Raw genomic sequence first — 57,671 nt, 5'->3', positions numbered from 1 at the left:
AAGGAGCTCACCGAGCAGAGCTCCACCGACGGCGAGGTCTACTCCGTCCCGGTGGGCGTGCACCGCTCCAACGTCCTCTGGTTCAACCCGAAGGTCCTGGAGGAGGCCGGCATCGAGAAGCCGCCGGAGACCACCGAGGACTTCATCAAGGCGCTCAAGGCCGTCAAGGACGAGACCGACGCCGCCCCCATCACCCTCGGCGTCCAGTGGACCGCCGACCACCTGCTGGAGAACGTCCTCCTCGCCGAACTGGGCCAGGAGGGCTACCAGGCGCTGTGGCAGGAGGACGCCGACTGGGACTCCCCTGAGGTCACCAAGGCGCTGGAGGACTTCGAGGAGATCAGCGGCTACGCCGAGACCAAGGGCGGCGACTGGCAGGAGGCCGCGCAGGCCGTCGTCGACGGCGACGCCGCCTTCAACGTCATGGGCGACTGGGCCGCCGGGTACTTCGTGAACGACCTGAAGAAGAAGGACGGGGAGGACTTCGGCTACGTCGCCTACCCCGACACCGACGGCACCTACCTGTGGCTCGCCGACACCTTCACCCTGCCCGTCGGGGCGAAGAACTCCGAAGGCACCATGGAGTGGCTGAAGCTGGTCTCCAGCAAGGAGGGCCAGGACCTCTTCAACCCGATCAAGGGCTCCATCCCGGCGCGCACCGACGCCGACCCGGAGAAGTACGACGGCTACCTGAAGTGGGCGCTGGGGGAGTGGTCCGACGCCAAGCTCGCCGGCTCCTACTGGCACGGCGTCTCGGCCACCAACCGCCAGAAGGACTCCATCGACAACGCGGTGGGCAACTTCCTCAGCGACAAGGACCCCGACGCGTTGCAGAAGGGCCTCGTCGAGGCGGCGAAGAACCCGTAGCACGACCCCGACCGCCCCAGTGGGCGGCGTCCCGCACCCGATGAGGGCGGGGGCGCCGCCCGCGTCAGCGTGCGGCGGGATGACGGGCCCGCCCCGGCACGGGGCGGCCCGGCGGCGCCGCACGCGCGGCGCCGCGACCACGCCCACGACACGCGAACGTGCCGCCCGGTACGACGGCAAGGAAGGAACGGCACGGCCATGCGCAAGGCACGCGACTGGCTGCCAGGTCTGCTCTTGGTGCTGCCCTCGATCATTCTGATCGGGATCTTCGTCTACGGCCTGATCGGCTGGAACTTCCAGTTGTCCCTGACCGACAAGCACCTCCCGGGTCCCAAGCCCGGCGAGTTCGTCGGATTGGACAACTACGTCGCCCTGTGGGAGCTGAAACGCTGGACCGACTCGGTGTGGAACCTCGTGGTCTTCACCGTCGTGTTCCTCGGTGGCGCGATGCTCCTCGGCTTCGTCCTGGCGCTGCTGCTCGACAAGCCCATCCGGGGCGAGATGACCTTCCGGACGGTGTACCTGTTCCCCATGGCGGTGTCGTTCATCGCCACGGGGATCGTGTGGCGCTGGCTCATGGCTTCGGACTCCGCGGCGGGCCTCAACGGGCTGTTCGGCGCCGTGGGGCTCGGGGCGCTGGTGGACGGCCAGACGTGGTGGCGCGACCCGGAGACCGGGATGGTCGCCATGGCGCTGCCGGCCATCTGGCAGCTCGCCGGCTACGTGATGGCGCTGTTCCTCGCCGGGTTCCGCGGGGTGTCGGAGGACCTCCGCGAGGCGGGCCGGGTCGACGGCGCCACCGAGTGGCAGGTGTACCGGCACGTCGTGCTGCCCCAGCTCCGCCCGGTCCTGATGGTCGCGATCGTGATCATGGGGCACATGTCGCTGAAGGTCTTCGACCTCATCGTCGCCGTCGCCGGCAACTCCACGGTCGCCGAGGTGCCCGCCGTGTACATGTGGAAGATGGTGTTCGACGTGCGCGACCCGGCGTTCGGCGCGTCCATCGCCAGCCACCTGCTGCTCGCCGTGGCCGTGCTGGTGATCCCCTACCTGGTCTGGAACATGCGCAACGAGAGGGACTCGTCGTGACGGCCGCAACGGAGACCCCGGACACCCCGGTCGAGCGGACCCGGGAGCCGGCACCGCAGCAGAAGCAGCAGTGGAACCGCCCCGCAGTGACCCGCCTGCTCCGCTACGCGGTCATGCTGGCCTTCGCGCTGTTCTTCCTGATCCCGATGTACGTCCTCCTGGTCACCAGCTTCAAGCCGCTGGCGGAGGCCACCTCGGCGCAGGCGTGGAACCTGCCGAACCCCGCCACGTGGACGGTGGACACCTGGTCGAGCGTGTGGGGCCAGCTCGCGCCCTCGCTGTGGAACAGCGTGGTCCTCGCGGTCCCCGCCGTGCTGATCTCGTCGGTCCTCGGCTCGCTCAACGGCTTCGTGATGGCGAAGTGGCGCTTCCCGGGCTCCGACGTGGTGTTCACCCTGTTCCTGTTCGGGATGTTCATCCCGTACCAGGCGGTGATGATCCCGCTGCGCCAGATGATGACCGACGCCGGCCTCATGGCCGACGGCGGCAGCCTGTTCCCGCTGATCCTCGCGCACGCCGTGTTCGGCATCCCCATCTGCACGCTGATCTTCCGCAACTACTACGCCGGCATCCCGACGACCCTCATCGAGGCGGCGCGGGTCGACGGCGCGGGCCTGATCCGCACCTACGCCTCAGTCATGCTGCCGAACTCCGCCCCGGCGTTCGCGGTCACGATCATCTGGCAGTTCACCTCCGTGTGGAACGACTTCCTCTTCGCGGTGTTCCTCACCAACACGGAGAACGCGCCGGTCACGGTCGCGCTGAACAACGTGGCCGGGTCGATGGTCGCGCCCTACAACGAGCAGATGGCCGCGGCGCTGCTGGCGTCCCTGCCGACACTGCTCGTCTACATCTTCCTCGGCCGGTTCTTCATGAGAGGGCTGATGGCGGGTGCGTTGAAGGGTTGAGCGGGCCGGTCGGGGGTCGAAGGGGGGCGTCCCCCTGGGTGGTGCTGATGAGAGGGCTGATGGCGGGTGCGTTGAAGGGTTGAGCGGGCCGGTCGGGGGTCGAAGGGGGGCGTCCCCCTGGGTGGTGCTGATGAGAGGGCTGATGGCGGGTGCGTTGAAGGGTTGAGCGGGCCGGTCGGGGGTCGAAGGGGGTAGGGCCCCGGCGTCCCCACGGGTGTGCGGCGGGGGGTGGACCAGTGGTCCACCCCCCGCCGCTGCTTTCGCCATGTGGGCCTTAGGCCGGTCGGGGCGCGGACCTGGACAATTGCGGGATCCGCAGTACCGGGACACGCGGAGGGGCCGCCGCTCGGCCGCGCCGCGGGTCCGAAGCACAAGGAGCACCATGCCCCGCAGCACCGCGCGTCCCGACGGCGCCCGCAGATTCCGCCTCCTCGGTGCGCCGTTCGACGGCGCGTCGACCCTCGGCTGGCCGGGCAGCCGGTACGCACCGGAGCGGATCCGCTCCGCGATGGGCTGGATCCTTCAGCGCCGCGAGGACGAGCGGATCTACAGCGTCGACCTCGGCACGACCCTGCCCTACCCCGAGGACCTGCTGGTCGACGGCGGCGACCTGGCGACCGTCGCCCACGACCTCGACGCCACGATCGATGCGGTGAGCGCGGGGGTCCGCGAGACGCTGGACTCCGGTCGGACGCCCGTCGTGCTCGGCGGCGACGACTCCCTGCTGTACCCGGTGGCGCGCGGCCTGTCCGAGCACGCCGAGGACGTCGGCGGCACGGTCGCCGTCATCCACTGCGATGCCCACCTGGACCTGATGGACCGCAACGTGCAGCAGGGCACGCACAGCCAGTCCTCGGGGATGCGCAGGGCCGCCGAACTCGCCAACGTGTCCACAGCCGCGTCGGTGCAGGTCGGGCCGCGGCACTTCAACTTCCCGTCGTCGCTGCGCTTCCGCGAGGAGGCGGGCCTCCGCTGCGTGCCCGCGGCAGAGGTGCACCGCCGCGGCGTCGACGCGGTGTGCGACGACGTGCTCGACCACGTCGGCGGTGCCGACCGGGTCCTGCTCGCGTTCGACATCGACTGCATCGACCCGGCGCACGCCCCCGGCGCAGGCGCGCTGGAACCGGGCGGGTTCACGTCCCACCAGGCGCTGGAACTCGTCCGGCGGCTCGCCCCGCGGGTCGACGCCATGGTGCTGACCGAGGTCAACCCCATGACGGACCGCAACGACCAGACGGCGATCCTCGGCGCCTACCTCGTGTCCACCGTCGTCGTGCACGCCAACGCCGCCGCAGCGGGCGAAGGGCACTGACATGGACGCGGTGGTCATCGTCGCCTACTTCGCCGTCATGCTCGCGCTGGGCTATGTCGGCATGCGCCGCAGCAGGACCTCGGAGGACTTCACGGTCGCCGGGCGGCGCCTCGGCCCGTTCATGTACACCTCGGCGATGAGCACCGTCGTCCTCGGCGGCGCGTCGACGGTGGGCGGGGTCAGCCTCGGCTACCAGTACGGGGTGTCGGGCATGGCCCTGGTCCTCATGCTGGCGCTCGGCATCACGGCGATCGGCGTGGTGTTCGGCCGGAAGCTGTTCCGCAGCGGCGTCTACACCGTGCCCGAGGCGCTCAACCGCCGGTTCGGGGCGCGGTCGCGGGTGATCAGTTCGGCGATCGTGGTGTTCTACACGCTGATGGTCGGCGTCAGCCAGATCATCGCCATCGGCACCGTGCTGAAGGTCGCGTTCGGCGTGCCCGCCGGCCCCGCCGCGGTGATCGGCTGGGCGGTGATCATGGTGTACAGCGTGGCCGGCGGCATGTGGTCCATCACGTTGACCGACATCATCCAGTTCCTGATCAAGACGGTCGGCATCTTCCTCGTCATGCTGCCCTTCGCGATCCAGGCCGCCGGCGGGTTCGCGGGCATGCGCGCGGAACTCCCCGCCGGGTACTTCTCGCCGACGGGGATCGGCTGGAGTACGATCCTCGCCTACTTCCTGCTGTTCTTCTTCGGCTTCATGATCGATCAGGGCAACTGGCAGCGGCTCTTCACGGCCCGCTCCGAGGCGGTCGCCCGATGGGGCGCCGTGGCGTCGGGCGCCTACTGCGCCCTGTACGGCCTCGCCGGGGCGCTCATCGGCGCGGCGGGCCGCGTCCTGCTCCCGGGCCTCGACAACCCCGACGACGCCTACGCGCAGGTCGCCGCGCTGGTGCTGCCCGTGGGCGTGTTCGGGCTGATCGTCTCCGCCGCGCTGGCCGCGTCGATGTCCACGGCGAGCGGGCTGCTGATCGGGTCCTCGACCGTGCTCACCAACGATGTGCTCCGCCCGCGGTACGGGCCGCGCGCGGCGTCGGTGCGCGCCAACCGCGCCGCGCTGTTCGGGATCGGCCTGGTGGCGCTGGTGGTGTCACTGCTGATGGACAGTGTGGTCGGCGCGGTGACGGTCGCCGCCGACCTGCTGGCGGCGGCCCTGTTCGTCCCGGTGGTGGGCGCGCTGTTCTGGCGCCGGTCGACGGCTGCGGGCGCGCTGGCGTCCATCGTGGCGGGCAGCGTCGTGTGCGTGGTGTTCATGGCGGTCTCGGGGCTCTACGCCAACGAGCCGGTCGGCTACGGGATGCTCGCGAGCCTGGTCGCCTTCGTCGCCGTGAGCCTGGCCGGGCGCCCGGCGCCGGAGGCCGCCGTCCCGTTCGAGGAGCTGCCCGACCGCAGCGGTCAGTCCGGCGCGCCCCGGGCGAGCGCCAGCGCCTGAAACGCCAAACCCAGCTCCAGCCGGACATAGGAGGAGTCGAGGTCGCGGCCGAGGACGCTCCCGGCCAGGTCGAGCCGGGAGCGGAGCGTGTGCCGGTGCACGCCGAGCTCTGCCGCGGCGGCGGCGAGAGACCCATTGTGGTCGAGGAAGACCCGCACGCTCTCGGCGAGCGGCAGGCCGCGCTCGTCGCCCGCGCGGCGCAGCGGGTCGACCAGGCGCCGGATCAGGGTTTCGGGGACCTCGGCGCGCGACGACGCGAGCAGCAGGTCCAGTGCGCCCAGGTCGCCGATCGCGGTGACGGCGCGGCCCTCCTTGCTGCCGGCGGCGAGGGCCTGGCGGGCCTGCCGCAGGCCGTCGGCGAGCGCGCCGGGACCCACGGGGCCGCTCACCCCGATCCCGGCCGGGCGGGGGCCGCCGTCGCGCTCCGCGGCCGCCCGCACGGGATCGATGACCGTCCCGGGGGCGGAGCACACCAGGACCGCCTCGCCGCGCTCCGTGGCGCAGGCGAGCGCCGGCAGGTCGCGGTCGGCGAGGAGCGCCTGCAACCATTCGGGCGGCTCGCCGAGCAGGGGCTCGGCGCCGCCGACCACGGCGACCACCAGGGTGTGGGGGTCGAGCCCCCAGGAGGCCGCCAGCCGGGCGGTCGACTTCGGGTCGGCGCCGTCGCGGAGGGCGTCGCGCACGGCGTCCATATCGGCGCGCCTCGCGCGCGCCCGCGCGGCCCACTGCACCTCCGACTCGTAGGTGACCAGCGACGCCGCAGCGGCGATGACGCTGTACTCGGGGCCGGTGTAGGGCCGCTCGCGCCAGGCGATCAGGGTGCCGCGCGCCGCGGCCGCGCCGAGTCCGTAGGCGATGAGGTGCCCCTCGGCGTCCGATGTCGACGCGGTGCGCCCGGGAGCGGGCTCGGGGAGCTCGGCGAGGCAGCGCTCCGCCGCCGCTGCCGCGCCGGTCGGGGTGGCAGCGGTGATCCGCCCCGCCCGGTCGGCGACGGCGGCCCACCCGCCGAGCGAGCGCGCCAGTACCAGGGTGCTGCCGAGCGCGGCCCCGTGCTCCAGTACCGAGGCGGTGAGCCGCTGGTGCGTGGTCAGCGCCTGGTGCAGGGCCGCGCGCTCCTCCTCGGCGATCCGGTCGGCCGCCGCGCGGGCGATGGCGACGAACGGTGTGGCGAAGGGGACCACCAGGATGGGCAGGCCGGTCTCCTCGCCCGCGGCCAGCACCTCCTCGGGCACCGCCGCGTACACGACGTCGACGGCGACCCCCAGGCCGGCGGCGCCGGTCGCGGCGAGGCTGCGGACCGTGCCGGCCATCACCCCGGGCGAGCCGTGGCCCAGCCCGGTGGCGATGACGAGGGACCCCGGGTCGAGCCACGGGGTGGGGTCGGGGACCTCGCTGGCGTGCACCCAGTTCACGGCGCGGTCGATGCCCGCCGCACCCGCTGCCAGTGAGAGGCCCAGCTCCCCGTGGGTGAGCAGCCCTCGAATGGTCAGCGGCATGCCGGTCCCTCCCGCGATTGCGCCCCGGTGCGGCGCGACCCGCTCTGTGCGGCGGCCGGCGCGGCGCCGTTCTCCCGTGCGGCGGGACCGGTGCACGCGTCGGCGCCCGGCGCGGCGCCGGATCGTCCCGCCCTGCCGCGGAGCCGGTGCGCGCCGCGGCCCCGGCGCGCCCGACATTCTAGTCCGCCCTGGTCGGAGCGTGCCGCGGTGCCCGGGGGGAGTGCCCCCGATGCCCGGTGCCCGCCATCGGGGGCACCGCGTGCGGGCCGACCGCACCACGGCGGTGCCGCCCCGGCGGCCCGCGCGAGCGCCCACCGGGCACCGGAACGCGCCCGCGGCCCCGCCCGGCGGGTCAGCCGGCGACCGGCGGGAGGTCCAGCGGGCCGGGGTCGGCGCCGAGGCGCTCGCAGGTGCGCGCGGCGGCGAGCTGGGCGTGCCCGACGCACGCCAGCAGCTCCGGCTCGGACAGGGAGCGCAGCCGGTCCCGCTGTGCGGCGCCGAGGGCGTCGACCTGGCCGAGCGCGTCCAGCAGCCCGGCGGCGAGCGCGTCGCCCGCGCCCACCGTGTCCACCACGTCGACCTTCGGCGGCGCGCAGCGCAGCGACACCGGGGCGGGGCCGCCCCGCAGGACCAGCGTGTCGTCGCCGCCCTGGGTGACCAGGACCAGTGCGGGCCCCAGGCGGGTCCACCGCTCCGCTGCCGCGCCGACCTCCTCGTCGGGGTAGAGGAACCGCAGGTCGGCGTCGCTCGCCTTGACGATGTCCGCCATCGCCACCTGGCGCTCGATCCGAATCCGCTCCTCCTCGGGCGTCCCCGCCAGCGCCGGGCGCACGTTCGGGTCGTAGCTGACGGTGGCCTGGCCCCGCTGGCGGCCGATCCACTCCTCGAGGACGGCCGCGCCCGGCGCCATGGCCAGCGCCAGAGAGCCCACGTGCAGCGCGGTGACATCGGATTCGAGGGGGTCGGGCAGTTCCTCGGGCCGCCACTGCCAGTCGGCGGTGTCCCGGACGTAGAAGTCGTACTCGGCGCTGCCGGTGCCGTCGACGTTGGCGATGGCGAGCGTGGTCGCCTGGGTCGCGGCGACCAGGTCGCGGGTGCCGACCCCCCGCGACGCGACGTAGGCGCGCAGGGTGCGGCCGAACTTGTCGTCGCCGATCCGCGCGGCGAGCGTCACGGGGACGCCGAGCCGGGCGAGGGTGACCGCGGCATTGGCCGGCGCGCCGCCCGGCGTCGAGCGGTAGGTCCCGCTTCCGCCGCTGATGAGGTCGATCAGCGTCTCGCCGACAACGGTGATCATGAGGCCGTTCCTATCCGGGGGTGGGGGGTGGCGTCTCGCCCGAGCCGCGGGCGATGAGCCTGGTGGGCAGTTCGATGCTGCGCGCGGGGGAGTCGTCCCCCGCGAGCCGCCTGAACAGGGCATGGGCGGCCGCCCGCCCCATCCCGACGGGGTCCTGGGCGACGACGGTGACCGGGGGCGTCATCAGGTCGGCGAGCTCGAAGTCGTCGAAGCCGACGATGGCGGGGCGCACCGCGGCCTGCGCCAGCGCGCGCAGCACCGCCACGGTGGTGCGGTTGTTCCCGGTGACCAGGGCGGTCGGCGGCCGGTCCAGCCGCTCGAAGGCGCGCAGCGCCGCCCGCACCGCCTCGGGCAGCGGCGTTTCCATGGCGATCAGCGCCTCGTCGGCGGGGATCCCCGCCGCGGCGAGCGCGTCGCGGTAGCCCTCGCGGCGCAGGGCCGCCGTGAAGATGCCGGGGGCGTCGGCGAGGAAGGCGATGCGGCGGTGGCCGTGCGCGATCAGGTGCGCCGTCGCCGCGCGCGCCCCGCCGCGGTTGTCGGTCAGGACGGTGTCGGCCCGCACGCCCACCGGGGGGCGGTCGACGAACACCGCCGCCATGCCGGCGGCGAGCTCGGGCGCCAGGTAGTGGTGGTCGGCGCCCGGCGCCGGGACGATGACCAGCCCTTGGACGCGGCGGGCGCACAGGGCGAGGCCGAGGTCGCGCTCTGCCGCGGGGTCCTCGTCGGAGGTGCCGGTGAGGGCGAGCATGCCGTTGGCCTGCGCGACGTCCTGGACGGCGCCGACCAGGTGCGCGTAGAACGGGTCGGTGGAGTCCTCCAGGATGAGGCCGATGGAGGCGACCTGGCCGTTGCGGAGTTCGCGGGCGGCGTCGTCGCGCCGGTAGCCGAGCCGTGAGATCACGTCGCGCACCCGCGCGATGGTCGCCTCGGAGACGCCGGGTTCGCCGTTGACGACGCGCGAGACCGTCTTCAGGCCCACGGCGGCCTCGCGGGCGACGTCCTTCATGGTCGGCCGCGCGACATCGCGGGTCTGCCTCGGTGCGGCGTCCACCCCGCGCCCTCCGTCCCTGCCGCCGGCCCGCCGTCTGCGTGCAGAGGGCGGCACGGGACGCGTTCGCCCCACAACGGGAGTATGACGGGAGGCGAGGACGATTGACAACGTTGTCAGTGCCCTGGTGTGCGGCAGGTGTGCGGCAGCGGTGCCCGGCGCCGACCGGGCGGCGGCACCGGCGGCACCGAAAACGGCGCCCGCCCCCCGTGACGGGGAACGGGCGCCGCTGGGCGGAACGGGTCAGGAGGCGCCCACGTGGTCGACGGCGAGCTTGCCGATCTCGGGGACCAGCTCCTCGACGTCGGAGTACTTCAGCGGCGCCGGAGGGTTCTCCTCCAGGACGTTGCCGCTCATGGTGTACCGGATGTTGATGTTGATGTTGTCCTGGCGGACGAGCAGCTCGGCGACCGACTGGGTGCTGACGCCCTTCTGCTCGGAGAACACCAGCGTCGCCTCGTTGCCGAGGTCGACCTCCTCCTCGTTGAGGATCTTGATCTTGGTGTAGGAGTTGTCGGTGTCGGTGGCCGACTCGACGGCGTCCTTGTAGTCGGTCTTCGCGCCCTCGATGGAGTCGGACCCGGCGTAGGGGGTCTGGTACTCCACGGACAGGGTGCCGTAGCTGCGGTCCTCACCGCTGAGCGACCAGTTGCACGAGGACCGGCTGTCGCTGAGGTTCTTGCTGCCGGCGTCGGAGGAGCCGTACTCGCTGGCCTGGGTCTCGGTCAGCACCTTGCAGGCGTCCTCGGGGAGCGCGTAGGGCGCCTCGCCCTTGGGTGCCCCTTCGCCGCCCTCGGGCTGCTCGGCGCTGGGGTCGGCCTGCGGAGCGGTCTCCTCGGGGGAGGTGGGGGTAGTGGGGGTGCCGCCGCCGGTGCGGAGCAGCATCACCACGACGGCGACCACCAGCACGAGGATGACGGCGCCGCCGCCGATGACGATCCACAGCCCGGCGCTGCTCTTCTTCGGCGGCGGGTACCCGGGGGTGCCGCCGGGGTAGGGCGGCTGCCCACCTCCGCCACCACCCTGGAACATCTGCTGGTCGTGGGGCTGCTGGAAGCCGGGGCCCGGCTGGGGGCCGGCGCCGTAGGGACCCTGCGGCCCGAACCCGGGCTGGCCGCCGCTCGCGGGGTTGTAGCCGCCGGGGTACTGCGCAGCGGCGTTGGGGTCGCCGTATCCCCCGTAAGGCGGCTGACCTCCGGAGTTGTTGCCCTCGCCACCCGGGTACTGGGGTGGCTGTGTGTAGGGTCCGTTGTCGCTCATGGCTCCCCTCGCGCCTGCTGCGTTAATGACCTGCTGCGTTAATGATGTGTCCTGGGACGTTCGCCGACGCGCTCATGGTTCCATCGCAAGATCACGGTCGGGTGCCCGGCGTACGGTCGGGTGTTGGTGACGCGCGGGCCAGTGGGAAGGATATGGGTCGGCGTTGGGGGCCGCCGAGGGCACGGCACACGCGAGGGCGTCGCAGCACCGGCGCGGTCGCCTTCCCTGCGACCGGCTCCGAGTCGGGATCGGGGTGAGGGAGGAGGCGTGCTCTCCTCATCCCGCCGATTCAGGTGCCGCCTGGAAGCCTAGCCGCTGAGAGGGGCGCCGGGGAGGGGCGGCCCGCACGGCGACCGGAACCGGCCGCCTTCGGCGGGCGCACCGCGGCCCGCCGTCACCGGGCTCAACGGCGCGCGGCAGGGGTGCCGCGGCCGCCCGGACCGCCGTGCGGGCCGGTGGATCGTTGCCCGATCGAAACCCGGCGATGGCCACGGCGGAGGCGGGCGGGGCGTCCTACGGGTGCCGAGGACGAATCCGGACGTATCAGCCGTCCGCCCGTCCGCCTCGACAGGGAGGGCCGAGCCGATGCCGCCGAACACCGCCGACACCAGCGGGCGCAGGACACCCCCCAGGCACGGCTTCGTCGCCTGGTTCGTCTTCTTCCTCGCCATCGCGGCGGTCCTCGCCCTCACGGGCGGCTGCATGGCGCTGATCTACGCCCCGGTCTTCACGGGCTGACCGTCCCCTGGCGGTGGTGCCGCGTGCGCGGGCGGCGCGCCGGTCGCGGCACCGGCCGCAGTGGCGTTCGGCGGGCCGTTCGGACCAGTGGTCGGCGGGCCGGCCGCACCACCTGATCGGAGCGCCGGCCGGAACGGGGATAGGAGCAGCGGTCGGAACAGCGGTCAGAACATCGAGATGTGCACGTGGTCGAAGTGGTTCTCGGTGATGCTGCCGCGGTCCGACATGTCGCGCCAGCCGCCGCCGCGGCGGACGTCCCAGATCTGCTGCCGGTAGATGATGTACATGATCCCGAGCCGGTCGGCGTTCTTCTTGCCCCAGTCGGCGATCTCCTGGCCGTGGTCGATCTGCTCCTGCGACGGCATCTGGCCGTTGTTGTCGACCATGAAGTCGCAGGCCCGCCCCTTGGGGTGCTCGCCGACGACGAATCCGCCGTCGGGCCGGTAGCAGCCGACCCCGCCGTGCTTCTTGTTCTCGCCGAACTTCTCGCTGATGACCTCTTTCATCTGGCGGGTGCGCGGCGTGAGGTTGTCGGGCGGGCCCATCTCCTGCGCGGGGTGGTCGGCGATCATCTTCTGGACCTTGGCGCGGCGGTCGTCGAGCTTCTTCAGGTCCTTCTCCGCGATGTCGACCTTCCCCTGCGCGTTGTCGCGCGCCTTTTTGTCGCGGGAGATCGCCTGCTGGAGCCCTTCGATGCGGTCTTCGTTGTTCTCGGAGAGGTGGTGGACGAGCAGTGACCGGTCGATGAGGTCCTGCGGCTCGTCCTCGACGAACAGGGTCAGCGCCGGTTCGAGGCCGCCGCCGGTGTACTGCGACACCGCGAGGCGGCGGACGTGCTCGCGCGCGTCGTCGACCTCCTTCTGGGTCTTCTTGGCGCGCTCGTCGGCCTTCTTGGCGTCCTCCAGGACGCCCTCCATGTCGCGCAGTTCACCGTTGTACTCGTCGCTGAGTTCGTCGGCCTTGCCGAGGAGCGAGTCGAGGTTCTCTGCGGCGGCGGGGACGGCGGTGAGGGTGGAGCAGGCCGCCACGGCGACCGCGACGGCCGCGCAGCGGACGGCGCCGCGGCGCAGCCTGCGGCCCGCGGGCAGGGCCCGCTCCGACAGGCCGTCCCATACCCGGGGGCGGGGGTCGGGCGCCCAGAAGTCCGCGAAGTCATCGGCGCCGGCGGTGCGCTCCCGCTGGTCGAACTGCACTCGTTTGCTCCTCTGCGCAGGGGTGGGGCGCGCGGGATCGGCGGGGTACCGCGCGGCCGGACCGCCTGCTCCGTTAGGCGGCAGTCCCAGGGGGTCGTCGGCGGCACCCTCGCGGCTGCCGGAGCGGGCCGGTGTCGAGGGCCAGCGTCGAGGGGCGGCGTCGCGGGGACGCGGACCCGCTGGGCCGGAACAGAGTCTAGGCGGTTCGGGGGAGCACCCTGGGTGCGGGCCGGAGCGGGGTGCGGGCCGGCGGCGCCGCGCGGCCGCCGGAACAGGGCAGGGATCCGACCCTCGTTTCCTACTGTTATAGTATGAATTGTGGCTGGGATTACCCGCTCCGCCCGAAATTCCCTGAACGCGCGGCGGGTTGTGCCAGGCGTGCGGCGCGCCCGCATGCGGGCGCGTCCTCCGCTGCCGCAGCGGCCCCTCGTAGGCTCCTGACCGGGAGTGTTCACCGGTCGGGCCGACCGCGGGGCGGTCCGGCCGGGGCCCGCGGCCCGAGCCAACCCACTACTCCGAAGGAACCGGGGAAACACGTGATAGACGCCGTCGGCCTGCGCAAGGTCTACCGGTTGAAGGACCGCGAGGTCGTCGCGATGGACGGGGTCGACCTGACGGTCAGCCCCGGTGAGGTCTTCGGCGTGGTCGGCCAGAGCGGGGCGGGCAAGAGCACCCTGCTCCGTTGCGTGAACCTGCTCGAACGGCCCACCGACGGGGTCGTCCGGGTCGCGGGCGAGGAGCTGACCGCGCTCAGCGGCGCGCGGCTGCGCGCCGCCCGCCGCTCCATCGGCATGGTGCACCAGCACTTCGCGCTGCTCTCCTCGCGCACGGTCGCGTCGAACGTGGCCTTCCCGCTGGAGGTCGCCGGGGTCGGCCGCGCCGAGCGCGGCCGCCGCGTCGGCGAACTCCTGGAGCTGGTCGGCCTTTCGGACAAGGCGAAGGCGCACCCGGCGCAGCTTTCGGGCGGCCAGAAGCAGCGGGTCGGGATCGCCCGCGCACTGGCGTCGCGGCCCAAGGTGCTGCTCAGCGACGAGGCCACATCGGCGCTCGACCCCGAGACCACGGCGTCCATCCTGGAACTGCTGCGCGACCTGAACCGCGAACTCGGCCTCACGGTCCTGCTGATCACCCACGAGATGGATGTGATCAAGCGCATCTGCGACTCCGCGGCGATCATGGAGCGCGGGGTGTTCCGCGAGTCCGGCCGCGTCCTCGACCTGCTGGGCACGCCGGGCTCGCTGCTGGCGCGCTCGCTGTTCCCGCTGCCGGCCACCGACGTCCCCGACGCCGTGGCGATCACCTACACCCGGTCCTACGACGAGCCGCTGATGTCGGAGCTGACGCGCAGGTTCGACGTCGACGTCAACGTGCTCGGCGGCGCGGTCGAGACGGTTTCGGGCAGCTCGGTGGGGCGGCTCAACGTCCAGGTCCGGGGCGCGAACCGCGAGGCGGCCCTCGGCTACCTGGCCGAGAGCGGACTGCTGGTCGAGGCCGCGCGATGACATTCTTCGACGAACTCGCCGAACGCCTGCCCGAGATGGGCCCCGTGCTGCTGCTGGGCACGCTCGACACCGTCTACATGGTGCTGTGGGCGACCCTGTTCACCATCGTGTTCGGGCTGCCGCTGGGCGTGCTGCTGGTGACCACCGACCGCGGCGGCCTCACGCCGGCCCCCGCCGTCCGCGCCGTGCTGGGCGCCGTCGTCAACGTCGGGCGGTCACTGCCGTTCATCGTGCTGATGGTCGCGGTCCTCTCGCTGACCCGGCTGCTCACCGGCACCACGTTGGGGCCCACGGCGGCGATCGTCCCGCTCAGCATCGGCGCGGTCCCGTTCTTCGCGCGCCTGGTGGAGACCTCGCTGCGCGAGGTCGACCGCGGCGTCATCGAGGCGGCGCACGCCATCGGCGCGCCCAAGGCCACCATCGTCGGCAAGGTGCTGCTGCCCGAGGCATTGCCGGGGCTCATCGCCGGGCTGGTCATGACGGTCGTCGCGCTGATCTCCTACTCCGCGATGGCGGGGGCGATCGGTGCGGGCGGGCTCGGCGACATCGCCATCCGCGAGGGCTACCAGCGCTTCAACGACTACTACCTGTGGGCCACGGTCATCTGCCTGGTGGTCGTGGTGCAGCTCGTGCAGAGCCTGGGCGACCTGCTCGTCCGGCGGTTCTCGCACCGATGACCGGACACCCCGCGCCGCGGCCGGGACGCGGCGCAGGAGAGGCCGCAGCAGAGGCAGCAGGAGGGGCCGCACGCGAAGGCGGATCACGAGAAGGCGGACAGGGAAGACGGCGGCGCGGTCCCGCGGTGCGGGCGGCGGCGTGCACGACACGTGAATAAGAGACGACTAAGAGGTGGGGCACGTGCGCAGGATCTGGGCGGTTGTGACGACGACGGTGCTGACGGCGTCGCTGGCGGCGTGCGCGTCGCCGAGCGAGATGGCGTCCGGCGGCGATGACGACGGCACGCCGACGCTCAAGGTAGGGGTCAACCCGGTGCCGCACGGCGACATCCTCGCGTTCGTGCGCGACGAGCTCGCCGCGGACGCCGGGCTGAAGATCGACATCGTGGAGATCCCCGACTACAACACCCCCAACACCCAGTTGGTGGAGGGGGAGCTGGACGCCAACTACTTCCAGCACCGGGAGTTCTTGAAGGAGTGGCAGGACGCCAACCCCGACAACGAGCTGAGCTACGTCACCGACGTGCACATCGAGCGCCTCGGGCTGTACTCGAAGAAGCACGACAAGGTCGGCGACCTGGGCGAGGGCGCCGAGATCGCCGTGCCGAACGACCCGGCCAACCTGAACCGCGCCCTGCGCACCCTGGAGAAGGAGGGGCTGGTCGAGATCGACCCCGATGCGGGGGAGAACGCCAGCGAGAAGAGCATCACCGAGAACCCGAAGGACCTGAAGATCACCCCGCTGGAGGCGCCGCAGATCCCGCGCTCGATCGATGACGTCGACGCCGCCGTGGTGAACGGCAACTTCGCCATCGAGGCCGACCTCTCCGAGAACAGCGAGGTGCTCGCGTGGGAGCCGCAGGGCGGCGACTACGCGGAGAAGTACGCGAACGGGCTGGTGGTGCCCGCGGACCAGGCCGACGGCAAGCAGGTGCGCACGCTGGTCGAGCTGCTGCACAAGCCGGAGGTCGCCGAGTACATCGACAAGACCTGGAAGGGCGTCGTGCTGCCGGTGGACGCCGAGGGCGCCATCGAGGAGTAGGCGGGCGGCGGCAGGGGAGCGGACCGCGGCGCGCGCGGCCGTCCCGGCCCGGTGGGCGGGGGCGGTCCGCGGTGCGGGCGCGCCCATTGACGGGGCCGCAACAGGCCGGAATTATAAACATTCCGGCCTGTTTTTCTGTGTGACCGTGCGGTTACGGGTCGTATAACACGATAACGGTTGGGACTCGCCGCCCGGTCTCCGATTGACGCACATCACATTGTCGGGGTTGGCTGCTTGGGAGCGCTCCCAAATCGGGGGATGACAGTGGGGCGCGGTCTATCCGTTCCGCACTGTGAGAGGGGTTGCCAGGAATGGCTACCAGACGACGCGTTGGATACCGGATCGCCGCCATTGCCAGCGGAGGCGTCCTGCTGGCATCGACAGCCTGCGGCGGCGGAGGCGGTGGGGATGCCGACGGCAAGGTCACGCTGACCATCGAGACGTTCGGCACCTTCGGCTACGAAGAGCTGTTCAAGCAGTACGAGGAGGACAACCCGAACGTCACGATCAAGGAGCGCAACGTCGTCCAGCTCGACGACTACGCCCCCAAGCTCCAGCAGAACATCGCCGCGGGCAGCGGCACCGGCGACGTGGTCGCCATCGAAGAGGGCCTGATGGTCTCCTTCGTCGCACAGCCCGACAAGTTCGTCGACCTGAACGAGTACGGCGGCGCGAAGCTGGAGGACAACTTCCTCGACTGGAAGTGGGAGCAGGGCCACTCCAAGGACGGCAAGCTCATCGGCCTCGGCACCGACATCGGCGGCATGGCCATCTGCTACCGCACCGACCGGTTCGAGGAGGCCGGCCTGCCCACCGACCGCGAGAAGGTCGGCGAGCTCTGGCCCACCTGGGAGGACTTCCAAAAGACCGGGGAGGAGTTCAAGAAGGAGGCGAAGGACGACACCGCCTGGGTCGACAGCATCACCCAGATCACCGGCGCCCGGAACATGCAGAACGCCGAGTACACCTACTTCGACAAGAGCGACAAGCTCGCCATCGAGAGCAACCCGGTCATCAAGGAGTCCTTCGACTACTCGGCGGGCCTCGCGAAGGACGACCTCTCCGCCGGGCTGGAGCCCTACACCGAGGACTGGAACGCCGGCATCAAGGAGGGCGCATGGGCGACCATGATCTGCCCCGCCTGGCAGCTCGGCCACATCGAGGACACCGGCGGCCCCGACGGCAAGGGCAAGTGGGACGTCGCCGCGGTCCCCGGCGGCGGCGGCAACTGGGGCGGCTCCTTCCTGGGCGTGCCCGCGGCGAGTGAGCACCCCGAGGAGGCCGCGGAACTCGCCAAGTTCCTGAGCAGCCCCGACGGCCAGATCGGCGCGTGGGAGAAGCGCAACAACCTGCCGTCCTCCCCGCAGGCGCTGGAGAGCAAAGAGGTCCAGGAGTACAAGCGCCCGTACTTCAACGACGCGCCCACCGGCGAGATCTTCGGCAAGAACGCCGCCGGTCTGAAGCCCGTCTACCTCGGCACCAAGAACCAGCCGGTCGCCCAAGCGGTCACCGACGCCATGCTCAGCGTCGACTCCGGCAACGCGACGCCCGGCGAGGCATGGAAGAAGGCCGTCAGCGACGCCGAGCGCGCGGCCAGGTAGCAGGAGGCGCGCCGGGCCGCCGCCGCGCGGCGGCGGCCCGGCGCCGCGGACCCCACACCCCGTGCAGACCCCTGCCACCTAGGAGAACGGCGTGAAAGTCCTCAGAAGAGGCGACCAGGGAGACCCGGCTCCGGCGGAACCCGATCCGCGGCCGGCCGGGCCCCCGCCCGCCACCCCGGCCGACCGGCGCAGGCACCGCCGGTCCCGCGCCGACATCCGCTACTCGCCCTACGCCTTCGTCGCCCCGTTCTTCGTCCTGTTCGGGGTGTTCGGGCTGTTCCCGATGGTGTACACCGCCTACATCTCGATGCACGACTGGGAGCTCATCGGCGGCAACCTCGGCTACGTCGGGTTCGCGAACTACGCGTTCCTGTTCACCGACCCGAAGTTCTACAACGCCCTGCTCAACACGGTCGGCATCTTCATGCTGGCGGTCGTGCCGCAGCTCGTCCTCGCGCTCGCCGTCGCGGACTTCCTGAACCGCAGGATGCGCTTCGGCGGCCTGTTCCGCGTACTGGTCATCCTGCCCTACGTCACCTCGGTGGCGGCGATCGCGATCGTGTTCGGCCAGCTCTTCGGCAGCGAGTACGGGCTGATCAACTACGTGCTCTCCTGGGGCGGCCTCGACCCCGTCGGCTGGCGGGAGGGCCGCCTCACCTCCTGGGCCGCGATCTCGGTGATGATCGACTGGCGCTGGGTCGGCTACAACGCGCTCATCTACCTCGCCGCCATGCAGGCCGTCCCCAAGGACATGTACGAGGCCGCCGCGATCGACGGCGCGTCGCGGCTCCGCCAGTTCTGGCAGATCACCATCCCGCTGCTGCGCCCCACGGTCATCTTCACCGTGATCATGTCGACCATCGGGCAGATGCAGCTCTTCACCGAGCCGGTGCTCTTCGGCGGCAACTACCAGGGCGGGTCGCAGGGCCAGTACCAGACGATCGCGATGCTGATGTTCGACGAGGGGTTCCGCTACGGCGACTACGGCTACGGCGCGGCCGTCGCGTGGGTGCTGTTCGTCATCATCGTGCTCTTCTCGCTTCTCAACATCCTCATCACCAGCCGCATCAAGAGCGCGTAGCAAAGGAGCCCAGACGATGGTCACGGCAATCGGCGCGGGCCCCGAGGTCCCCGCCGCGCCCCCGAGGGGGCCGCGCAACGGCAGCAGGGTGCGCCGCGCGGCCGGCCTGCGCGACGCCTCACCGCTCACCTACGGGGCGCTGATCGTCGCGGGTGTGCTGTCGGTCTTCCCGCTGTACTGGATGTTCATCGTCGCCACCCGCGGCAATGAGGTGGTCGCCATGCGGCCGCCGCCGGTGCTGCCCGGCAGCGGGTTCGGCGAGAACACCGCGCGGCTGTTCGACAACCAGGCGGCGAACTTCACGACCGGCCTGATAAATTCCGCGATCGCGTCGACGATCGTCGCGTTCTCCGTGGTGTTCTTCTGCTCCCTCGCGGGATTCGCGCTGGCGAAGCTGCCGTTCCGCGGCCGCAACGCCATCACAATCGGCGTCATCGGCACGATGATGGTGCCGGTGCAGATGGGCGTCATCCCGCTGCTGATCATGATGGAGTCGTTCGGCTGGCGCGGAGACATCAAGGCCGTCATCGTCCCGTTCCTGGTCAGCGGGTTCGGCGTGTTCATGATGCGCCAGTACGCCCAGTCGGCGGTGCCCACCGAGCTGATCGAGGCCGCCCGGGTCGACGGCTGCTCCACCTTCCGGATCTACCTGAGCGTCGTCCTGCCCGCGCTGCGCCCGGCCATGGTCGTGCTCGGCCTGCTCACCTTCATGACCATGTGGAACGAGTTCATCTGGCCGCTGGCGGTGCTGAACCCCGACAACCCCACCGTCCAGTTCTCCATCAACCAGCTGAACCAGGCGTACTCGCGCGACTACGCGCTCATGTTCACCGGGGCCACCTTCTCCACCCTGCCCCTGCTCATCGTGTTCGTGTTCTTCGGCCGCCGGCTCATCGGCGGCATCATGGAAGGTGCGGTCAAAGCGTGACTACCCTGCACACACCGGAATCCCACCAGGTCCACCGGCCCGAGGTGCGCTTCCCCGCCGGATTCGTCTGGGGCTCGGCCACCGCCGCGTTCCAGGTCGAGGGCGCCACCACCGCCGACGGCCGCGGGACGAGCATCTGGGACACCTTCGCCGCGCGGCCCGGCCGGATCGTCGGCGGCGACACCGGTGAACCCGCGACCGACCACTACCGGCGCTACCCCGAGGACATCGCCCTCATGCGGGAACTGGGGCTGGGCTCCTACCGGTTCTCCATCGCCTGGCCGCGGGTGCTGCCCGCGGGGAAGGGGGCGGTGAACCGGGCCGGGCTCGACTTCTACGACCGGCTGATCGACGGCCTGCTCGCCGCGGGGATCGAGCCGTGGCCCACCCTCTACCACTGGGACCTGCCGCAGACCCTGGAGGACGCAGGGGGCTGGACCCGGCGCGACACCGCCCAGCGGTTCGCCGAGTACGCCGCCGTCGTGCAGGGCGCGTTCGGGGACCGGGTGACGCACTGGACCACGCTGAACGAGCCGTGGTGCTCCGCCTACCTGGGCTACGTCGCGGGCGAGCACGCGCCGGGGCGCACCGACGTGGCCGACGGGCTCGCGGCAGCCCACCACCTGCTGCTCGGCCACGGCCTCGCCGCGCAGGCGATCCGGGCCGGTGCGGCGGGCGGCAGGGAGCAGCGGGTCGGCCTGGTGCACAACCAGGGCGTCGTGCGGCCCTACCGGGACACCGTCGCCGACCACGCCGCCGCGCGCACGGCCGACGGCGTCCGCAACCGCCTCTACACCGACCCCGTCCTGCACGGCCGCTACCCGGAGGACGTCCGCGAGCGCTTCTCCGGCGACTCCGACTTCGCGTTCCTGCACCCCGGCGACCTGGCGGTCATCGCGGCGCCACTGGACCACCTGGGCCTGAACTTCTACGGGCCGCAGTGGGTGGCGGGCGCGGCCGGCGGCGTCGAGGGCATCGACCCGTCCCTTGTGGGCGGGACCCCGGCGGAGTGGGCCGCCGACGGCGGGGTGGTGCCGGTGCGCCGCGGGCTCGCCAGGACCGCGATGGGCTGGGAGATCGACGCGAGCGGTCTGTACGAGGCCCTGGTCCGGTTGGCGACCGAGTCGCCGGGGACCGACCTGTACGTGACGGAGAACGGCGCGGCGTTCGACGACGAGGTGGCGCCCGACGGCGGGGTGCACGACACCGAGCGGACCGCCTACCTCGACGCCCACCTGCGAGCCGCCCACGCCGCGATCGCGTCGGGGGTGCCGCTGAAGGGCTATTTCGCCTGGTCGCTGATGGACAACTTCGAGTGGGCCTTCGGCTACTCGAAGCGGTTCGGGATCGTGCACGTGGACTACGACACCCAGTGCCGCACGGTGAAGGACAGCGGGCACTGGTTCGCCGGAGTGGCACGGACGGGGGTGCTGCCCGGCTGAGTGCTGGGGACCGCCGCCGGCGGCATCGGCGGCGGTCCCCGGACGAAAGGGGGGCGCGGTGGCACCGCCCCGCCGCGCTCGGCGACCCCACTGTTTGGGAGCGCTCCCAAGAGATCGCCCGCGCCGCCGCGGCGCCGGCGCCTCACTCCCGGCCCAGGTGGCGCGGTGGAAATCGGTATGCGGTCGTCCGCCAAGGTGTACTTCAATAGGGGGCGAGCGCCCGTTCCCGACCAGGGCGGCGCATCGGTGCGCGATGGTGCGCCGGGGGCGGTGGCGGCCGACGGGCCGGCACTGGAGCACGGAGGGAACACGCCATGAACGATCGGCGGCGTCCGACACTGGAGATGGTCGCGCGGCGCGCCGGGGTGGGCCGGGGCACCGTCTCCCGGGTGATCAACGGGTCGGACCAGGTCAGCGAGGCGACCCGGGTCAGCGTCATGGACGCCGTCACGGCGCTGGGCTACGTGCCCAACCGGGCCGCCCGGTCGCTGGTCACCCAGCGGACCGACACCGTGGCCCTGGTCGTCTCCGAACCCGAGGACCGGCTGTTCGCCCAGCCGTTCTTCGCCGAGATCGTGCGCGGCGCGACCGCGGAGCTCTCCGACCGGGGGCTCCAGCTCATGCTGACCTCCGCCGGGTCGGAGTCCGAGCACGAGCGCCTCGGCGACTACCTCAGCGGGCGCCACGTCGACGGGGTCCTCGCGGTGTCGCTGCACCGCGACAGCGTCCTGCCGGACACCCTGGCGGCGTCGGGCGTGCCCTGCGTGATCGGCGGCCGGCCGCTCGGCATGCGGCACACCCCGCTGCACCTCGTCGACATCGACAACGTGGGGGGCGCCCACACGGCCACCCGGCACCTGATCGACACGGGGCGCACCCGCGTCGCCAGCCTCACCGGCCCGCAGGACATGGTCGCGGGGGTCGACCGGCTGCGCGGCTACCGCAAGGCGCTGGCGGAGAGCGGCCGCGACGACGAGCTGATCGCGGCGGGCGACTTCGGCTACGACAGCGGGGTGGCGGCGATGCGCGCGCTGATCGAGGCCGATCCGCACCTCGACGGCGTGTTCGTCGCCTCCGACCTGATGGCGCTCGCCGCTCTGCGCACGCTCCGCTCACTGGGGCGGCGGGTGCCCGACGACGTCGCCGTCGTCGGCTACGACGACGTGCCGTTCTCGGAGCACGCCGAGCCGCCTCTCACGACGATCCACCAGCCGGCCGAGCGCATGGGCCGGGAGATGGCACGGGTCCTCATCGACCGGGTGCTGAGCGGCGGCACGGGCGCCACCGAGGTGGTACTCGCCACCCACCTGGTCATCAGGGAGTCCGCCTGAAGCACCAGGATTTGGTGGGGGTGCTCGTGCGCCCGGGTGGAGACGGAGGCCGCCGTCGCGGGCCCCGCTGCGCGATACTCCGCGAAGCGCGCGCAGTAGGGGCGTGCGAAGCATCCAGCGGACAGAGGGTGGGTTGCCGTCGCGAGTGCGAAGCATCCGGCGGCACGAAGCACGACGGCCCGCTTCGATCGCCAGTCCCCGGGCACAGACCCGCCGCCCGCGGTGGACCAGGTCTTGCGGGGAAACTCCGGCGTGGTGTTTCGCGCCGCCGGGTGCTTCGCATCCGCGACGGTAGCCGACCCCCTCCACCCAGGACACCAGGGGCGTGCCGCCCACCCTCTACACCCCAGGACGGGGCCGTGGGAACACCCGAGCGCCCGGCAATTCAACGGCACTGGGCTCAGGGGCCCCGGAACCAGGGCGACCAGGGATCACACTCTGGACGTGCGGTGACGCGCTGTGCGAGGCTGAGCACGCCCGATGATGCCCAGGGAGGGGCGGGCCGATGCCGCGCAATTCGGAGCCGCCGCCGTGCGGGCGGTGCCGGGGCACCGGGAGGATCACCTACCAGCGGCCACGGCGTACCGCCGACGGGACGGTCGTCTTCGTCGACAGCGTGGAGGATTGCGACACCTGCGGGGGGACCGGCGTATGCAGATGAGGCCCACACGGGAGAACTGCTTCCTGGCGACCTGCCAATGGTGCGGCCGCGACGACCTGCCCTGCCGGTTCTGCGCCGGTTCGGGCTGGTGGCGGCCCGAACGCCCGCACCGCGACAGTGTCGGCGCCATCGACTGGGTCCGGGTCGAGGAACCGTGCCGCATGTGCGCGGCCACCGGCAAGGAGCACAACCCGCTGGCCGCACCGGCCGTAAGCGGCCACTGAGACCGGGGTCGGCCCCGGTCCGGCGCTCCCGCCGCCCGGCGGGTTCGCCGCACCGGCCCGCCGACGCCTTCGGGGCTTGTATCTTTCCATGCCTGGAAATGTTGTGAATCCGGGGCCGCGCAGAGGGGCGGAGGCCACGGTCGGGAGGGGAATACACATGCGTTGGGTCACCTATCTCTCGCCGAGCGGGGGCTCCGAACGCCCGGGGGTCATCGACGACGGCTGCGTGTTCGGGTATCCGGGCGACGAAACGGTGCCGCATCTGCTGGCGGCGAGTGTCGACGCACTCGCCGGCGCCTATCAGCGCGCCCTCAGCAACCCGGTCGAGATCATCGTCGAGTTCGAGACCCGGCTGGTCGCGCCGCTCCATCCGGCGCAGGCCGTGCGCGTCGACCTCGGCGGGCGGGTGCTGACCATCGATCCGGCGCAGATCCTCGGCACCGACGACGGCGTGGCAGCCCCGAACGGCGGCGGCACCCTGACCGCCGCCATCGGCGTGGCAGCGGTGTTCGGCGCCACCCAGCACGTCGGCTACACCCCGGCCTGCCTGTGGTCCGACAGCGCGGGGGCGCCCACCGGGCTCACGCTGGGGCCGGCGATAGTCACCCACGACGAGTTCGACGGCACCCCGCTCTCGGTCACCGCCAGCGTCGACGGCGAGGTCATCGCCGGGGTGCGGCTCGACGGCAAGCTCGGCTGGACCGACGCTCTGCGCACCGGTGCGGGCCCCGATTCGCCCGCCGAGGTCGTCGCCGCCATGCCCGAGAGCACGCGGGCCCTGGAACCGGGCGAGGAACTCCTGATCGAAGGCGGCGTCCTCGGCGAGTTCGAGGTCCGGGTCGGCTCCGGGAGCTGAAGTCCGGGAGCCGAAGTCCGGGAACTGAGGTCCCGGAGCCGTAGCCCGGGGCCGAGGCACAGGGCCGGTCGCACTGACGGTGCGCGGCGGCGCCCGGCCGGCGTCATCCGTTGTACTCCCAGTGCCACGGCTCGAACCCGCCGCGCGCCCACTGCGGGTTGTCCCAGCCGTGCTCCGGCGCGTTGGCGAGCATCCAGCGGTGCTCGGCGGTGTCCTCGCCGTCGACCCCGCCGCACAGGTCCACGGCGATCCCCAGGCCGTGCGTGCTGGTCCCCGGCCGGGCCGCCATCCCCTGCTCCTTCTCCCGGAACAACTGGACCTGCTCGTCGATCGGGCGGTAGGAGTCAGTGACGCACATCGGCCGGCCGAACCGCCCGCGGTAGGCGGCGTCCAGGTCGGCGAACGCCGCGGCGGCGTCGGCCCGCAGGAACTGGCCGGGCTGCGGCAGCGCGCACAGCTCCGACTCCGGCACGCGGCCGTTGCCGAACCCCGAGGCCGCCTCCGCTCCCGCGGCGCAGTCTCCGCCTCCGCCGCCGCCTCCGCCGCCGCTCGGCGCCGCCGCTGCCGGCGAGCCGTACGCGCGTTCGATCCGCGTCTGCTCGGCGAGGATGCTCCGCATCGACTTCTCCTGCTTGCGCACCGCGTCGAGCGCGTCCTCCTTGGCGCGTGCCGCCGAGCGCGCCGTCTTGCGCTGGGTGGTGTAGGCCGCGTCGGCGCGCTTGCGCCCGCTCTCGGCGGCGGAGTCGGCCGCCTCGGCGGTCTTCAGCGCCGAGTCGCGGTGCCCGGCGAGGAGCGATATGTAGCCGCTGCGGGCCATGGTCTCGTTCAGGCCGTCCTTGTGCGCCCACGTGGTGATGCCCTCGGCGCCGGAGCCCTTGTAGGCGTTCACCGCGTGCCTGGCGGCCGTACGGCGCGCCTTCTTGCGGCGCTCGGCGGCGCGGTCGGCCTTCTCCGCGGACTCCCGGTAGTCGGTGCGCGCCGCGGCCAGCTTCGTCCTCTGGTCGCGGTAGGCGAGGGCCGCCCGGTCCGATGCGGCGTGCAGGCCGCGGAGCTCCTTCTGGACCTCGGCGACCCGGGCCCGCACGGTGCCGGGGTCGCCGGTGTCCCCGGTGTCGGTGTGCGCGGCCGCGCCTGGCTGGGCGAGGAGCGCCAGCGCGAGAGCGGCGGCGGCGCACCGGGCCGCCGGGCGCGCGCCGGGACGCCGCCCGGCCGGTCTCCGGCGCTGCTGCGGCACGGACTGCGGCACCCTTTGCTGCACGGACGACCCCCCGATACGACCGGCGCTGACAGGGATCACGGTGCCACGCGACCTGGGGTGTTCACAGTCTGCACGCGGTGTGTTCAAAAAGTTATGGAATACGATCACAGGGCGCCCGCGGCGGTGCTATCTGGGCGGGGACCGTAAATGGCGCCCGTAGTGCCCGTATTCGTCCCGGACTCGTCGGCGCAGGTCCGCGCGGGGTGCGGCAGAATGCGGTATCCGAGGCGTCTAAGTCGATTGGTACGCTATCGACCTCAGGTGCACCATTTCGGTTTAATGGTGCGCGACGCCTCTCCCTCCTCATGAGGCGGGTCCTGACCCAGCGCCGATTTCTCCGTCGCGACAGGCCATCGGTCAACGGACCGGACGGACGGTCACCGTCTCCTAACCGATGCCGTGCGGCCACGGGTGTGGTGCGCACGCGGCAGGCGGGCCCGTGATCATGAGGAAACTGTCCCTATGCCTGAGGCGGCGACACGAAAGGTTGCGAGGGTCCGTGCCGACACGAGCGACGAACAGCACAGCCGCCAACGCGGACGACGAGATCGACGCGGAGCGCGGCGACCCCGGCGGCCCCGCCGAGCCGCGCCGTACCCGGTGGTGGTCTCCGCGGGCCTGGCGGGTGCGCCCCCGGCTCGTCGCGCTCGTCGTGATCCCGACCGCCGTCGCGGTCCTGCTCGGCGGCCTGCGCATCGCCGAGAGTGTTTCCAACACCTTCACCCACGAGCGAATCGAGAGCATGGCGGTACTCGGTGAGTCCGTTGTGGAACTCGGCAACGCGCTCGGGAAGGAGCGGCTGCTCACCGCCGCCTACATCGCCGGGTCGCCCGACCCGGCGAACCGCTCCGACACCCGCCTGAAGGAGCTGGAGGACCAGCGCGACGTCGTCGACCGCGCCGCGAACGAGGTCCGCAACGGGCGCGCCGAACTCGGCGACCCCGGCAGCGACCTGATCGCCGGCCGGCTCCAGTCGATGATGAGCAGCCTCGAAGAGCTCAAGACCATCCGCGGCGAGGTCACCGACACCCGCATCACCCTGTTGCCGACCGTCACCAAGTACCGGCAGATCATCACCCCCCTCGGCGCCTTCAACGAGACCATCGCGGAGAACTCCGAGGACACCCCCCTGCGCGAGAGCGTCCGGGCCATGACCGCCCTCGGCAACGCCAGGGAGCAGCTCTCCTTCGAGTCGGCGCTGATGCTCAACTCGCTGATGCAGAAGCGCATGTCGGGCGGTGTGCAGGCCGCCGTCGAGCAGAGCCGCGCGCGCTACGAGAACGAGATCCAGAACTTCATGGCCAGCGCCTCCGCCTCCCAGCGCGAGACGTTCGACACCACCTACACCGGCCTCGAAGTCAGCCAGATGAGCACCATCCGGCTGCGCGTGAAGATGCGCATCGGCGACGGCGAGGCGATCTCGGGCACCACCTCCGACGTCAACCCCCGCACCTACCTCGACGTGTCCAACACCTCGCTGGAGCGGTTCCAGAAGGTCGAGGAGAACACCGCCGGCTCGGTCCGCGAGCAGGCCGCCGAGCTGCGCGACAACGCGCGCAACGCGGCCCTCCTCGACGCCCTGCTGGTCCTCGCGGTGCTGCTCGCCGTCTTCTTCGCCACCAGCATGGTGATCCGCTCGCTGCTGCGCCCCCTGCGCACGCTGCGCGAGGGCGCCATCCGCATCGCCGAGACCGACCTGCCCGACGCGATCACCCGGATGCAGGAGACCAGCGCCAAACCCGACGACATCGTCGTCACCCCGGTCAAGGTCACCACCAAGGACGAGATCGCCGAGGTCGCGCGCTCCTTCGACGAGGTCCACCGGGTGGCGCTCATGCTGGCGTCCGACGAAGCCGCGCTGCGCAGCAACGTCAACGCGATGTTCGTCAACCTGTCCCGCCGCAGCCAGACCCTGGTGGAACGGCAGCTCCGCCTCATCGACGGCCTGGAGCAGAGCGAGCAGGACGGCGACCGCCTCTCCGACCTGTTCCAGCTCGACCACCTCGCCACCCGCATGCGCCGCAACAACGAGAACCTGCTGGTCCTCTCGGGGCAGGACAACACCCGCAAGTGGGCGCAGCCCGTCCCGCTGGTCGACGTCCTGCGCGGCGCGATCTCCGAGGTCGAGCAGTACGAGCGGGTGAACGTCCGGGCGCCCTCGCACATCTCCGTGCTGGGCCGCCCGGTGAACGACGTCATCCACCTCGTCGCCGAGCTGGTCGAGAACGCCACGACCTTCTCCTCGCACGACACCCAGGTGTCGGTCACCGCGCGCCAGGTCGACCACGGCGCCGTGCAGGTCGAGGTCACCGACAGCGGCATCGGCATGCCGCCCGACGAGCTCGCGCTCATCAACCAGCGGCTCGCCGAGCCGCCGGTCATCGACCTTGCGGTGTCGCGCCGCATGGGCCTGTTCGTGGTCAGCCGCCTCGCCGCCCGGCACGGCATCCGGGTCCGCATCAGCGAGGCCCACAACGGCGGCATCACCGCGTTCGCGCTGTTCCCCGCCGACCTGCTGATCAGCGCGGGCGACGCACCGCCCGCGCTGGGCGCGGCGCCCCCCGGCGTCCCCGACACCTACGCCGAGGCCACCGCCGCGTTCGCGGCGTCCCCCGCGCCGGCCGACCCCGCCGAGGAGTGGCGGCCGCAGGCCGAACCCGAGCGGTCCGTGTGGCAGAGCCCGCCGCCCGAGGCGCCGTCGTCCCTGCCCAAGCGCGCGCCGGGGCACCACGGCAGCCAGCCGCAGAGCGCGGCGGAGCCCGAGGAGTACCCGCCCAGCGGGCAGGACCTCTGGTCGACCGACGCCGGGTGGAACCGCCCGGCCCTCGACACCCCGGCCGAACCGCCCCAGGAGCGGCCCGTGCGGCGCGAGCCTCAGAGCGACGCCTTCCGGCCGCCGCTCGACCGGCCGTCCGTCCAGCCGCCCCCCGCACGGCAGGAGCGGCAGGAGCGACCTGCACCGCAGGAATGGCAGGAGCCGCGCCGCGCCGCGCCCGAGCCCCCCGCGCGCGAGGAGCGCCCGGCCCAGACCGCCGGGCACGAATCGGCCGGGTGGTCGAGCGGGTGGCAGTCGCCGCCGCGCGAGGAGGTCACCGCGGCGCCGCCGGAGCGCCCCGAGGCGCCCGCCAACCGCCACGAGCGCCGGTACCCGCCGGAGCCGGAGGCGCGCGACGGCTACGGGTCGACCGCCTACCTGTCGAAGCGCTACGGCGCCTCCGCGGGCGCGGGCCAGAACACCGTGGTGCCGCCCTCGCCGGAGAGCCACAGCGATTCGCTGCCGATCTTCGACTCCATCGAGTCGAACTGGTTCCGGCGGCGGTCCGGGCGCCCGGCCGTGTCGGCACCGCCGCCGCCGAGCCGCGACGACGCCGGTGACGAGACCGGGCCCATCCCCGTTGTCTCCGGCGGGTCCGACGCCTCCGGCGCAGGCCGCGGCGGCGAGAGCGCGGGCGAACGCCGTCCGGGCGCCGCACCGGCCGCGCCGCAGCGCCGCGACGACGACTGGCGCTCCGACGCCGACCGCGGTTGGAAGGCCGCACGCACGGCGGCCGACCCCATCGCGGGCGGTCTCACCACCTCGGGGTTGCCAAAACGGGTCCCTAAGGCAAACCTTGTTCCCGGTACTGCTCCGCAACCGGAGAACTTCAAACAGATCACGTCACGATCCGCCGACACCGTTCGCAACCGGTTCACCGGATTCCAGAAGGGGATCCGGCAGGGGCGCACGGAACTCGGCGATTCGACACCCGAGGAGAGTTGAGCGATGCCCCGCCGAACGACGGGTCGGTGCCCTTGCCCGAGGCGCCGGGAACGGGCCGGACGCGCGTGTTCCGGGGGTCCCCATGACCCGGGTGCGCCCCATGAAATAGCATCATTCGCACTTCGTGGACAATCGCGCACAAGCCGCGTGATATCCGAAGTTCCGGCAGTGGTTGCAGTACGCGCAGTTCCCCTGAAAAAGTCGCTATCGAAGAACACCGATGGCCGGATCGCCCGTATTCTGGACGGCCGACGCCGGCATCAGGATCTACAGGAGAGCAGATGAATCAACCGGTGAATGAACTCAACTGGCTGATCACTGACTTCGCCAACCGCGTGCCCGACGTCGCACACGCGATCGTGGTGTCCTCGGACGGCCTGCCGCTCGCCGCCTCGGCGGGGTTCCCCGGCGACCGCGCCGACCAGCTCGCCGCGATCGCCTCCGGGCTCTCCAGCCTCACCCAGGGCGCCGCCCGGGTGTTCGAGGGGGGAGCGGTGGCGCAGACCGTAGTGGAGATGGAGCGCGGTCTGCTCCTCATCATGGCGATCAGCGACGGCTCGTGCATGGCGGTCCTCGCGGCCGCAGAATGCGACCTCGGGCTCGTGGCCTACGAGATGACCCTGCTCGTCGAGCGGGCGGGCCGGGCGCTTACCCCGACGGCACGCACCTCCGGAATCTACTGACCCACCGACAGGAGGACGTGGTGGCATCTCACGGTAGAGATACCGGGAGCCCCTCGTGGTTCGGAAACAGACCTCCCGGCGCGGCACACCCGCCCGAGGAGGCCGGAGGCGGGGAGACCCCCCGCCAGGTTCCGCAGCCCCCGGGCCAGCAACCACACGACCAACAGCAATGGGCTGCGCAAGGAGCGTCCCATGCTTCGCCGGTTCGTCCCTACGCGGTGACCCGCGGCCGCACCAAACCGCGGTCGCAGTTGCCGATGGAGGCGTTGATCACGACGACGGCCACGGCCCGCAACGAGTTCGGGATGCTCACCCCGGAATGCCAGGCGATCACCGACCTGTGCCGGGAACTGCGCTCGGTCGCGGAGATCTCCGCACTCCTGCGCATCCCGCTCGGCGTGGCGCGGGTCCTCGTTGCGGACATGTCGGAACAGGGGCTGGTCCAGATCCGCTCTTCGCTCAACGCCGACAGCCGGCCCAACGCCAACCTGCTTGAAAGGGTGCTCAGTGGACTTCGCAAGCTCTAGCGTGGCCGACGACGGCGGCGCTTCGGCGAGCGCGATGACGTCGGTCAAGATCGTCGTCGCCGGAGGGTTCGGCGTCGGCAAGACGACCTTCGTGGGCTCCGTCTCCGAGATCGTGCCGTTGACCACCGAGGCGGTCATGACGAGCGCCAGCGTGGGCGTCGACGACCTCGCCAAGACACCGGACAAGCAGACCACCACGGTGGCCATGGACTTCGGCCGCGTGTCGCTCGACTCCGACCTGATCCTGTACCTGTTCGGGACCCCGGGCCAGCACCGCTTCTGGTTCATGTGGGACGACCTGGTCAAGGGCGCCATCGGAGCGGTGGTCCTGGTCGACACCCGCCGGCTCGCCGACTGCTTCCCCGCGATCGACTACTTCGAAGAGGCACGCCTGCCCTTCATCGTGGCGATCAACGGATTCGACGGCTACTACCCGCACGCCGCCGACGAAGTCCGCGACGCGCTGACCCTCAGCCCCACCATCCCGATCGTGCAACTCGACGCCCGCGACCGGGGGTCCACCAAGGACACCCTGATCACCCTCGTCGAACACGCCATCACGGTCGGCGACAAGGCCCAGCCCACATCCACCGGCGGGAACAGCTCCTGGCGGTGACCACCGCGGCGCCATCGGGGCGCCACGGCGGTGTGCCATGGCGGCACCACCACCCTGAGCCACCGTCCTGTGCCACCATGCTGAGAGGAGCCGGCTCGTCCGGACGGGCGCTTCGTCGGCGCGCCCGGACGACCCCACCCGCGCCCCGGCGCGGCCTCTGAAAGGCAATCCCTGTGGACATCCCGGTCGAACTCGCCATCGGCGGCATCATCGCCGTCGGCGTCGTGTTCTTCGCGCTCCACTGGGCGCGGGGGCGGCGGCGGAGCAACGCGGTGGTCGCATGGGCGAAGGAGAACGGCTGGACCTACCGGGAGAACGACCGCGCCCTCGTCGCCGGGTTCCGCGGCGCGCCCTTCGACGGCGGCGTCACCCACGCGGCGCGCCACGCGGTCTCCGGCACGTACCGCGGCCGCACGGTCGCGGTGTTCAAGTACGACTACACGGTGCCCGGTGAAGGCGCGTCCAAGCAGACGTCGACCCCCTACGAGATCGTCGCCGTGCGCCTGCCCGGCCCGACCCCGGGGCTCCAGGTCGCCCCGGAGCACGTCGGCCACAAGCTGCTGAACTTCGTCGGCGCCCAAGACCTCCAGACCGGCGACGCGGAGTTCGACGCGGCCTTCCACATCACCACCGACGACGAGGCGTTCGCGCTGGAGGCGCTCGGCCCCGCCCTGCGGCGGCTGCACCTCGACGGCCCGCGCACCCTGCCGTTCCGGCTGACCGGCGGGCACATCCTGACCTGGGAGCAGCGCAAGGGGGCCGTCGACGTCCCCACCGGCCTGGCGATGGCCGACCACCTCATCGACCTCGCCGAGCAGATGCCGGGCCACCTCTTCGGCCCGGCAACGGAGCGCTCGGCCGACTGAGGCCATAGAACGGGATCCGCGGGGCTGAGGTCCCGCTGAGGTGCCACACGGGAATTCTCAGGGTGCGGGCCCCGCACCGGAATCCGCGGGGCGCACGCGGCGTTGCAGAGTGGTATGGACCACAAGGACGACGGGCTGCGCGCCCTCATCACCGAAGCCCGCCACGGCGTCGTCGCCACACTCAAGCGCGATGGCCGCCCGCAGCTGTCGACCGTCGGCTTCACCGCGGAGAAGGCCGCTGAGAAGGACGCCGGGCTGCTGCGCTTCACGACGACCGCAGACCGCGCCAAGGTCCACAACCTGCGCCGCGACCCCCGGGTCAGCGTGCACGTGACCGGACCGCACCCGTGGGCGTACGCGGTGGCCGAGGGCGCGGCCGAACTGTCGGACGTCGCCACCGCGCCCGGCGACCCCGTCCTCGCCGAACTGGTGGAGGTCTACCGCGCCATCGGCGGCGAGCACCCCGACTGGGACGACTACCGCCGCGCGATGGTCGCCGACCGCCGCCTCGTCGTCCGCATCCGGGTCGACCGCGTGTACGGGATCCCGGCGACCTGAACGGTCCGCACGGGTCGACCACAAGAGTCGACATATCCGGACGTTTCGCCGTTGAGCTGCGAATTGTCGTACGTGCGCCCTAATTTCATCGCCATGCCGTCACTCGACCACGAGTTTCCCCTCGACCTCATCCGCCATGTGCCCGACTTGGCGGTCTACCTGCTCGACAAGGTCGCCGACACAGAGCGGCCGAAGTACTCCAGGGCGCGGTGCGACAGCGGCGACGCCACCACCACGGCGCCGCCGGAGCTGCGCGCCGACTCGGTCGTGGTCTGCGAGAGCACGCCCGCCGAGGGCGGAGACCCCGTGCCGGTGTTCGCGATCATCGTCGAATGCCAGACCAAGCCCGACAAGAACAAGCGCTTCAGCTGGCCCGCCTACACGGCGAACCTGCGGGCGCGGCTGCGCTGCCCCGTGATCCTCCTGGTGCTGACCCCGTCGGCCGGAGTCGCCCGGTGGTGCTCGGAGACGATCGACCTTGGCGGCGGGCGCCACATGCTCCGCCCGTTGGCACTGCCGCTGACGGCCCTCGAACCTGTGACGGACCAGGAGGTCGCAAAGGACAATCCGCAGATGACGATCCTCGCCGCAATGGTGCACCGGATCGAGGACCCCGCGGAGTTGGACGCGTTGGGCGCCGCGTTCGCCAGCCTCGACGAGAACAAGACCAGTTTGTATTCTGACTACGTGCTCGCCGCGCTGTCCGCCGTGAGCAGGAAATACCTGGAGGACACTGTGGACGCTGGCATCTTCGAGCCCAAGACCGAGTTCGTGGGCCGCATCTACCGCGAGGGCAAGGCCGAGGGCAAGGCCGAGGGAGAGGCGAGCGGCGAGGCCAAGAGTGTGCTCAGGGTCTTGGATACCCGGGGGATCGCGGTGTCCGACGAGGTCCGCGAGCGGGTCACATCCTGCACCGACCTCGACCAGTTGGCCACCTGGGTTACTCGGGCCGTGACTGTCTCCCGCGCCGAGGAGCTCTTCGACTGATCCGCACGAGGACCGACAGCGGGCACCCGGCAGTCCGGGTGCCCGCGATGCTTGTGGGCCCGGGTGGAGGAGGAGGTTGCCGTCGCGATTGCGGAGCATCCGGCGGCGCAAAGCACCACGGCCCGCTTCGATCGCCAGGCCCCGGGCACAGACCCGCCGTCTGCGGGGATGCACGACTGGCGGGAAAACTCCAGCGTGGTGTTTCGCACCGCCGGGTGCTTCGCAGCCGCGACGGCAACCCACCCCCTTCTCCCCAGGGCACCAGGGACGCACCGCGCAGCCCCTTCGCCTCAGGTGGTCAGGGACGCACCGCATACCCCCCGCACCCGTTGACTCAATGGCATTGCGCGGGCCCCTCCTACGCGGGCAGGCCCAGTTGGCGGGCGATCAGCATGCGCTGCACCTCGCTGGTGCCCTCGCCGACCTCCAGGATCTTGGCGTCGCGGTAGAACCGGCCCACCGGGAACTCGTTCATGAAGCCGTACCCGCCGAACACCTGGGTGGCGTCGCGGGCGTTGTCCATGGCGGCGTTGGAGGCGACCAGCTTGGCGATGGCGGCCTCCTTCTTGAACGGTTCACCGGCCAGCATGCGGGCCGCGGCGTCGTAGTAGGCGAGGCGGGCGGTGTGCGCGCGGACCTCCATGTCGGCGATCTTGAACTGGATGGCCTGGTTGGCGCCGATGGGGCGACCGAACGCCTCGCGTTCCGCCGCGTAGCGCAGGCTCTCGTCCACGCACCCCTGGGCGAGGCCGACCGACAGGGCGGCGATCGCGATGCGGCCCTCGTCCAGTGTCCGCAGGAACTGGGCGTAGCCGCGGCCCCGCTCGCCCACCAGGTTCGACTCGGGGACGCGACAGCCGTCGAAGACCAGTTCGTTGGTGTCGGAGGCGTTCCAGCCGACTTTGGAGTACTTCTGCCCGAGGGTGAAACCGGGCGTGCCCGAGGGCACCAGGATCGCGGAGATCTCCGGGCGGCCGTCGGGTGCGCGGCCGGTGACCGCTGTGACCGTGACGAGCGCGGTGATGTCGGTGCCGGAGTTGGTGATGAAGGACTTGGTGCCGTTCAGCACCCATTCGCCGCCTACGACCTCGGCCGTGGTGCGGGTGCCCCCGGCGTCGGAGCCGGCGCCCGGCTCGGTCAGCCCGAACGCGCCCAGCGCCGTCCCGGAGCAGAGCCGGGGCAGCCAGGTGGCCTTCTGCTCCGCGCTGCCGAACCGGTAGATCGGCATCGCACCGAGCGACACCCCCGCCTCCAGGGTGATGGCGACGGAGGAGTCGACCCGCGCGAGTTCCTCCAACGCCAGGCAGAGTGCGAAGTAGTCGCCGCCCATGCCGCCGAACTCCTCGGGGAACGGCAGCCCGAACAGCCCCATGGCGCCCATCTTGGCGACGATGTCGTAGGGGAACGCGCCGCGCTCGTAGAAGTCGCCGATGACGGGGGCGACCTCGGTGCGGGCGAAGTCCTCGACGGTGCGGCGCAGCTCTTCGTGTTCAGCGGACAGCCGGTACGACATGGGTCCTGCTCCTCTACGGGGTGGCGGCCGCGGCCGGGGCGGCGGGGTCGGGCGGGGTCGGGGTGATGACGGCGAGAACCATGTCCATGGCGACGGCCTGGCCGGTGCGCACCTCCAGGGCGGTGAGCACGCCGCTGACCGGCGCGGTGATCGCGTGCTCCATCTTCATCGCCTCGACCACCAGCACCGGTTCGCCTGCGGCGACCTCCCGGCCCGGTTCCGCGGCGATCGACAGCACCGTGCCCGGCATGGGGCTGCGCAGGGTGCCGTCGCCGTGCGCGGCGGCCGCCCGGATGGGGGCGAGCACGGCCTCCTCGATCAGGCGCCACGCGGCGCCCTCGTGTCCCAGCCACAGGGCGGGGCCGTCGGCGGCGCGTGCGTAGCGCACGGTGCGGTCGGCGAGGCGCACGACGAGGGCGCTGCCGCCGCCGTCCCGGTAGGCGCGGGCTGCGGCGGGGGCGCCACCGCCGACGCGGACCTCGTAGTGGGCGGGGTGCCCGGGGCGGGGCGCGCCCGCGGCGGGCTCGGCCGGGGTGTCGGCGCCGCGCCGCACCTCGACCCGTTCCGGTTCGCCGCCGGGCGCGCGCAGCCGCCACGGCGTCCAGGCGCGGTCGCCGACGCGCCAGCCGTCGGGGACGTCGAAGCGGTCGGCGCGCGGGTCGACCGCTTCGAGTGCCAGTTGGTGGTCGATCGCCGCCGCCGCGTACACCTCGGGCGGTACCGCGGTGCGGGGGGCCAGGCCGGGGCGCAGGCGTTCGGTGAGGTCGGTGGAGAGGCGGCCGGCGCGGACGTCGGGGGTGCGCAGCAGCGCGCGCAGGAACGCGACGTTGGTGCCGCAGCCGAGCAGGGTGTAGCCGGCCAGGGCGGCGTCCATGCGGTCCAGCGCCGCGGCGCGGTCGGGCGCCCAGGTGATGACCTTGGCGAGCATCGGGTCGTAGGCGGAGGTGATCCGCATGCCTTCGGCGAGGCCGGAGTCGACCCGCACGGCCTCGCCGGGGCCGCCGGGGGGCTCGGTGAGCCGCAGGACGGGGCCGCCGGTGGGAAGGAAGTCGCGGGCGGGGTCCTCGGCGTAGACCCGGGCCTCCACGGAGTGGCCGCTGTGCCCGAGGTCGTCCTGGGCGAACGGCAGCGCCTCGCCCATGGCGACGCGGAGTTGCCACTCGACCAGGTCGATGCCGCGCCGCCCGTTGACGGTGGCGACCTCCTCGGTGACGGGGTGCTCGACCTGGAGGCGGGTGTTCATCTCCAGGAAGGCGTATTCGAGGCCGGGGGCGGCCGTCCACAGGGCGGGTGATGCGGGTGGCGCCGGGGTGCCGGGATCGGTTTGGATTGAAGTAGGGGGTCCCCCCGCGGGGCTGCTTTCGTCGTGCGCCGCTGTTCGGGCGGGGTCCGGTGTCACAGCGGGGCCCTGTGCGAGAGCGGGGCCCTGCGCGAGAGCGGAGTCCTGTGCCGGAGCGGGGCCCTGTGTCACAGCGGGGTCTTGGACGATGAACTCCACGGTCCCCGCGCCCACGTAGCCGCACGCCGTTGCCGCCGCAACGGCGGCGGCGCCCATGGCGGCGCGCTGGGCGGGGGTGAGCAGTGGCGACGGCGCCTCTTCGACGATCTTCTGGTGGCGCCGCTGGAGGCTGCATTCGCGTTCGCCCAGGTGGACCACGTTGCCGTGGGTGTCGGCGAGCACCTGGACCTCGATGTGGCGCGGCCGCTGGACGTACCGTTCGACCAGCAGTGTGGCGTCGCCGAACGCCGCCTCCGCTTCGCGGCGCGCGGCCGCGGCCTGGGCGGCGAGGTCGGCGGGCGCCGACACCACGCGCATGCCCTTGCCGCCGCCGCCGGCCGAAGGCTTGAGCAGCAGTGGGTAGCCCGCCTCGGCGGCGGCGCGGGCGAGGTCGGCGTCGCTCATGGGTTCGCCGGGGTCCTCGGCGAAGCCGGGCAGCAGGGGGACACCGGCCGCGGCGACCTGCTGCTTTGCGCGGATCTTGTCGCCCATGGCGTCGATCGCGTCGGGCGGCGGGCCGATGAACACGAGGCCCGCTGCGGCGCAGGCCCGCGCGAAGTCGGCGTTCTCGGACAGGAACCCGTACCCCGGATGGATCATGGTGGCGCCCGCGGTGCGTGCCGCCTCGATGAGGGCCGGCCCGTTGAGGTAGCCCCCGGCGGGGCCGGGGCCGGTCACCCGCACGGCGGTGTCGGCGAGGTGCACGAAGGGGTCGTCCGCGGTGTCGTCGTTGTAGACGGCGACGGATCGCAGCCCGAGGCGGCGCAGGGTCCGCAGTACCCGCACGGCGATCTCGCCGCGGTTGGCGACCAGGACCGCGGGGCGCGCGGCGGGGACCGGCGCCGGAGCGGCAGTGTCCACCGTGTCCGTCGCGTGCACCGCGTCCGCCGTGTCCGCTGCCGGGGGGACCGCGCCGTTCGTCGTCGCGCTCGTCATGGCTGGTGCCACCTCACATTCGGAAGACGCCGTAGCCCACCGGCCCCAGCGGGGTGTGCCGGGCGGCGGCGAGCCCGAGTCCGAGGACGGTGCGGGTGTCGGCGGGGTCGATCACACCGTCGTCCCAGAGACGGGCGGTGGAGTAGTAGGGGCTGCCCTGCTCCTCGTACCGGCTGCGGATTGGCGCCTTGAACTCCTCCTCCGCGTCGGCGGGCCAGTCCTCGCCGCGGCCGGCCGCCTGGTTGCGGCGGACGGTGGCGAGGACGGAGGCGGCCTGCTCGCCGCCCATGACGGAGATGCGGGCGTTGGGCCACATCCACAGGAAGCGGGGGGAGTACGCCCGCCCGCACATGCTGTAGTTGCCCGCGCCGAACGAGCCGCCGATGACGACGGTGAACTTCGGGACGCGGGCGCACGCCACGGCGGTGACCATCTTCGCGCCGTGCTTGGCGATGCCGCCGGCCTCGTAGTCGCGGCCGACCATGAAGCCGGAGATGTTCTGGAGGAACACGAGCGGGATGGAGCGGCGGTCGCACAGCTCGATGAAGTGGGCGCCCTTCATGGCCGACTCGGCGAACAGGATGCCGTTGTTGGCGACGATGCCGACGGGGTGGCCGTGGATGTGCGCGAATCCGGTGACCAAGGTCGTGCCGTACTCGGCCTTGAACTCGCCGAACTCGCTGGCGTCGACGATGCGGCCGATGACCTCGCGGACGTCGTAGGGGGTGCGGGTGTCGGTGGGCACGGCGCCGGGCAGTTCGGCGGGGTCGAGTGCCGGCGGCCGGGACGGCAGCCGCTCCCATGCGGGGGCGTGCCGCGGCCCGAGGGTGCCGACGATGCGGCGGACGATGGCCAGCGCGTGCGCGTCGTCCTCGGCGAGGTGGTCGGTGACCCCGGAGACGCGGGAGTGCAGGTTGCCGCCGCCGAGTTCCTCGGCGGTGACGACCTCGCCGGTCGCGGCCTGCACGAGCGGGGGCCCGCCGAGGAAGATGGTGCCCTGGTCGCGGACGATGACCGCTTCATCGCTCATGGCGGGGACGTAGGCGCCGCCCGCCGTGCACGAGCCGAGGACGGCGGCGATCTGCGCGATGCCGAGGCGCGACATGGTGGCCTGGTTGTAGAAGATCCGGCCGAAGTGCTCGCGGTCGGGGAACACGTCGTCCTGCATGGGCAGGAACGCCCCGCCGGAGTCGGCGAGGTAGACGCAGGGGAGGTGGTTGTGGAGTGCGACCTCCTGGGCCCGCAGGTGCTTCTTCACGGTCATCGGGTAGTAGCTGCCGCCCTTGACGGTGGCGTCGTTGGCGACCACCACGACCTCGCGGCCGCCGACCCGGCCCACGCCCGTGATGATCCCGGCTGCGGGGGCGTCGTGCCCGTCGGCGCCGTAGAGTCCGTGCGCGGCGAGCGGGGAGAGTTCGAGGAATGGGGAGCCGGGGTCGAGGAGGGCGTTCACCCGGTCGCGGGGGAGGAGCTTGCCGCGTTCGACGTGCCGGGCGCGGGTCTGCTCCGGCCCGCCGAGTGCCGCCGCGGCGATCCGCTCGCGCAGTTCGGCGGCGAGCGCGCGGTTGCCCGCGGCGTTGGCCGCGAAGGCGGCGCCGCCGGGGTCGATCGCCGTTGTGAGCGCGGGGCCCCTGGTCATGGAATCCCATCCGGATGTTAATGGTCGCTAACGTCGCCGATGTTAGCGACCATTAACATCGGTGTCCATGGTGTCCGAACCGGAAGTCAACGCGGTGCGCGCCGCACCGAACCGCCGGGCGCAGATCCTGCGTGCCGCGGCGGAGCTGTTCGCCGAACGGGGCTTCCACGGGGTCACCATCGAGGAGCTGGGCCGGGCGGTGGGCACCAGCGGCCCGGCCCTGTACCGGCACTTCCCCGGCAAGGACGCCCTGCTCGCCGCGATGCTGCTGGAGGTCAGCGAGCGGTTGGAGGCCGACGGGCGGGCGCGGGTGCACGCCGCCGCCGGGCCCGCCGCCGCCCTCGACGCGCTGCTGCGCGGGCACGTCGCGTTCGCGCTGGGCGAGCCGGCGCTGATCACCGTGCACGACAGGGAGCTCGGCAACGTGCGCGAGCCCGACCGCCGCGAAGTCCGCCGCTTGCAGCGGGCCTACGCGGAGCAGTGGGTGGGCGTGCTCGCCCGGCTGCGCCCCGGTCTGCCGCCCGACGTCGTCCGCGCCGCGGTGCATTCCGCGTTCGGCCTGCTCAACTCCACCCCGCACAGCGCGGGCTCGCTCCCGGCGGCGGACATGGGGGCGCTGCTGTTCCGCATGGGCCGCGCGGCCCTGCTCGCCCCGTTCCCCGGGGAGTAACTCCCCGGGGGAGGGTCACCGGAGGGCGGTTCCCCGGGGAGCGATGACGCGGCGCGCTCCCGACCGCGCTCCCGCCCGTGCGGGCGACTGCGCGGGCGATGGCACCGCCGCGGGCGACGTGCGCCGCCCACGCCGCGCCGCTGCGCCCGCGCCGGGCTGCGGCAGGGGACGGCCAGGGACGGCGGCAGCACGCCGGCGGTTGCGCGCTGGTGGCTAGAGCCGGCGGCTGCGCTCCGGCGGCCGCGGGTCGGCGCGCCGCGCGCCCTCGTGGGCGGCGACGCCTTACGTTTGGCCGCGGGACGCCGGGGCAGTGAGTGCCGGTGCGTGGCGGCGGGCCGGTCGCACGGGCCGCCGCGTTGCCCGGCCACCGGACGCCGGACGCCGCGCCCCCGCCGTGCGACCGGAACTCGACGCGTAAGGGAGGACATGCGATGGCACGGCCCCGCATCGTTGTGGTCGGAGCCGGATTCGCCGGCCTGGGAGCGCTGCGCAGGCTGGAGCGGCGCATCCCCAAGGGCGCGGCCGAGATCGTCCTGGTGGCGCCCAACGACTACATGCTCTACAACCCGCTGCTGCCGCAGGTCTCGTCCGGACTCCTCACGCCGCAGTCGATCGCCGTATCGCTGCACCGCCTGCTGCGCCGCACCCGGATGGTGCCGGGCTCGGCGATCGGGGTCGACCCGCACCGCCGCGTGGTGCTGGTCAGGAAGATCTCCGGCGAACTCGTCCACGAGCGCTACGACCGCCTCATCCTGGCCCCCGGCAGCCTGACCCGCGTCTTCGACATCCCCGGCCTGAGCGAGTTCGGGTACGGCAACAAGAACCTCGCCGAGGCCGTCGTGCTGCGCGACAACGTCCTCGCCCAGCTCGAACTCGCCAACGCCAGCGACGACCCGGTCGAACGGCGGCAGCGCACCCGGTTCATCGTCGTGGGCGGCGGCTACACGGGCGTCGAGACGGCGGCGTCGCTGCACCGCCTCACCGACGAAGCGGCCCGCCTCTACCCCGACCTGGCGCAGCTCATCTCGTGGCACCTCGTCGACATCGCCCCCCGGCTGCTCCCGGAGCTCGGCGAGAGCCTCGGCGAGAAGGCGCTGGACCTGCTGCGCGACCTCGGGGTCGAGGTCACGCTGGAGGTCACGGTGCGCGAGGTCACCGAGACGGCGGTGACGCTGACCGACGGCCGCGTGCTCGACTGCCGCACGCTCATCTGGACGGCGGGCACCAGCCCGAGCCCGCTGATCGGCACGCTCGACGCGCCGACGGAGAAGGGGCGGCTGGTGGTGGGCGCCGATCTCGCGGTGCCCGACCACCCGGAGGTGTTCGCCATCGGCGACTCCGCCGCGGTCCCCGACCTGAGCAGGGACGACGAGGGCGCGCGCTGCCCGCCCACCGCGCAGTACGCGAGCAAGCAGGCCGTGACCGCCGCGGACAACGTGGTGGCCTCGCTGCTGGGGCGGCCGCTGACCGCGTTCAAGCACCGCGACCGGGGCCTGGTGGTGGACCTCAGCGGAAAGGACGCCGTCGCCCGCCCGTTCGGGGTGGACCTGGCGGGGTTCCCCGCGCTCGCCGTCACCCGCGGCTACCACATCCTGACGCTGCCCTCAGGGCCGTCGCGGGCCCGCGTCATCGCGAACTGGCTCATCCGGGCCGTCCTCGGCGGCGAGGTGGCGCGCCTGGGGTTCATGCACGGCAAGCCCAGCACGTTCGTCGACATCGAGGCGCAGCACTACCTGACCCCCGAGGACGCGCGCTCCGAGAGCGCGCGCCTGACGGCGGCCGCCGGGCAGGGCTGAACCGGCCCGGGCGGCCGCCGCATCGAGGATCAGGAGCGGACGAGGCGGGCGATGGCGTCGGACGCCTCGCGGACCTTCTCGTCGGCTTCGTCGCCCCCGTTCGCGACCGCGTCGGCGACGCAGTGCTTGAGGTGCTCGTCGAGCATCGACAGGGCGAAGGAGCGCAGCGCCTTGTTCACGGCGGCGGTCTGGGTGAGGATGTCGATGCAGTACGAGTCGTCCTCGACCATCCGCTGGAGTCCGCGGACCTGGCCCTCGATGCGGCGGAGCCGGTTGATGTGCTTCTGCTTCTCGTCGTGGTAGCCGTGTGTGGCCATTGCGGCGCTCCCCTGTTCTGCCGTGCCCTCGATGCTCAAATGATACCCCCATAGGGTATGAATCGCGAATATCCGCTGACCAGGGTCCGACGTATCGGGACGGACTCCCCGTTCCGCATCGAGTATCGGTGTCCGCGCGCACCTCCCGGACCATGCCGCGCCCGTGGCGCGCCGGGGGAGAGGGGGCCGGTGGGGTGCGACCGGTCGCGGCCTGCGGGGCCCGGGGACGTCGGTCCGGCGGTCCGTCGTCCCCGGCGCATGGCCCCTGTGTCCCGCCCGTCAGAGGCTGCTGGGGTGTCGGTCTGGCTGATCCCGGTCAGGATCCGGACCGGCACCCCAGCAGTCACTCAAGCGCGCAGGCCCATCCGGTGCAGTTCGAGTGCTGCGAAGCGGTCGATGGACTTGGCGTCGCCCGTGCGCCACGCGCCGACCGGGTCGGAGTGGATGGCGGTCAGCTTGCCGAGCCGGGCCGAGGACAGCGCGCGCAGCGCCAGGAGTTCGGACGCCGCCTCCGGCGCCATGGCGCGGAGCCGCCGCGCCCCCGAGGCCCGCGCGATCCACCGCGCGCGGGCGGGCAGCCAGGTCAGCAGCACCAGCGCGATCGGGATAACCGCCGTCACCAGCGCCAGCCAGAACGCCATGTCGCCGACGGACTCCTGGAAGCCGACCCCCGCCGAGGACAGGCTCTCGCCCGCGTTGCCCGCGCTGTTGAACGGTTTGGCGAGCTGGTCGCCCGCCAGCGGGACCTCGCGGACGTTCTTCGCCGCCGTGTCCATGTTCGAGCTGAGCCCGCCGCCCGCCTTCTCCAGCAGTTCCCCCGGTGTCGCGAACGCGAGCACGGCGGCGTGCAGGCCCATGGCGGCCCACACCCACCACGCCATCCACGCGAGCGCGAACACGTCCGCGAGGACCTGGACGAGGAAGCGGGCGGGGCGGTCGGCGTAGATATTCATCGGACGCTCCAGGGGGAGGGCTGCGAGGGCCAAGACATTCCCCCGGTTTCCCCCTGCTAACCCGATTGTCCCCATTGCGGCGCCGTGCCCTGGTCCGTGCCGCGCGGCCGCTCAGGTCGGCGGGATTTTGCCGGAATATGGGCGGTTCCGGCCTGCGCGCCGGGCGGACCCCGATGCGCCGCGTCCGTAGGTTCTCGGTGATACGCACTGGATCCGGATGACACGCACCGGATCCACGGGTCTGGCGAGGTGGGCATGGGCACGGAGCGGGAATCGGGCGCCGCCGTCGCGGCACGGGGCGGTCGGCGCCGGAAGGCCCTTCCTGTGGCAGGGGCCGCCGCGCTCATCATCGCGGCGCTCATCGCGGTGTCGCAGGCCACCGGTGCCGCTGCGCCGCCCGACCCCTACGCCGAGAGCACCTGGGCCGCGCTGGAGCTGCCCGCCGACGTGTACGGCCCGAACGCCGTGTCCGGACGCTACGGCCACATCCAGGCGGACGCCGACACCGGCGGGTACCTCGACGCCGACTTCACCGCCGACCCCGACGGCATCGCGCCGTACCTGCCGGCCGCCCTCCGGCAGGCGCAGATCAGCATCCACACCGGGAGCGGGGAGTCCGCCACCGCCCGCGCCACCCTGACCAACCTCACCTTCCGCGTGCCCGCACCCGCCAAGGGCGGTGCGGCCGAGGTCATCACGCAGGGCGGCACCCCGGCGGGCGGCCTGTACCGCGTGATGGACGTCGCGAACGTGCAGAACTACGTACAGTGCAACCCCCCGGCAGCGCCCATCGTGCAGGCCAACACCAACGCCGACGCCATCACCGTCTTCGGCAATCCGGTGGCCGTCGACGGGACGACCGCCTTCGAGGTCCCCGGGAACTACAGCGGCGACACCGACACGGTCCGGGTGACCGTGAACGCGCGCTACATCCGCGAGGTCGCCGGGCAGCAGGCGCGGATCCGCATCGTCCTCGACGTGTCGGCCGAGGCGCTGCGCGCCGACGGGAGCGTCGCCGACCAGGCGCAGCTGTACGCGCTGACGCTCGGCGACGTCTACGTGGACTGTGACGGGACGCCGCCGGTGGACCCCACCCCCACCCCGGACCCGGATCCCGACCCGGACCCGGATCCCAGTCCGAGCACAAGCCCCAGCCCGTCCGCGAGCCCGAGTGCCAGTCCGACCCCGCGGCCGCGCCCGAGTCCGAGCTTCAGCCCGCGCCCGCGCCCGTCCCCGTCCCCGAGCCCGAGTGCCAGTCCCAGCCCCAGTGTCAGTCCGAGTCCGAGCCCGTCCGGGTCCGCGTCTCCGAGCCCGACCGAGTCTCCGTCTCCGTCCACGGGGCCCGAGCCGGACGGGTCGGGCCCCGTGGACGGAGACGGAGACTCCGGCGGCCTGCTGCCGGTCACCGGGATGGACCTGGCGGCGCTTCTCGGCATGGCGGTCGTGGTGCTCGGCGGCGGGGCGGCGCTCGTCGTGCTGGCCCGGCGGGGAAACGGGTGACCTGCGCGGACGGGACCGCGGGTGCTTGCCAAGGCGTCCCGCGCCGACGACCATGGACACCATGGCCGACACGAACAGCCAAGAGAGCAGCATCCTGCGGCAGATCAGCGCCCTCGTCACCGAGGAGCGCGACCTCCGGGAGCGCAGCGAGCACCGGCTGACACCCGAGGAGCGCAAGCGCATCCGCGCCCTGGACGTCGAACTCGACCAGTGCTGGGACCTGCTGCGCCAGCGCCGCGCGCGCGACGAGTTCGACCAGGACCCCGGCACCGCCGCGGTGCGACCGGCGTCGGAGGTCGAGGGGTACCGCCAGTAGCAGCGCCCTGAAGGCCGCGCACACGGGGCTTCCCTGACCCGGTGGGCGCCGGTAATGTCTCTTCCCGAATTGCGCCCCGACGCCCCCGACCTCCCGGGCCGGCAGGGGCCGATCGGGAAGAGAGCGCATGCTGGAACTGCTGACCGGTGCGGGACTGGCCTCGGCCGCAGGGCTCAACGCCTACGTGCCACTGCTGCTCGTCGGGCTGGTCGCGCGGTTCACCGGCCTGCTCGACCTCTCACCGGCCTGGCAGTGGCTGGAGCACCCGGTGTTCCTGGTGGTCCTCGCGGTGCTGCTGGTCGTGGAGATGGGCGCCGACAAGGTCCCCGGGCTCGACAGCGCCAACGACATCGTGCAGACCCTCATCCGCCCCACGTCGGGCGGCATCACCTTCGGTGCGGGTGCGAGTTCGCTCGCACCGGACGAGGTGGCCTCGCTCGCCGACGGCTCCGGCTCGTGGGCGCCGGTCTTCGCGGGGGTGTGCATCGCGCTGCTGCTGCACATCGCCAAGGCGCTCGCCCGGCCGGTGCTGAACGCACTCACCTTCGGGACGGGCGCCCCGGTCGTCAGCACCCTGGAGGACATCAGCAGCACGGTGGTCGCCGTCCTCGCGATCGTCGTGCCGATCCTCATCATCGTGGTCGTCCCGCTCATCGTGGTGCTGCTCGTCTGGGCGATCCGGCGGCGCCGCAGGCGCAAGGCCGCCAAGGCGGCGGGGGCGGCGGGGGCGGCGCGACCCGGCGGCGGCGCGTCGGCATAGAGTGCGGGACGTGGCAGATCTTCCTCGCACCGCTCCGACCGGAATCACGCACATCGTCTGGGACTGGAACGGCACCCTCCTCGACGACAACCACGCCAACCTCGCCGCCGTCAACCGGGTCTGCGCGCGGTTCGGCCGCGAGCCGATCGCGCTGGACGACTGGCGGGCCATGTTCCGGCGCCCGCTCACTGCGTGCTACGAGGAGCTGCTAGGCCGGCCGTTCGCCGATGGCGAGTGGGCGCGGGTGAACGAGGACTACGACCGGGCGTACCGCGAGCTCCTCCCGTCGTGCGGGCTCGCGGAGGGGGCGCTCGACGTCCTCGGCGCGTGGCGCGACCGCGGCGGCTCCCAGTCGCTGCTGTCGATGGCCGGGCACGAGTTCCTGGTCCCGCTGATCGACGAGCGGGGCCTCACCCCGCACTTCACCCGGGTCGACGGGCGCCGCTACGACACCGACACCGACTCCAAGGCCGACCACCTGGTCGACCACCTCAGCGCCCAGGGCATCGACCCCGCCACGACCGTGCTCATCGGCGACATCGACGACGACGCCCGCGCCGCCGAGGCGGCCGGCGCGCACGCGGTCCTGGTCGCCACCGGGCTGATGGGCCGCGAGCGGCTCACCGCCACGGGGCACCCCGTCGCCGACTCCGCCGCCGAGGCCGTGGCGCTGCTGCGCGCCTGAGCCCGGCCCTCCGCACAGCGGCGCGGGGCGGCACCCCACCTGGGGTGCCGCCCCGCGCGGCGTACGAGGGGTGTGCTGGTCAGCCGAGCGCGACCTTGCGGGCGGCCTCGAAGCGCTCCTGGACGTCGGCCCAGTTGACGACGTTCCAGAACGCCTTGACGTAGTCGGCCTTCACGTTCTTGTACTGGAGGTAGAAGGCGTGCTCCCACATGTCGAGCAGCAGCAGCGGGTAGGAGCCCGCCGCGAGGTTGCCCTGGTGGTCGTAGAGCTGCTCGATGATGAGCCGCTGGCCGAGGATGTCCCAGGCGAGGATCGACCACCCGGAGCCCTGGATGCCGGTCGCGACCGCGCTGAAGTGAGCGCGGAACGCGTCGAAGGAGCCGAACGCGTCGTCGATCGCCGCGCCGAGCTCGCCTTCGGGCTTGTCGCCGCCGTCGGGCGACAGGTTCGGCCAGAACACCGAGTGGTTGACGTGCCCGGCCAGGTTGAAGGCCAGGTTCTTCTGGAAGAGGTTCACCGAGCCGAGCTCGTTCTTGTCGCGAGCCTCGGCCAGCTTGTCCAGCGCGTCGTTGGCACCCTTGACGTAGGTCGCGTGGTGCTTGTCGTGGTGCAGCTCCATGATCTGGCCGGAGATCCACGGTTCGAGCGCGGCGTAGTCGTAGGGCAGCTCGGGAAGAGAATAGGGCGCGGACATTACGCACCTTTCCTATGACTCGGTTCTGCGGTGGATTATGCGATGTGATCGCTGCGAATGAAGCTATCAGCACGGCTGCTGGACGGCCGGTGTCGCCTTGCCGACAGCGGCTTCCAGGAATAACGCGGCCGCCCGGCGCGTTGGCGGCGCCGGCGGACGCCTGAGGCCCCCGCCGGTCGACGCGCCGTCCCAGTCGTCTACCGCGTTCGGTGCCGCCGAAACGCGCCCGGGCCGGCCGGACCCGCCGCGGCGGTCACGGGACCAGCAGCACCAGGGCGTCGGCGACGAGGGCGGGGCGCTCGCCGCCGTCGATCTCCACGGTGTGCCGCATCGTGAACAGCAGCCCCTTGGGGGTCTCCTTCGCCGCGACCAGTTCGACGCCGTCGCGCACGCGCGCCCCTTCCCGCACCGGTTGCAGGAAGCGGACCTTGTCGAGGCCGTAGTTGATGCCCATGGCGGGCGGGGTCTCCAGCGTGTACACCTCGGCCCCGAACAGCGGGAGCATCGACAGCGACAGGAAGCCGTGCGCGATCGTCCCCCCGAACGGCCCCTGCGCCGCGCGCTCGGCGTCGACGTGGATCCACTGGTGGTCGCCTGTCGCGGCGGCGAACCGGTCGATCCGGTCCTGGGTCACGGAGTGCCACGCGCTGTGGCCGAGATGCTCCCCCGCCGCCGCTGCCAGAGCGGTGGCGTCGCTGAACGTGCGCATGCGCGGGCTCCCTTCGCGAAGGACTTCCGGGGGACCGACTCTAGCGACCGGCGGCCCGGCACAGGGCGGCGCGGGCCGTCCTCCGCGCGGGGACGGGGCGTGGCCCGCGGCAGCGGCGCGGCGGTGCGCCCCGCGCGGGTCGGAGCGGGCAGGTCACAGTGGGCAGGTCACAGTGGGCGGGTCATAGCGGGCACGTCACAGCGTGCGGCGTCCGCCGTCGGTGATGCTCTCGGCCTCGACGGCGAGGGAGCGGACGGTGTCCTCGGCGACCGTGTGGCCGATGCCGGACCGGGTCAGCGGCACCGGGGCGACCCCCTCGTGGGTGCGCACCGGCGGGTCGGTGAGGGCGCGGGCGAAGCGGCCGCCGGCGCCCGGCACGTCGCTGGGCAGGGTGACACCGGGCAGGGAGGCGAGGGCCACCATCGCGGCCCTGCCGATGTCGGAGGCGCCTTGCGGGTCGCACCACACCTGCCAGCCGGCGTCGACGGCGCGGTCGTGGGCGCGGCGCGCGTTGGTGAGCCCGCCCAGCGGGGCGATCCGCAGGTTGAGGGCGTCGGCGGCCTCCATGCGGACGGCGGTGTCGAGGGCGTCGAGGGTGTCGGCCGCCAGCGCGAGCGGGGTGCGCAGGTCGCGGCGGAGCCGGGCGTGCGCGGCGAGGTCGGCGGCGGGGAACGGCTGCTCGATGGCGAGCAGGCCGTAGCCGTCGAGGGCGCGCAGCACGTCGAGGTGGGCGGGGTCGTCCTCGCTGTAGCGGCCGCAGCCGTCGACCTGGAGGACGAGGTAGGGGAAGCTCTCCTGCACGGCGCGCACCGCTTCGAGGTCCCAGCCCGGTTCGATGCCGAGCCGGATACGCCGGAATCCGCTGCCGACCTGCCGGTTCACCTCCTGGACGAGGGTCTGCAAGGACGGCTGGCGGCCCAGGGTGACCCCGGTGGCGATGGCGGTGCGGGTGCCGCCGAGCGCGTGCGACAGGGGGCTTTCGCGCCACCGGCTCCACAGGTCCCAGCAGGCGGTGTCGAGCCCGGAGCGGACCTCGGGCATGGCGGTGGCGCCGTCCCAGGCGAGCGCGGCGTCGGTGGGGCGCTGCCAGGGGTGGCCCAGCAGGGCGGGGCCGTACTCCTTGACCAGGGCCCGCCACATCGACTCGTCGGCCGCCGGGATCTCACCCCAGCCGAAGCGGCCGTCGCCGTCGGCGACGCGCACCAGGATGTGCTCGGCGCTGCGGGGGCGGGTACCGGTGGACCGGCCGCGCTGCTTCGGGTGCACGAGCGGCAGCCGCACCAGTGCCGCGTCGATGGTCGCGACCCTGCGCAGCGTTGCGGGCTCGGTGCGTGACACGCGGTTCCGCCTTCCGGGTGGTCGATCGGTGTGCGACTCGTGACGTCCACCTCCGACGGTAGCCGCTCGCCGCCCGCACCGTCTGCGTCCGGGGCGGTGACAAAAAACCGCGGGGTGTGCGGGGTCCCGCCGGCCGGCGGGACCCCGCACACCCGGGCGTTCTAGTCGAGGACCTCGGCGACGGGGCGGGACTTCAGGCCGTGCGCCTGCGCAACGGCCTCGTTGGTGAGCTCGCCGCCCGCCGCGTTCAACCCCAGCGCCAGCGCGGGGTCGTCGGCGAGCGCGCCCCGCCAGCCCTTGTCGGCGAGCGCGAGCGCGTAGCGCAGCGTGTCCTTCGCGAGGGCGTTGGTCGAGGTGTTGGGCACGGCCCCGGGCATGTTCGCGACGCAGTAGAACACGGTGTCGTGGACGGTGAACGTGGGGTCGGCGTGCGTGGTGGGCCGGGAGTCCTCGAAGCAGCCGCCCTGGTCGATGGCGATGTCGACGAGGACGGCCCCCGGCCGCATGCGCGCCACCAGGTCGTTGGACACCAGCTTGGGCGCCTTCGCGCCGGGGATCAGCACCGCGCCGATCACCAGGTCGGCGGCGAGCACCGAGTTCTCCAACTGGAGCGTGTTGGAGACCACCGTGCTCACCCTGCCGTGGAACACGTCGTCGGCGTGGCGGAGCTTGGCGACGTTGAGGTCGAGCAGGGTCACCTCGGCGCCCATGCCCGCGGCGATGCGGGTGGCGTTCAGCCCCGACACCCCGGCGCCGATGACCGTGACCGACGCGGGCCGGACACCGGGCACCCCGCCCATGAGGACGCCGCGCCCGCCGTTGGGCCGCTGGAGCGTCGCCGCGCCGACCTGGGGTGCGAGCCGCCCCGCGATCTCCGACATCGGGGCGAGCAGCGGCAGCGAGCCGTCCGGGGCCTGCACCGTCTCGTAGGCGATCGCGGTGACACCGCGATCCAGCAGCGCGTCGGTGCACGGGCGCGACGCGGCCAGGTGCAGGTAGGTGAACAGGGTCTGGCCGGGCTGCATCCGGTGGTACTCCGCCGCGACCGGCTCCTTCACCTTGAGCACCAGTTCGGCGTCCGACCAGACGTCGTCGGCCTCGGGCAGGATCCGGGCCCCTGCCGCTGCGAACTCGGCGTCGGTGATGGAGGACCCCTCCCCGGCGCCGTGCTCGACCACCACCTGGTGCCCGCGGGCCACCAGTTCGTGGACGCCCGCTGGCGTGATCGCCACCCGGTATTCGTGGTTCTTGACTTCCCTGGGCACGCCGACGCGCACTTTGGGGCCTCCTCGCATCGCCATTGACACGTACGTCCCCACTCTGGCGTGTCCGGGCGCGCTTCTGCCAGGTCCCGGCGGCATCCGGGTGCGGAGACCCGCTCAACGGGCCGTGCGCGCGGCTCAGGAGGTCGCGGGCAGCAGCGGGGTGCCGTGCACGGTGGGCCCGGCGTCCGCCGCGGTGATCCGGCGGCCGGCGACCCAGGTGGCGGTCACCCGCCCCGTCAGCCGCAGCCCGGCGTAGGGGCCGGGGTCGGTGTCGGCGACCTGGTGTTTCGCATCGGGGTCGAACCCGACGAGGTCGGCGTCGCGGCCCACCGCGATACGGCCCTTGGCGCCGAGGCCCACGATGTCGGCCGGCCGCTCGGCGGTCCAGCGGGCGAGGGCGGTGAGGTCGCACCCGCGGCGCGTCGCGGCCGTCCACATGGCGGGCAGGGTCCACGAGACCACCGAGACGCCGGTGCCGGGGCGGTGGCCCGACCCGACGCAGTCGACGATCGAGTCGTCGAGGAGGGCGCTCCACAGCGCCAGCCGGTTGGCGTTGGAGCGCAGCGGCGGCCGGCACTGGAACGCGGGGGAGTGGTCGGGTACCCGCTCGGCGGGCATGCACAGGTAGTGGGGGCAGGTCTGCGCGCTCACCGGGATGCCGATGGACCGTGCGGCGGCGAGGACGGCCGCGCACTCCGCGGCCGTGAAGGGCGAGATGTGCGCGCGGGTGCCGGTGACCCGCGCGGCGGAGATGACCCGTTCCAGGCCGCGGCGTTCGGCGCGCGGCGGGCGCGACGACAGCAGCGCGCCGTTGCCGCCGCGGACCGGTACGGCGATCTCGGCGGCGTCCTCGGGGTGGACGACCAGGGTGGCGTCCATGGCGGCGAGCTCGCCCATGGTCTTGCGCAGCTGCGCCTCGTGGACCGCGCCCATGTCGGGCGCCCCGCCGTCGGACAGCGAGCAGTGGAACCCGACCACTCCGGCGCCCCGCAGCTCGGCGAGGTCGGCCGGCGTGCTGCGGCCGGTGATCCCGCCGAGGAATGCGACGTGGGTGCTGCTGTTGCCGCGCGCGGCCCGCAGGTGCCGGCGCAGCGCGGCGGCCTCGGTGAGGGCCGGCCGCGCCGGGGCGGGGGTGACCACCATGGTGGTGGTGCCGCCCGCAGCGGCCGCCGCGGTCGTGGCCGCGTAGGCGTCGGCCAGGTCCTGGCCCGGTGACTGGACGCCGACGTCCAGGTCGACGCCTCCGGGCAGCAGGGCCGCGGCGCCGAGGTCGGTCGCGTGGAACGCCTCCAGCGGAGCGTCGTAGCCGGTGATCGCGGCGATGACGCCCGCGGTCACCCCCACGGCCGCCGGGACGATCCCGTCGGGTGTCACCACCCGCTGAGAACGCACGACAAGGTCGAAATGACGCACCAGAACCCCTTCGCGATCTTGCATCGTGTCGGAAGCCGTCGGCCGTTCGGCGCGGAGTTCAACGTGTCCGCGGTCGCACGGTTTCCGGCTGTCTGCTGGGCGGCGAACAGTCGGTGAACCGGGTGTTCCGGCAGGCCGGCTGTATCGCCCGCACGGCAGCGGCGTCGTTATAGTCGTCCCTGCCGTGCCCCGAAGGCGTGGTCTGAGGCCCTCTCATTTTCCGCGACGCCGACCCGGCGTGTCTGTCGTTCGCGCATTTTCGGCGCCGAATTCTCGCGCTCCGCCCGTCCGCGGCCGGTCGGGGGCGGTCCCGGCCGCGCGGGCCGCGCCGCCGGCGCCGGGGACTCCGCGAGGAGCGTCGTGGCAGGGCTTTCGGGGTCGCGAGCCCGAAACGGCTTTCGCGACCTGGTCCGACTCATCGCCGCGAACGCGGCACCTGGAGGTTCCACGCCATGCCCACACCGCGCGCCCGGACCTGGGCACCCCCCATCGCGGTGGCCGCCGCGGGAGCCGCCGTGCCCGCGGCCCTGTCGGCGGCCTCGCTGCTGCCCTGGCCGGACGCCGTCCTGCTCACCGCGGTGTGGGCGGTCGCGGTGGGCGTCGCCGTGCTGCTCGCCGCGGTCCGCCGGGCCCTGCACCGGCTCGGTGCGCTCGCCCGCCTCGGCGCGCTCGAACAGGGCCTCGCGCGCGTCGAGGCGGAGCTGCCCGTCCTGCGGGAGCAGACGCGCGCACTGGGCGACCGCCTCGAAGACGCGCACCGCGACGGCGTCGACCGGGTGACCGGGCACGTCACCGCGCAGGGCCGCCGCGACTACGCCCAGGCGGCCGCCTGGCAGGAGCTGCGCGACTTCGTCCGGCCGGGCCCGTTCATGCCGGCGCTGCGCGACTGGGCGGCGTCCCCGGACGTGCTCTGCCTGCTGGTCGACCGGATCCGGCGCCACACGCCCGCGCTGGTCGTGGAGTGCGGCAGCGGCGCGTCCAGCGTGTGGCTGGGCTACGCGCTGCGCCGGGTGGGGACGGGGCGGCTCGTGGCGCTGGAGCACGACGAGCGCTACGCGGCGCTCAGCAGGGACCTGGTGGCCGCGCACGGGCTCGACGACATCGTGGAGGTCCGCACCGCGCCGCTGAAGGACTGGGCGCCGGAGGACGGCGGCACCGCGCAGCCCTGGTACGACCTCGACGCGCTGGCCGACCTCGCGGACATCGACCTGGTGTTCGTGGACGGCCCGCCGGCGCGCACGGCGCCCGAGGCCCGCTACCCCGCCGGCCCCGTCCTGCTGCCGCGCTGCGCGCCGGGCGCGGCGGTGCTGCTCGACGACACGATCCGCGCGGCCGAGCGGCGCACGAGCGACCGCTGGCTCGCGGCGCACCCGGACTTCGAGCGCACCGTCGAGGCGACGGAGAAGGGCACCCACGTGCTGACCCGGCGCTGAGCCGGCACCCGTCCGCCGGCCCGGCCCCGAGCCGCCGCGGGTGTTTCGCCCGTGCCTGGTGGGGGCATTTGTCCGACACGTTGTAGTAGTGCGCTTAGGCTTGTCTCGGGTGGTGTCCGCGTTGGACGTGCTGCACTCTCTCCTCGGCGTCTCCGCCGCGGCTGCGGCCCCGTGGTTCTGGGGCGCACTGGGGGTGCTCGTCGGCGCGGCGACCGCCGCGGTGGTGATGCGTCGCCACCGGCGACCGCAGCAGCCAACACGACTACAACGGAGCGGCACCCGTGGCTTCCCCCGGCACCCGCGAGAGTGACACCGGACACGACCACCGGCCTTCGGGCGCCGGGTCGGCCGTCCAGCTCGCCGTAGGCGGCGTCGCCGTCCTGCTCATCGCGCTGCTCGCGGCGCTCCTGGCGGGCGGTTCGCTGACCGAGGCGGTCCCCGAGAACCTGTCCGACCCCGGCGACGCCACACGCTGGGGGCTGCCCATCGCCAAGGCCGCCAACGACGTCCTCGGCGCGGTCACCGTCGGCCTGCTGCTGATGGCGGCCCTGCTGCTGCCCGCGGGCAAGGGGCTGCTCGGCGACCAGGCGCAGGGCTACGTGCGCGCGGCGTCCTGGGCGGCGCTGGGCTGGGGCGCCGCCGCGGCGCTGACCCTCGTGCTGCAACTGTCCGACATCCTCGGCATGCCGCCGCTCACCGTCCTCGGCAACGAGCTGACCAGCTACGCCGGCGGTATCGCCCAGGGGCGCAGCCTGATGCTGGTCATCCTGATCGCCACCGGCGTCGCACTGGCGGGGCGCTCGGTCGGCTCGTCGACCGGCGCGCTGGGGATGCTCGGCCTGGCCCTCGCCGGGCTGGTCCCGCCGGCCCTCACCGGGCACGCCGCCTCCTCGCCGAACCACGAGCTTGCCGTCACCGGCGTCGCGCTGCACGTCCTCGCCATCTCGGTGTGGGTCGGCGGGATCGCCGCGGTCGGCTACCACGCGCTGCGCCCCGCCGGCACGGCGATGCCCGAGGTGGCCGACCGGTTCAGCCGCATCGCCCTGTGGGCCTACATCGGGGTGGCGGTCAGCGGCGCCGCCAGCTCGCTGAGCCGGCTGTACGCCGTCCACCAGCTCTGGACCGAACCCTACGGGCGGCTGATCCTCGCGAAGATCGCCCTGTTCGCCGCGCTCGGCGCCGTCGGCTACCTGCACCGCACGCGGACGGTCCCGCGCGTCGCCGAGGGCGCCGGGCGGCGGCTGTTCGCGCGGATCGCCGCGGTGGAGGTCCTCATCATGTCGGCGGTCATGGGCCTCGCCGTGGCGCTGAGCCGCACCGACCCGCCGGACCCGCCCGAGACGCCGGGCGGCGAGGTCGACCCGGTCCGCGAACTCCTCGGCTTCGCGATGCCGCCCCCGCCGACCTTCGGCGGCTACCTCACCCTGTGGCGCCCCGACCTGTTCTTCATCATCGCCATCGCGGTGCTCGGCGGACTGTACGCCGCGGCCGTCGTCCGGCTGGTGCGGCGCGGCGACCCGTGGCCGTGGGGGCGCACCGTCGCATGGTTCCTGGGGCTGCTCACCATGGTCGCCGTGCTCCTCAGCGGGATCAGCACCTACGCGATGGTGCTGTTCAGCACGCACATGGTGCAGCACATGGTGCTGTCGATGCTGACGCCCATCCTGCTGGTGCTCGGCGCGCCGGCGACACTGGCGCTGCGGGCGCTGAAACCGGCGCGCAAGCGCGGCGACCGGGGCCCGCGCGAATGGCTGAACCTGTTCCTGCAAAGCCGCTTCGCGTCGCTGGTCACCCACCCCGCGGTCGCGGCGCCGCTGTTCGTCGTGAGCACCTACGCGCTCTACTTCACCCCGCTGTTCGGCACGCTCATGTCGGCGCACCTCGGCCACCTGGTCATGAACACCCACTTCATCCTGACCGGGTTCCTGTTCTACTGGATCGTGGTCGGGATCGACCCGGCCCCGCGCAAGATCCCCTTCCTGCTGCGCATCGTGCTGCTGCTGCTCGTCATGGGCTTCCACGCGTTCTTCGGCATCGCCATCATGATGCAGTCGGCGCCGATCGGGATGGAGTACTACGGGCAGTTCGACGTCCCGTGGCAGTCCGACGTCGCCGCCACCCAGTACGAGGGCGGCGGCATCGCGTGGGCGATCGGCGAGATCCCCACCGCGCTGGTCCTGCTCGTGCTGGTGCGGCAGTGGTCGCGGGACGAGGAGCGCACCGAGCGCCGCCGCATCCGGCACAGCAGGCGCGACGGCTCCGACGACGCCGACATGGACGACTACAACGCCTACCTGAAGCGGCTGGAAGAGCAGGCGAAACGGCAGGGCTAGCGGAACCCGCCCCGGCGGCGGGCGGCGGGCTCACACCAGTACGGTGCCGACCCCGGCGCCGAACAGCCCCAGCGCCCCGCACACGGCCACCACGGCGATGAAGGACGCCGGGGTCGGCCGCAGCAGCGGCGCACGCCCCGCGGTGACCGGGGCGGTGCGGCGCGCCAGCGCGGGGGTGAGCGTCGCCGTCGTCGCGCAGATGAGGATGACCACGGCGAAGGCCACGCTGAACGCCGTGGTGAAACCGCTGTCCGCCGCGTAGGTGGCGGCAGCGGCGAGCACCGGCGCGGTGAGCAGCAGCAGGACCGTCAGGACACCGAAGGCGACCCGGGGCCACGAGGCGGACGCGCCCCGCCCGAACACCATGAGCAGCCCAATCAGGGCCGCCATTACCGTGGATCCGGCGATACCGAAAAGAAGGACGTTGACCAGGGCGTTCACGCCCCTATTGTTCCATCAACGCGACCGGTCCGCAGCCGGGGTCCTCACAGTGCCATGAGCAGCGCCGCGGAGTACACGGGGACGCATTGGAGCACCCGCCGGGCCGCCGCGGACGGGTCCGACGGGCCGTCCGGGCCGGCCCCGAACCGGATCCGCTGCACCCGCCGCGCCAGCGCACGGTCCAGCAGCACCAGCGACCGCGCGCCGGACAGCACCGCCGCCGGGCCGTCGGCGCACCGGTCGAGCAGCCGCCGCCAGCGCAGGCCGTGCGTGCGGAAACTGCGCGAGGTGACCATCCGGCCGCGCTCCAGCTGCCCCCGCCGGGCCTCGGCGGGTTCGGCGTCGAGGAGCAGCAGGTGCGGTTCGACCCGCGCGAGGCGGCACACGACGCTGATGAGGGTGCGGACGGCGGGGCGGGTCGCGGTCTCGTGCACGATGACCGGCCCGCCGCTGCACAGCGCCAGCAGGATCCGCACATAGTGCAGCAGGTGCACCACCCAGCGCCACGCCGGGTACGGCACGGCCCCCAGCCACGGCGCGAGGGCGTTGCGCGACTGCTGGGAGTCGACGACCCGCACCCCGTCGGGTGAGCGGACCGTGCGGACCTCCGTCCCGGTGAGCCCGTACAAGCGGCTGAGCAGGGTGGACTTACCGGCGCCCGGGATACCTCCGAGGAGGACCAGGGACCTTCGGGGATAGTGGAGAAGCCTGCGGTCCGGAGACGGCACGGGACCGGGGCACGGGTCGGTGGCGACTGTGGGTGGCATCAGGCGGACTCCTGCTCGCCGTGGGTAAGTGCAGGGTAAACACGGAAGCGCCCGCACTCTACATTCTTGCAGGTCAAGGACTGTAGAGATACGGGCGCCCCAGCTACGTCAACAAGGCGTCAACGTGTCAGACGCACACTCATTCGCCTTCACCATCCCCGAAGGCTTCATCGATGGCGTTGCGCACTGAATCATCAGAGTTCGGGTAGAGGTGCCCGTAAACGTCCATCGTAATCGATATCGAAGAATGCCCCATCCATGATTGAAGTTTCTTAGGTGACTCGTTTCGGTCGATCATGACGGACGCGAACGTGTGGCGCAGCGTGTGAACGGTGGCTTGAATCTTGAGTTCTTCGCACACCTTACGAAACTTGTGCGTGAAGAGGTTATTGCTTTGAGCGCGTCCGCCTGGAGAAAGAAAAACCAGCTCTACACGACGAGGCTTATCGCCCCGCACAGGAACGTCAGCAAGAACGCTCCCTTCTGTATCTCGATACTTACGAAGAAGTCGCACCAGTAGCGGAGATATCGGCACACTGCGGTATGAACTACTCGTTTTCAGGGGGCAGAATTCACGATCCTGTACCTGATAGACAACATCTATCATTTTTCGATCGAAGTCGATGCAGTCCCATGTAAGTGCTCTCAATTCGCCGACGCGCAGTCCGGTCATTGCGCCGACGAGAACCATCATGCGCAGATCCGGGCGAAGCGCGTTGGCGATAGCCCAGACCGACGCTGGAGTCAGGGGAACGAAACGGTTTCTCGGAAGCTCCGGAAGAACGATCCGAGTGCAGGGAGTCTTACGGATCATGTCGGTATCGAACGCCGATTGGAATACCGCGGAGAGAACACCGAAACATAGTCGTACCGACCGAGCCGCCCGATCCTTAGACCACCTATTGACGACTTCCTGTACATCATCTTTCGTGACAGCCCGCACCGGGACATCACCGAGCACCGGGTAAATGTGAAGGTCGAGCATTGTGCGGTACACCGATGATGTCTCAGGACGCCGCATCGCCTCAACCGTGCCCATCCATTTTTCCGCTACCTCACGAACCGTCTTTTTCGACCGGTAGTCTTCAAGGATTCCCGAATCCTTCTGAGAACGGATCTTGTTTCGGAACGCCGTGGCTTTCTTCCACGTATTCCACGTTTTCGAGGTCTGCGTTCCCATGGAATCGCGGTAAGGAACCTTATACGCGATTACATCCTTTCCTGCGTTCTTCGATTCCCGCGCGAGCCGCACCTTGCGCACGCCATCACGCATCGTGCCCACTGGCCACTTTTCATTATCGCTTGCCACGTCTACACTCCCTAGGTGAACGGGTCGGTCCTACTCATTTTAATAAGGAATCCGCTGATTATCGAACCGCTACCGGTTATCGGAAAGCCGAATCTTTGTCGCCACCCAGCCCTTAATGTCGACCGGGGAGAACCGCAGGTGCCCAC

Annotated in this window: 50 protein-coding genes (1 of these 50 running past the window's edge); 31 read left to right on the top strand and 19 right to left on the bottom strand. The window is 72.3% G+C overall.

What is annotated here, in order from left to right; genetic code table 11:
• From CLV63_RS16085 to CLV63_RS16065, 5 genes are all read left to right on the top strand, one after another.
• Window positions 1-867 carry the 3' portion of an ABC transporter substrate-binding protein gene (locus CLV63_RS16085; protein ID WP_106583850.1) on the top strand. Its footprint begins 387 nt before the window's first position, so 867 of the gene's 1,254 nt are visible here — the last part of the coding sequence; its start codon lies beyond the left edge, outside the window; its stop codon occupies window positions 865-867.
• A 198-nt stretch (window positions 868-1,065) separates the two neighbouring features.
• Complete coding sequence (locus tag CLV63_RS16080; RefSeq protein ID WP_106583849.1) at window positions 1,066-1,956, top strand: carbohydrate ABC transporter permease; 891 nt, start codon at window positions 1,066-1,068, stop codon at window positions 1,954-1,956.
• Window positions 1,957-2,069: 113 nt separating this feature from the next.
• Window positions 2,070-2,864 carry a carbohydrate ABC transporter permease gene (locus CLV63_RS16075; protein WP_106584010.1) on the top strand — a complete coding sequence of 265 codons (795 nt, stop codon included), beginning with the start codon at window positions 2,070-2,072 and terminating at the stop codon, window positions 2,862-2,864.
• Window positions 2,865-3,246: 382 nt separating this feature from the next.
• On the top strand, window positions 3,247-4,176 hold the full coding sequence (locus CLV63_RS16070) for an agmatinase family protein (RefSeq protein ID WP_106583848.1): 930 nt from the start codon (window positions 3,247-3,249) through the stop codon (window positions 4,174-4,176).
• Between the two features lies 1 nt (window position 4,177).
• Window positions 4,178-5,608 (top strand): sodium:solute symporter, encoded by a 1,431-nt coding sequence (locus CLV63_RS16065; RefSeq protein WP_106583847.1) that lies wholly within the window; start codon window positions 4,178-4,180, stop codon window positions 5,606-5,608.
• Here CLV63_RS16065 and CLV63_RS16060 read toward each other — a convergent pair.
• From CLV63_RS16060 to CLV63_RS16045, 4 genes are all read right to left on the bottom strand, one after another.
• Window positions 5,572-7,104 (bottom strand): PucR family transcriptional regulator, encoded by a 1,533-nt coding sequence (locus CLV63_RS16060; RefSeq protein WP_170134234.1) that lies wholly within the window; start codon window positions 7,102-7,104, stop codon window positions 5,572-5,574. The two genes, CLV63_RS16065 and CLV63_RS16060, sit on opposite strands and share 37 nt — an antisense overlap.
• Before the next feature lie 352 nt (window positions 7,105-7,456).
• A complete protein-coding gene (locus CLV63_RS16055; protein WP_106583845.1) occupies window positions 7,457-8,401 on the bottom strand; it encodes a carbohydrate kinase family protein in 945 nt (314 codons plus the stop codon).
• A 10-nt stretch (window positions 8,402-8,411) separates the two neighbouring features.
• Window positions 8,412-9,452 (bottom strand): LacI family DNA-binding transcriptional regulator, encoded by a 1,041-nt coding sequence (locus tag CLV63_RS16050; protein WP_245928847.1) that lies wholly within the window; start codon window positions 9,450-9,452, stop codon window positions 8,412-8,414.
• Between the two features lie 240 nt (window positions 9,453-9,692).
• Window positions 9,693-10,709, bottom strand: a complete 1,017-nt coding sequence (locus CLV63_RS16045) for a hypothetical protein (protein ID WP_106583844.1) — start codon at window positions 10,707-10,709, stop codon at window positions 9,693-9,695.
• Window positions 10,710-11,294: 585 nt separating this feature from the next.
• Between CLV63_RS16045 and CLV63_RS33585 the strand changes: the two genes are divergently transcribed.
• On the top strand, window positions 11,295-11,447 hold the full coding sequence (locus CLV63_RS33585; RefSeq protein WP_170134233.1) for a hypothetical protein: 153 nt from the start codon (window positions 11,295-11,297) through the stop codon (window positions 11,445-11,447).
• A gap of 164 nt (window positions 11,448-11,611) precedes the next feature.
• Here the strand turns inward: CLV63_RS33585 and CLV63_RS16040 are convergent, their stop codons facing one another.
• Window positions 11,612-12,640 carry a coiled-coil domain-containing protein gene (locus CLV63_RS16040; protein WP_106583843.1) on the bottom strand — a complete coding sequence of 343 codons (1,029 nt, stop codon included), beginning with the start codon at window positions 12,638-12,640 and terminating at the stop codon, window positions 11,612-11,614.
• 596 nt (window positions 12,641-13,236) lie between these two features.
• Here CLV63_RS16040 and CLV63_RS16035 point away from each other — a divergent pair.
• From CLV63_RS16035 to CLV63_RS15990, 10 genes are all read left to right on the top strand, one after another.
• Window positions 13,237-14,142 (top strand): methionine ABC transporter ATP-binding protein, encoded by a 906-nt coding sequence (locus CLV63_RS16035; protein WP_106584006.1) that lies wholly within the window; start codon window positions 13,237-13,239, stop codon window positions 14,140-14,142.
• Window positions 14,139-14,819 (top strand): methionine ABC transporter permease, encoded by a 681-nt coding sequence (locus CLV63_RS16030; RefSeq protein ID WP_106583842.1) that lies wholly within the window; start codon window positions 14,139-14,141, stop codon window positions 14,817-14,819. The genes CLV63_RS16035 and CLV63_RS16030 overlap by 4 nt, the downstream gene beginning before the upstream one ends.
• Window positions 14,820-15,000: 181 nt before the next feature.
• Entirely contained in the window at window positions 15,001-15,861 is an 861-nt protein-coding gene (locus tag CLV63_RS16025; protein ID WP_106584003.1) for a MetQ/NlpA family ABC transporter substrate-binding protein, read from the top strand.
• Window positions 15,862-16,172: 311 nt separating this feature from the next.
• Complete coding sequence (locus tag CLV63_RS16020; protein ID WP_106583841.1) at window positions 16,173-17,462, top strand: ABC transporter substrate-binding protein; 1,290 nt, start codon at window positions 16,173-16,175, stop codon at window positions 17,460-17,462.
• A 91-nt stretch (window positions 17,463-17,553) separates the two neighbouring features.
• Window positions 17,554-18,543, top strand: a complete 990-nt coding sequence (locus CLV63_RS16015) for a carbohydrate ABC transporter permease (protein WP_394339783.1) — start codon at window positions 17,554-17,556, stop codon at window positions 18,541-18,543.
• 16 nt (window positions 18,544-18,559) lie between these two features.
• Window positions 18,560-19,471 carry a carbohydrate ABC transporter permease gene (locus tag CLV63_RS16010; protein ID WP_106583840.1) on the top strand — a complete coding sequence of 304 codons (912 nt, stop codon included), beginning with the start codon at window positions 18,560-18,562 and terminating at the stop codon, window positions 19,469-19,471.
• Window positions 19,468-20,913, top strand: coding sequence for a GH1 family beta-glucosidase (locus CLV63_RS16005; RefSeq protein ID WP_394339782.1), 1,446 nt, complete (start codon window positions 19,468-19,470; stop codon window positions 20,911-20,913). Before CLV63_RS16010 ends, CLV63_RS16005 begins: the two co-directional genes overlap by 4 nt.
• A 314-nt stretch (window positions 20,914-21,227) precedes the next feature.
• Complete coding sequence (locus tag CLV63_RS16000) at window positions 21,228-22,244, top strand: LacI family DNA-binding transcriptional regulator (protein ID WP_106583839.1); 1,017 nt, start codon at window positions 21,228-21,230, stop codon at window positions 22,242-22,244.
• A 651-nt stretch (window positions 22,245-22,895) separates the two neighbouring features.
• Window positions 22,896-23,129, top strand: coding sequence for a hypothetical protein (locus CLV63_RS15995; protein WP_342751414.1), 234 nt, complete (start codon window positions 22,896-22,898; stop codon window positions 23,127-23,129).
• A 157-nt stretch (window positions 23,130-23,286) separates the two neighbouring features.
• Window positions 23,287-23,985: a hypothetical protein gene (locus CLV63_RS15990; RefSeq protein ID WP_106583837.1), complete on the top strand. Its 699-nt coding sequence runs from the start codon at window positions 23,287-23,289 to the stop codon at window positions 23,983-23,985.
• Between the two features lie 103 nt (window positions 23,986-24,088).
• Here the strand turns inward: CLV63_RS15990 and CLV63_RS15985 are convergent, their stop codons facing one another.
• Window positions 24,089-25,219, bottom strand: coding sequence for a M15 family metallopeptidase (locus tag CLV63_RS15985; RefSeq protein ID WP_106583836.1), 1,131 nt, complete (start codon window positions 25,217-25,219; stop codon window positions 24,089-24,091).
• Window positions 25,220-25,742: 523 nt separating this feature from the next.
• Here CLV63_RS15985 and CLV63_RS15980 point away from each other — a divergent pair.
• The 7 genes from CLV63_RS15980 to CLV63_RS15950 all read left to right on the top strand — a co-directional run bounded on the left by CLV63_RS15980 (window position 25,743) and on the right by CLV63_RS15950 (window position 33,240).
• Window positions 25,743-29,003 carry a nitrate- and nitrite sensing domain-containing protein gene (locus tag CLV63_RS15980; protein ID WP_342751413.1) on the top strand — a complete coding sequence of 1,087 codons (3,261 nt, stop codon included), beginning with the start codon at window positions 25,743-25,745 and terminating at the stop codon, window positions 29,001-29,003.
• Between the two features lie 281 nt (window positions 29,004-29,284).
• Entirely contained in the window at window positions 29,285-29,686 is a 402-nt protein-coding gene (locus tag CLV63_RS15975) for a roadblock/LC7 domain-containing protein (RefSeq protein WP_106583835.1), read from the top strand.
• A 20-nt stretch (window positions 29,687-29,706) separates the two neighbouring features.
• Window positions 29,707-30,213 (top strand): DUF742 domain-containing protein, encoded by a 507-nt coding sequence (locus CLV63_RS15970; RefSeq protein WP_106583834.1) that lies wholly within the window; start codon window positions 29,707-29,709, stop codon window positions 30,211-30,213.
• A gap of 34 nt (window positions 30,214-30,247) precedes the next feature.
• Complete coding sequence (locus CLV63_RS15965) at window positions 30,248-30,829, top strand: GTP-binding protein (RefSeq protein ID WP_106583995.1); 582 nt, start codon at window positions 30,248-30,250, stop codon at window positions 30,827-30,829.
• 173 nt (window positions 30,830-31,002) lie between these two features.
• A complete protein-coding gene (locus CLV63_RS15960) occupies window positions 31,003-31,695 on the top strand; it encodes a hypothetical protein (protein WP_106583833.1) in 693 nt (230 codons plus the stop codon).
• Between the two features lie 114 nt (window positions 31,696-31,809).
• Window positions 31,810-32,253 carry a PPOX class F420-dependent oxidoreductase gene (locus tag CLV63_RS15955; RefSeq protein WP_106583832.1) on the top strand — a complete coding sequence of 148 codons (444 nt, stop codon included), beginning with the start codon at window positions 31,810-31,812 and terminating at the stop codon, window positions 32,251-32,253.
• Between the two features lie 93 nt (window positions 32,254-32,346).
• Window positions 32,347-33,240, top strand: coding sequence for a hypothetical protein (locus CLV63_RS15950; RefSeq protein WP_211301335.1), 894 nt, complete (start codon window positions 32,347-32,349; stop codon window positions 33,238-33,240).
• A 358-nt stretch (window positions 33,241-33,598) separates the two neighbouring features.
• On the opposite strand, the gene CLV63_RS15945 is transcribed toward CLV63_RS15950, so the two are convergent.
• From CLV63_RS15945 to CLV63_RS15935, 3 genes are all read right to left on the bottom strand, one after another.
• On the bottom strand, window positions 33,599-34,753 hold the full coding sequence (locus CLV63_RS15945; RefSeq protein WP_106583831.1) for an acyl-CoA dehydrogenase family protein: 1,155 nt from the start codon (window positions 34,751-34,753) through the stop codon (window positions 33,599-33,601).
• Between the two features lie 13 nt (window positions 34,754-34,766).
• Complete coding sequence (locus tag CLV63_RS15940) at window positions 34,767-37,112, bottom strand: acetyl/propionyl/methylcrotonyl-CoA carboxylase subunit alpha (RefSeq protein ID WP_245928867.1); 2,346 nt, start codon at window positions 37,110-37,112, stop codon at window positions 34,767-34,769.
• 88 nt (window positions 37,113-37,200) lie between these two features.
• The gene (locus tag CLV63_RS15935; RefSeq protein WP_106583830.1) at window positions 37,201-38,826 is read right to left on the bottom strand and encodes a carboxyl transferase domain-containing protein; all 1,626 of its coding nucleotides are present in this window, start codon (window positions 38,824-38,826) and stop codon (window positions 37,201-37,203) included.
• 67 nt (window positions 38,827-38,893) lie between these two features.
• On the opposite strand from CLV63_RS15935, the gene CLV63_RS15930 reads away from it, so the two are divergent.
• Window positions 38,894-39,496, top strand: coding sequence for an SACE_7040 family transcriptional regulator (locus CLV63_RS15930; RefSeq protein WP_106583829.1), 603 nt, complete (start codon window positions 38,894-38,896; stop codon window positions 39,494-39,496).
• A gap of 431 nt (window positions 39,497-39,927) precedes the next feature.
• Window positions 39,928-41,292: an NAD(P)/FAD-dependent oxidoreductase gene (locus CLV63_RS15925; protein ID WP_106583828.1), complete on the top strand. Its 1,365-nt coding sequence runs from the start codon at window positions 39,928-39,930 to the stop codon at window positions 41,290-41,292.
• Window positions 41,293-41,321: 29 nt separating this feature from the next.
• Here the strand turns inward: CLV63_RS15925 and CLV63_RS15920 are convergent, their stop codons facing one another.
• The gene (locus tag CLV63_RS15920) at window positions 41,322-41,609 is read right to left on the bottom strand and encodes a metal-sensitive transcriptional regulator (RefSeq protein ID WP_106583827.1); all 288 of its coding nucleotides are present in this window, start codon (window positions 41,607-41,609) and stop codon (window positions 41,322-41,324) included.
• Between the two features lie 347 nt (window positions 41,610-41,956).
• Complete coding sequence (locus tag CLV63_RS15915) at window positions 41,957-42,562, bottom strand: hypothetical protein (RefSeq protein WP_106583826.1); 606 nt, start codon at window positions 42,560-42,562, stop codon at window positions 41,957-41,959.
• Window positions 42,563-42,817: 255 nt separating this feature from the next.
• Between CLV63_RS15915 and CLV63_RS33580 the strand changes: the two genes are divergently transcribed.
• The 4 genes from CLV63_RS33580 (at window position 42,818) to CLV63_RS15895 (ending at window position 45,823) form a co-directional block, all read left to right on the top strand.
• Entirely contained in the window at window positions 42,818-44,062 is a 1,245-nt protein-coding gene (locus tag CLV63_RS33580) for a hypothetical protein (RefSeq protein ID WP_170134232.1), read from the top strand.
• Window positions 44,063-44,123: 61 nt separating this feature from the next.
• Entirely contained in the window at window positions 44,124-44,378 is a 255-nt protein-coding gene (locus CLV63_RS15905) for a DUF2630 family protein (RefSeq protein WP_106583989.1), read from the top strand.
• A gap of 127 nt (window positions 44,379-44,505) precedes the next feature.
• The gene (locus CLV63_RS15900) at window positions 44,506-45,138 is read left to right on the top strand and encodes a DUF4126 domain-containing protein (protein ID WP_106583825.1); all 633 of its coding nucleotides are present in this window, start codon (window positions 44,506-44,508) and stop codon (window positions 45,136-45,138) included.
• A 10-nt stretch (window positions 45,139-45,148) separates the two neighbouring features.
• Window positions 45,149-45,823 carry an HAD family hydrolase gene (locus CLV63_RS15895; RefSeq protein ID WP_106583987.1) on the top strand — a complete coding sequence of 225 codons (675 nt, stop codon included), beginning with the start codon at window positions 45,149-45,151 and terminating at the stop codon, window positions 45,821-45,823.
• A 79-nt stretch (window positions 45,824-45,902) separates the two neighbouring features.
• Here the strand turns inward: CLV63_RS15895 and CLV63_RS15890 are convergent, their stop codons facing one another.
• From CLV63_RS15890 to CLV63_RS15870, 5 genes are all read right to left on the bottom strand, one after another.
• The gene (locus tag CLV63_RS15890; protein WP_106583824.1) at window positions 45,903-46,517 is read right to left on the bottom strand and encodes a superoxide dismutase; all 615 of its coding nucleotides are present in this window, start codon (window positions 46,515-46,517) and stop codon (window positions 45,903-45,905) included.
• Between the two features lie 253 nt (window positions 46,518-46,770).
• A complete protein-coding gene (locus tag CLV63_RS15885) occupies window positions 46,771-47,226 on the bottom strand; it encodes a MaoC family dehydratase (RefSeq protein WP_106583823.1) in 456 nt (151 codons plus the stop codon).
• A gap of 195 nt (window positions 47,227-47,421) precedes the next feature.
• The gene (locus CLV63_RS15880) at window positions 47,422-48,564 is read right to left on the bottom strand and encodes an enolase C-terminal domain-like protein (RefSeq protein ID WP_106583822.1); all 1,143 of its coding nucleotides are present in this window, start codon (window positions 48,562-48,564) and stop codon (window positions 47,422-47,424) included.
• A gap of 161 nt (window positions 48,565-48,725) precedes the next feature.
• Complete coding sequence (ald, locus tag CLV63_RS15875) at window positions 48,726-49,841, bottom strand: alanine dehydrogenase (RefSeq protein WP_106583821.1); 1,116 nt, start codon at window positions 49,839-49,841, stop codon at window positions 48,726-48,728.
• Window positions 49,842-49,964: 123 nt separating this feature from the next.
• Window positions 49,965-51,242, bottom strand: a complete 1,278-nt coding sequence (locus CLV63_RS15870) for an amidohydrolase family protein (protein ID WP_106583820.1) — start codon at window positions 51,240-51,242, stop codon at window positions 49,965-49,967.
• A gap of 452 nt (window positions 51,243-51,694) precedes the next feature.
• Between CLV63_RS15870 and CLV63_RS15865 the strand changes: the two genes are divergently transcribed.
• A complete protein-coding gene (locus CLV63_RS15865) occupies window positions 51,695-52,675 on the top strand; it encodes a class I SAM-dependent methyltransferase (protein ID WP_106583819.1) in 981 nt (326 codons plus the stop codon).
• Window positions 52,676-52,956: 281 nt separating this feature from the next.
• Entirely contained in the window at window positions 52,957-55,008 is a 2,052-nt protein-coding gene (locus CLV63_RS15855; RefSeq protein ID WP_106583817.1) for a cytochrome c oxidase assembly protein, read from the top strand.
• Window positions 55,009-55,038: 30 nt separating this feature from the next.
• Here the strand turns inward: CLV63_RS15855 and CLV63_RS15850 are convergent, their stop codons facing one another.
• From CLV63_RS15850 to CLV63_RS15840, 3 genes are all read right to left on the bottom strand, one after another.
• Window positions 55,039-55,449: a hypothetical protein gene (locus CLV63_RS15850; protein WP_106583816.1), complete on the bottom strand. Its 411-nt coding sequence runs from the start codon at window positions 55,447-55,449 to the stop codon at window positions 55,039-55,041.
• A gap of 44 nt (window positions 55,450-55,493) precedes the next feature.
• Complete coding sequence (locus CLV63_RS15845; RefSeq protein WP_106583815.1) at window positions 55,494-56,216, bottom strand: AAA family ATPase; 723 nt, start codon at window positions 56,214-56,216, stop codon at window positions 55,494-55,496.
• 139 nt (window positions 56,217-56,355) lie between these two features.
• A complete protein-coding gene (locus CLV63_RS15840) occupies window positions 56,356-57,525 on the bottom strand; it encodes a tyrosine-type recombinase/integrase (protein WP_146165573.1) in 1,170 nt (389 codons plus the stop codon).
• Window positions 57,526-57,671: the final 146 nt, after the last annotated feature.

The sequence above is a fragment of the Murinocardiopsis flavida genome, from assembly GCF_003014485.1.
Taxonomy (GTDB): domain Bacteria; phylum Actinomycetota; class Actinomycetes; order Streptosporangiales; family Streptosporangiaceae; genus Murinocardiopsis; species Murinocardiopsis flavida.
This window is presented reverse-complemented; position numbering and strand designations above follow the sequence as displayed.

Excerpts from the sequence above, each read along its gene's own strand:
- CLV63_RS16080 (WP_106583849.1), top strand. The coding sequence starts at position 1,066 with ATGCGCAAGGCACGCGACTGGCTGCCAGGTCTGCTCTTGGTGCTGCCC.
- CLV63_RS16075 (WP_106584010.1), top strand. The coding sequence starts at position 2,070 with ATGCTGGCCTTCGCGCTGTTCTTCCTGATCCCGATGTACGTCCTCCTG.
- CLV63_RS16070 (WP_106583848.1), top strand. The coding sequence starts at position 3,247 with ATGCCCCGCAGCACCGCGCGTCCCGACGGCGCCCGCAGATTCCGCCTC.
- CLV63_RS16065 (WP_106583847.1), top strand. The coding sequence starts at position 4,178 with ATGGACGCGGTGGTCATCGTCGCCTACTTCGCCGTCATGCTCGCGCTG.
- CLV63_RS16060 (WP_170134234.1), bottom strand. The coding sequence starts at position 7,104 with ATGCCGCTGACCATTCGAGGGCTGCTCACCCACGGGGAGCTGGGCCTC.
- CLV63_RS16055 (WP_106583845.1), bottom strand. The coding sequence starts at position 8,401 with ATGATCACCGTTGTCGGCGAGACGCTGATCGACCTCATCAGCGGCGGA.
- CLV63_RS16045 (WP_106583844.1), bottom strand. The coding sequence starts at position 10,709 with ATGAGCGACAACGGACCCTACACACAGCCACCCCAGTACCCGGGTGGC.
- CLV63_RS33585 (WP_170134233.1), top strand. The coding sequence starts at position 11,295 with ATGCCGCCGAACACCGCCGACACCAGCGGGCGCAGGACACCCCCCAGG.
- CLV63_RS16035 (WP_106584006.1), top strand. The coding sequence starts at position 13,237 with ATGGACGGGGTCGACCTGACGGTCAGCCCCGGTGAGGTCTTCGGCGTG.
- CLV63_RS16030 (WP_106583842.1), top strand. The coding sequence starts at position 14,139 with ATGACATTCTTCGACGAACTCGCCGAACGCCTGCCCGAGATGGGCCCC.
- CLV63_RS16020 (WP_106583841.1), top strand. The coding sequence starts at position 16,173 with ATGGCTACCAGACGACGCGTTGGATACCGGATCGCCGCCATTGCCAGC.
- CLV63_RS16010 (WP_106583840.1), top strand. The coding sequence starts at position 18,560 with ATGGTCACGGCAATCGGCGCGGGCCCCGAGGTCCCCGCCGCGCCCCCG.
- CLV63_RS16000 (WP_106583839.1), top strand. The coding sequence starts at position 21,228 with ATGAACGATCGGCGGCGTCCGACACTGGAGATGGTCGCGCGGCGCGCC.
- CLV63_RS15995 (WP_342751414.1), top strand. The coding sequence starts at position 22,896 with ATGCAGATGAGGCCCACACGGGAGAACTGCTTCCTGGCGACCTGCCAA.
- CLV63_RS15990 (WP_106583837.1), top strand. The coding sequence starts at position 23,287 with ATGCGTTGGGTCACCTATCTCTCGCCGAGCGGGGGCTCCGAACGCCCG.
- CLV63_RS15975 (WP_106583835.1), top strand. The coding sequence starts at position 29,285 with ATGAATCAACCGGTGAATGAACTCAACTGGCTGATCACTGACTTCGCC.
- CLV63_RS15965 (WP_106583995.1), top strand. The coding sequence starts at position 30,248 with ATGACGTCGGTCAAGATCGTCGTCGCCGGAGGGTTCGGCGTCGGCAAG.
- CLV63_RS15955 (WP_106583832.1), top strand. The coding sequence starts at position 31,810 with ATGGACCACAAGGACGACGGGCTGCGCGCCCTCATCACCGAAGCCCGC.
- CLV63_RS15950 (WP_211301335.1), top strand. The coding sequence starts at position 32,347 with ATGCCGTCACTCGACCACGAGTTTCCCCTCGACCTCATCCGCCATGTG.
- CLV63_RS15945 (WP_106583831.1), bottom strand. The coding sequence starts at position 34,753 with ATGTCGTACCGGCTGTCCGCTGAACACGAAGAGCTGCGCCGCACCGTC.
- CLV63_RS15935 (WP_106583830.1), bottom strand. The coding sequence starts at position 38,826 with ATGACCAGGGGCCCCGCGCTCACAACGGCGATCGACCCCGGCGGCGCC.
- CLV63_RS15930 (WP_106583829.1), top strand. The coding sequence starts at position 38,894 with ATGGTGTCCGAACCGGAAGTCAACGCGGTGCGCGCCGCACCGAACCGC.
- CLV63_RS15925 (WP_106583828.1), top strand. The coding sequence starts at position 39,928 with ATGGCACGGCCCCGCATCGTTGTGGTCGGAGCCGGATTCGCCGGCCTG.
- CLV63_RS15920 (WP_106583827.1), bottom strand. The coding sequence starts at position 41,609 with ATGGCCACACACGGCTACCACGACGAGAAGCAGAAGCACATCAACCGG.
- CLV63_RS15915 (WP_106583826.1), bottom strand. The coding sequence starts at position 42,562 with ATGAATATCTACGCCGACCGCCCCGCCCGCTTCCTCGTCCAGGTCCTC.
- CLV63_RS33580 (WP_170134232.1), top strand. The coding sequence starts at position 42,818 with ATGGGCACGGAGCGGGAATCGGGCGCCGCCGTCGCGGCACGGGGCGGT.
- CLV63_RS15905 (WP_106583989.1), top strand. The coding sequence starts at position 44,124 with ATGGCCGACACGAACAGCCAAGAGAGCAGCATCCTGCGGCAGATCAGC.
- CLV63_RS15900 (WP_106583825.1), top strand. The coding sequence starts at position 44,506 with ATGCTGGAACTGCTGACCGGTGCGGGACTGGCCTCGGCCGCAGGGCTC.
- CLV63_RS15890 (WP_106583824.1), bottom strand. The coding sequence starts at position 46,517 with ATGTCCGCGCCCTATTCTCTTCCCGAGCTGCCCTACGACTACGCCGCG.
- CLV63_RS15885 (WP_106583823.1), bottom strand. The coding sequence starts at position 47,226 with ATGCGCACGTTCAGCGACGCCACCGCTCTGGCAGCGGCGGCGGGGGAG.
- CLV63_RS15865 (WP_106583819.1), top strand. The coding sequence starts at position 51,695 with ATGCCCACACCGCGCGCCCGGACCTGGGCACCCCCCATCGCGGTGGCC.
- CLV63_RS15845 (WP_106583815.1), bottom strand. The coding sequence starts at position 56,216 with ATGCCACCCACAGTCGCCACCGACCCGTGCCCCGGTCCCGTGCCGTCT.